Source organism: Sphingomonas sp. GC_Shp_6 (assembly GCF_026540835.1).
GTDB lineage: Bacteria > Pseudomonadota > Alphaproteobacteria > Sphingomonadales > Sphingomonadaceae > Sphingomonas.
The window spans coordinates 1-55,694 of record NZ_JALNUO010000017.1; the positions used below are offsets into that span (position 1 = coordinate 1).

The window sequence follows — 55,694 nt, forward strand, 5'->3', positions numbered from 1 at the left end:
CGTTGGCGGCCTGCTGGCTCACCTGGTTGAGCGAGAGCGTAGCGTCCCATCGCCACCCTGCGACCGCCCCGCGCAACGTGGCACCGGCGGCGACCGTGGTCCTCGCGTTGCGGGAGGCCAGTGGTGCGGCTTCGGTCAGGTAGCGGTTCAGCAGCACCGTCAAGCCGAACGGCGAGAATGGGTTGGACGTGGGCACCGCCAGCGTGGCCGACGCCGGGCCTGCAAGCGCCCGGTCGAGCGTGTGTTCGACCGAGAGGTTCACCGAACCGCTCATAGTCGCACCGACGGGTGCGCCGAACACGGTTTCGGCCCTGACGGTGTCGGTTCCCGGCAGAAGCGTCGCCGTCCGGCCGAGCGCGAAGGGGCGCGGTCGGTTCGCCGCTGTGGCATAGGCGGCGAGAGAATTGCGTGCGGCAGGGTCCATCGGCACCGGGGCGATCGTCACCGGGCTGCCCGCCAGGGTGGAGAGCGTCGGGTCGATTGCCCCGCCGCCAGCGCCGGTTACGTTCCCGATCGAGTCGAACGGAATGGCGGGGTCGGGCACGATGTTCCGTTCCGACCAGAAGAGCGGGTCGGAATGAGTGATGCGGAGATTTGCCGTCAGTCGAGCATCGCCCTTGAGCCGGGTCATGCCGACATGGGCATTCTCGGTCGCCCGTCCCGTCGGCAGCGTTGAGGTAAATGCCGTGCGGACCTCGGCCTGCGCGAAACGGCGTTTGGTGATATAGTTCACCACACGACGGGTGGGCGGGAAACCGTACCGCAGCGCGGCCGGCTCGGGCAGGATTTCAATCTTCTCGATCGCCTCCGGTGGCAATGATTGTATTTCCTGATCGGCGGAAACGCGTTGGCCGTTCAACAGCGTGATGGGATCGGACCCGTCGGCGGAACGTGTCTGGCCCTGTATCGCACGGTTCAGATCAGCCACGCTCTGCGCGCCGATGGCCGCCAGCGCATCGGGTCCGAGTTCCGCGATCGGCGCAACGTCCGTCTTGGCCGAACCTCGGATCGCCGTCACAATGATGTCCGGCCCTGTGTCTTCGACGCCAGGCGTTGCTGTCGACCGCCTTTCCTGAGCAGTGGCGGTCGACGCCTGAGATACGATGATCGCGGCAGTCACGACAAGCTCGGCCCGCCGCACCCGTGCACGCGTCCCGCGACCGCTCAACGACGCTGCCTCTCGACCTCAGGGTCGGCAGCGTGGGTCAAGCGATGAAGGAATGTTTTGTAGAGCCGCCGGCGAAGTGGATAATCGATTGCCTTGTCTAGCCACCACGCGACCGCGCAGAGGCCGGCTGTCATCGCGATCCCGCTCCAGGGCGCGTAGCCGATCAGCACCGAGGTCGGCTGCCACCCCTCAAGCGTCCGGATGGCGATCCAAACCGGCGCGTGGATCATGTACAGGGGGTAGGACAAGGCCCCCAGTGCCACCGAGACTGAAAGCCAGACGCCGATGGGGCGAGACCCGCTGCCCAGCCATACGATCGCCGGCATGTAAAGCGTGAGAACAGCGAGTTCGTAAAGCCACCCGAACGGGGCCGCAGGCTTGAGCATTAACGGTAGGATCAGGAGAACAAATAGCAGGGCAGGATGTAGGTTGATGTTGGTCGGACGCACCCTCCATTGACGGTAGAGTGCCACGCCCGCGAAGAACGAGAACGTGACCCGAGCCAGACCGCCCAGGATTTGCAATCGCTGGGTTCCTTCGTCGAGTGTGCCAGTCGTCATCCCGGTTGCGACCAGACCCAAAAATCCGGCGCAGACGATCACGGTCAACAGCCTGTTGCTGAGCCGAGGTGCTAGAGCCGCATAGGCGAGATTGGCAACTAACTCGACGAACAGCGACCATGCCGGGAAATTTATCGGGAACAGAGGGGTCGTGTTCGCATCCATGGCTACGGGATTCGGCAGCATGAACAGGTTAAGTCCGAGCGTAGCGAAGAACCTTTCCGGGTTGATCGGATGCTCCAGGAACCACACCACGATACTGCCGAGGATGAGGCCTATGAGGTAGAGCGGATAGAGCCTGATGATGCGGGCTATGAAGAACCTGCTCCACAACATTCCGGAGGTCAGCTTCTCCTCGTAAGCGTACGAGATGACGAACCCGCTTAGGACGAAGAAAAAGTCGACGGCTGGTGCCACATTGGCGGAATGTATGACGCCGAAATACGTGGACATGTGCATGTTCACGACGGCTATCGCCGCGATCCCCCGGAGCCCGTTGAGAACGTCAAAAGTGGTTTTCCCGCTAGGACGCTCCGCCATATCTCCTCTCCCAGACCACACCGACTTGCATCGTCAGTTGCGGAACCGATTACAAGGTGAGCAGGTTTACCGGTAAACTCAAGTGTCTATTTCATTCTGAAGCCTGTCGATTTGCGCTCCACGATCGTGTGACCAACGATGATGTCCTGGGGGTTTTGCCGTTCGTCGGGGCGACGCATAGCGCCGACCAGCAGGTCAGTCGCACGGCGAGCCATGTCGCCTATCGGTTGATGGGCGGCTGTCAGCGGCGGGAAGACGCGTTCGGCAAGTGGTGTGTCGTCGAAGCCGACCAGTGCCAAACCGTCCGGCACGGGGATTCCCAAGCGAAGAGCGGTCCAGGCTGTCGCGGCTGCCATCTCATCGTTGGCGGCGAAGATGGCCGATGGCGGATCATCCCGATCGAGCAATGTCACTGCGGCCCTCAGTCCCGACTCGAACGTATAATCGCCTTCGGCGACCAGATCGGCCAATATCGACAGGCCAGCCGCTCGTAACTCCCGTTCATAACCGTCCCGGCGGGGAGCGCTGCCGGAATGTGTCGGCGGCCCCGTTATAAAGCCGATGCGATGATGACCGTGGTCAATCAACAATCGCGTCAGTGCTTGTGCTGCCGCGCGCTCGTCGATCCTAACCGTCAGAATATCAGGCAGGCTGCACCCCGTGCTGATCGTGCCGACCGGCACGCCGAGTTTCGCCAGGAACGGTGTTCCGCTCATAGCTTCTGCAAAGGGAGGCAGCAGTAGCAAGCCACCGGCCCCCTGCTTCACGAGCGAGCGCATCGCCTGCTCGGGACCATGCCGTTCGACGTCATCGCTGCTGTAGGTCAGCAGTTGGACGCCAAGAGCGGACGTTTCTTCCAAAGCACCGACCAAGGCGGCGCTGACGAAAGCACTCCAAGGGCGCTCGTAAACGATCCCAAGCCGCGAGGTTCGGGAATTTGCGAGTCCCCGCGCTGCGGCGTTCGGCTGATAGTCGAGTTGCTTGATTGCCAGTTCCACTCGTCGGCGGGTAGGCTCGCTGACTTTCCCGGTACCGTTGATGACATTGGAAACTGTCATCGCGGACACGTCGGCTTGTGCCGCTACCGTTCGTATCGTTGCGCCTCCGTTGTCTCGACGCTTCCGTTCCTGCATCAGCTATGCCGCTCCTATTCATCACCGTCTTTAATGCTCGCCTAGCGCGCTTACAGTACGAGTTTACCGGTAAACTATAAACTGCGTCGACTCTCGAAAACCATGCTGCACCGGTCGACCCGTGCCGGCGCGCCGAAAGCAAAGCCGCTTCAAACGCGACAGAAGGGCCTTGCGGATGATTACGCACGATGCAGGCGGGATTCCCGAAACAGGGCTTGAGCGAGTTTCGGGAAGCGGTCCCCATTCCCGCTCAACCATCCTTTTGGGAACGCTCGGGGCTTCCCGGCCAGCCCTCTTTTGGGAATGGCGAAAACGCCCAATCGCGGACGTAGAGGCCGGGTTCGCGGGTGCCTGATTGCAGACGTGCGCGTGATCGGCGAGAAGGCGTCATGGGGGCTTTTCGTCATATCTGCATCGGATTAGGTGTCTTAGTTATTTCGTCTCTCGGCGCGTGTTATGCCCGCTCAGGGACCGTCAGTGACATACAGCGCTACACGAGCATCGTATTGTGTCCGAACGCCCGCATCCAAGATCTGACGACGCAGGATGAACGCGACACAACGCCGGGCTTTTCATTCCATGCCAAGCTCAAACTGGATGCCGCCTGCGCTATGTCGTTTGAGCGGCAACTCGCATTGGTCGCTCCCACCGAATGTGTCCGGAAGCGCGTTCACTCGGGGGGCTGCTACGCGCTGGGAAAAGAAACGAAGACCGCGTCGCACACTACGATCATCGCGCGGGCCATCGGCAGCGGGGTCTACGACCTACGCTTCTTCGAATGAGGCCTGTTTCGCCCAATAGCGGACGTCCGACGGAACGAGTAGGATGGTATGATGGACGACGCAGAACCACGCCCTTGGACGCTGGCTCAGCACCTTGCAGGTGGCTCAACCGCGATCTCGAAAATCGAAGCTGATCAACTGCATGGGGGTCCAGAGCCTGTCTGCCACCATTTCGCCGAGGCCGATCCAGTCGATCCGATGGAGGTCAGTGTGGAAGCGACCTACCGCCATCTGGTCCCCCTGTTTGCTTTGGCTGGAGTGAATTTTTTGCCTGATCGCCTTGAAGCATGGGAGACGGTCGACCCTGAACGCGAATGGCTCTTAAAGCGCATTCCCGCTATTGTAGATGCAGCGACGGTAGCAGGCTTTGAATATATAGGTTGGACGTGGGAGCCTCGTGATCGACAGCCAATCGGATCTTCCGATATCCGGGTGATCAACAACCGAACCGTCTGACGTCCCACCTGCTGAACGTCGGCTTCCCACTAGTAGCGGACATCGCAACGTCGCTATACGACAGCGAGATGTCAAACGTTCAGCTTAAAACCATCGGTTTGTTGATCGTGATGATCACGTTGCATGGGTGCAAAGAGCGTCACGAGAAAAACCCTATACCGCACCTTGTACGGGGCGGCGATAGTGCGTGTTTTGCCGATCTCCCGCATCAACTCCCCCCTGTCGAAGCCGCAGCAGCTGCGTATGAGCACGGAGACCGTCGTTTGCTGATCTTCGAAGAGTACGGCGAGGGAAACTACCCGGTCGCGCCTGTCTTGGAGGCTTACAGCGTGAATACGGGACGCCCATGGCAACCGGGTTCGGCGCGGATGGTGTCGATGTCTCGCGACAATTCGAAACCGTTGCAATGCGTTGACTGCGACTCCCCGCCAGACGCTTGTGGGGTCAAAAAGCAGGAATGGCTTCGGCTGTTTAATTCCGAGATATGCCGCCGGGCCTCGGTGCGCGGCCTTCGTCATTGCGGTGTGAAGTACGTCCAGCTTTAGGTCCGGTTTCCAACAAACCCGGACATTCCCGATCACCGATCCGTTGTGAGATCCCGCCCGCAGACGTATCGCATACCGTGGGGAGGTATTCTGCGCCATGACGCTGGACGAGCTGGGCACACGCATCTTCATCATGGGACCGTCGAACAGCGGCAAATCGACGCTCGCGGAGGCAATAGGGCGAGCGCGGAGCTTGGAGGTTGTCCACCTCGATCAGCTACAACATCTCCCGCACACCGACTGGGTGCCACGACCGCCAGATGAGTTTGCGGCGCTTCACGATAAGGCGATTACTGGCGACCGCTGGGTGATCGAAGGCAATTATTCCCGGCTGCTCCCGCAACGGCTGGAACGAGCGACCGGCTTCATTCTTCTCGACGTTCCGACGACAACCAGCCTGTATAGGTACGTTGGACGCTGCTGGTTCGAGCGCGATCGGCGCGGCGCTCTGGAGGGCGGTCGCGATAGCGTGAAATGGGATATGATCCGGCACATCGTCGTCGCCACCAGAGCCAACCGCATCCGCTACCGCGACATGATCGATGGCATCAGCCTGCCCAAGATGCAGATTGCTACGACCGGGGCGCTGGCGGCCTTCTACCGCGCCAACGGCTTGAGACGCTAAGCCGCACATTCTCGTTTCAGCATCCTTTTTGGCAAAGCGGCCATTCCGCTCACCCCCACTTGCAGTCATTATCATGATAGGCGAAGCTTGATGGTATGGCATTGATTGATCCAATCAAGGACCCTCTTGGCGCAATACGCAAGCAGCCGCCGAGCTTTTTTCGCCGCCTTGCGAAGTGGTGGACCGTTATTGGCGCCCTCCTCGTCATATTTTCGATCGTAATGGCCGTCGCACATTACGCCTACGGTATTCCCATGTATGACAAAAACACAGGGGAACTAATCGATCCAGCATTAGCGGCTTTAATTATTATCATGCTTGGTGTTGGCGGCCTCTTCTTCGCTGGCTTGGGTATTCTGGTCCTACGCATAGTTCCCCCGAACAATCCCAATGGCAGCTAACCACCAAGCCCGGCCGTTCGTGACCGGCGCAGATTCCTTCTCATACCCGCTCGGATAACGAGTTTTGGGAAGCCGTTGGCGTTCTCACTGGCCAATCCTTTACGAGAAGGCTCAATCAGGGGAAGAAAGCCGGTCCAACAGTTCCCGAAGCAGCAGGTGCTCTCCCGGGGTCAGCAGCACGATACCGCTGAGCCTAGCCTCGAGAGCGATGGCAAGAGATGGTACGCCGGCATGCTCCTGATCTGCAGGCGCATCTACAAGGACTGCGGCCATGACAGCGTCGCGTGCCGACGCGGCAAGGCGCAAGTCACGTTTGTTCTCGGGAGCGGCGAGGAGGGTAGCGACCGTACCGACACCAACCGCATGGATTAGGTCCACCGCGCGCTCCACGGACACGCCAAGCCGGCCGGCCTGCGCGATGCGGCGCACCCGCGTCCGCAAGACGTCGATCCCGGCAAGCGTCGCCGACGATGCTGGTCCCGGCGCGCCGATCTCGTTCATTATGGCGAACACCGCAGGATTGGCGAGGCCGAACGCGACATAACTGTCCCAAGCAGCGCGCAGGTCGTGCACGGGATCGGGATGCGGCTCCGCCGAAACTTTCTGCGCGACGAAATTGGCCAAGCCGTGTTCCGCCACCGCGTTCAACAGGCCGCGCTTTTCTCCAAACAGACGATAAAGCGTCGGCCCCTGAACCGACGCGGCCGATGCCACGGCCCGCGTGGTCAGCGCCGCAAGGCCACCTTCAGCGATAAGCCTGGAAGCGGCTTCCAGCACGCGGACGCGTGTATCCTGGGCTTCTGTTTCGATCTCCGGTTCCTTGGCCATGGCGCTTGTTATCATTGCATTAGGCAAGTCAGTAGCACTGATTGCAATGTCGCTTTACCGGTGATAACAAGGTAATGTTTACGATGCTACCGGGTGAGATATGATCGTAGTTACCGGCGCCAGCGGCCAACTCGGCCGCGCCATCGTTAAAAATCTGCTCGACCGCGTATCGGCAGGCGGCATCGTCGCCAGCGTCCGTGATCCCAGCACAGTCGCCACGCTTGCTGATAAAGGTATCGAGGTTCGTGCCGGCGACTTTGCCGAACCGGGTAGCCTGATGGCTGCATTCCAAGGCGCGGATCAGGTCCTGATCGTTTCTGCCGACAAGCTGGGTGAAGAGGCGCTGCGGCTTCACCACACTGCGATCGAGGCCGCCCGGCACGCGGGCGCACGCCGCATCCTCTACACCAGCCATATGGGTGCCCGCGCCGGCTCACCCTTCCTCCCCGCCGATCAGCACGCCAGCACCGAGGCAGACCTTGCGGCGAGTGGAATTGCCTTCACCGCGCTACGTCACGGCTTCTACGCCGAAAGCTGCCTCCACATGATCGGGGATGGCCTGCGCAGCGGCGAGCTACGAACGCCCGAGGACGGCCCGATCAGTTGGACGGCAAGGAACGACCTGGCAGCAGCCGATGCGGCGATACTCGCCAGCAACGGCGGTTGGGACGGCATTACACCCCCGCTCACCGCCGCACAGGCACTCACCATGGCGGAGATCGCCGCCATCGCGTCTGAAGTGACCGGACGTGACGTGCGCCACACGACCGTGACTGACGAGGAATGGCGGGACTCCAAGATCGCTGGCGGCATGCCTGCCATCTATGCCGACATGCTCCTGGGAACGTTCCGTGCCGCCCGGCAGGGCGACTTTGCCGCGACCGATCCGGCACTGGGATCGCTGCTCGGACGCTCGCCCATGACCATGCGGGAGGTGCTGTCGACAGCGATGTGACGGCGCGCACAGGATCCGAGCAGTCTGGCACGATCAGTCAGTGCCGAACACTCGGGTCACTTTGGTTGGTGCGTTTGGAGCTTCGGCGTCCCCGCCACCATGCCATTGCAAGCACACCCAGCAGCAGCACATCGGCGTGCGCCTGCGTCACTGTCATTCCGCCTATTTTCGGCAATCGCTCGCCGAACTCCGGATCGACGACCGCCGTACCGGGGAATAGCAGGGACCCTGCCTGCGTCAGCCAGAAGCTGGCGGCGGCAACGGCAGACATATCAACGCGGTTGCGTGCCTCTCCGGACTTTCCCCACGCCAGCGCCAGCGTCAGCCCGCCCAACGCTGTTCCGAGCAGCATAGTCTGCGCCGCATGGAACTTCGCATGCGGCGTCCAGCGCGGGTTGTAGATATGGGTCTCGTTGAAATCGGCGATATACGGCGACACGGCAGTGAGCACCGCAATGCCGGACACCGTCAGTCTGTAGCCAAGCGGCGTGGCGGCACCGTTCACGACCGCGCCGTCCTGAACGCTTGAGCCAAGACGTCGCGGGCCGATGTCCAACTCAGGTCAGGATAACGATCATTCTCGAGCGATGACAGGTGTCCATCGCCGCTAGCCATGTCGCGCAGATACTGCATGCCCTGCCATGCGGGGAAGATCGCGTCCGGCTGCGGTGCGAGTGTCCGGGTTACGCCGATAAGCGCACCGAGCATACCGACGCTCCCGGCGCGCAGCAGCCGATATCGCCTGCCCGTCAACTCGGTCATGATGCCGACCAGATTGCGAGGTGACACGGAGTCTCCCGCGATCCGAAGGATACGAGGCGTGTTCGGGTCAACCGCGACTGCCGCCGTGAACAAAGCAACGTCGTCCTTGGTTGTGAAGTCGTAGTGCTGGTCGGCCTCGCCCCAGTAAAGGATGCGTCGGATACCGTGCAGCACGATCGGCGCCTGCCCGGCGAGCAGATCGGCAAAGGCACCGTTCAGAACCGACGTCGCGGCGATCGGCGCAGCGTCGAGCTTCGCCTTGAAGGCACGCCGCAGGTCGAGGTTGCGATTACGCCCGGGCGCCGTGCGGGTGAAGTCGAGCGAATAGTCGGAGGGAATGAAACGCGGCACCGACGCAGCGATCGCCGCATCGAGCAGCCTTGATTGCAGATCGAGCACAACGTCGCCGAGACCGTTCACCGCCGAGACGATGCACGTCGCATCATCACATGCCGCCCGGAGCCGGTCGTGATCGGCGAAGTCCACCGGCACCACCTCCAGGCCTGTCGGCAGTTGAGCCTGTCTTGTGTTCGTCCGGACCAATGCTCTGGTAGGTACGCCCCGGCTGATGAGCGCACGCGCAATGCGCCCGCCGAGGTCACCCGACGCGCCGGCCATGACGATGAGCGGAAGGTTGGACATCACGCCGGCACCTCGCCCTCACCCCAGTGACGCACGCGATCCCTCCGAAAATGGATTGTCTTGTCAGCCATGGTCGATTCCCTTGTCAGGTGCGCGCGCGAGCGGCCCAGGCGGATAACGTCAGTAGTGTGGGGTGAACCTTTCGGAGTGCCGGGATGTCCGCATCGAAACCTTCACGTGCGATCCATTCGAACATCAGCCTGAAATCGTCGGGCAGTTTTGCTCGCAGGAAGCGCGGGATGGTGAACATCAGGACAGGTCTGTGGCCGCTACGGCGCAGGATCGCCGCCGCCTCGCCCCGTGTCACACTGTCGCCTGCGATCTCGACAGCCGTTCCGATGTAGCGGTCGGGCCGCTCGAACGCTTCGGCAGCAAACCAGCCGACGTCGCGCGCCGATGCGAGTTGCATCCGCTGGTCGTCGGCAAGATGGGTTTTCATCATCGACAACATCGTCGCTCGGAAGGCGAAGACCTCGAAGTTTTCCATGAACGCGGCTGGACGCAGCACCGTTGCCGGCAGTCCAAGCATCGCGACATGCGCCTCGATCGCCCGCTTGCTCTCGAAGTGAGGAACCCCGCTGTCACGCTCTACGCCTGCGGCCGAACATTGCACGAAGTGCTGGACGCCAGCCTCCGCAGCCAGCGTTGCAAGACGCTTGCCTTGCCGCTCCTCGCCTTCCGGGCCCTGACCCATCGGCGTTTGTACCGACAACACACCATGGATTCCGGCAAGCGCCTGTCTCAGCGAGCCCTCTTCATCAAGGTTGCCGACGTGAAGCTCGACACCGCGTGCGGCAAGCGCCTTGGCCTTTGGCGCGTCCGCATCACGGACAAGCGCGCGGATGCGCGTTCGATTTTTGCGGCGAAGCAGTTCCGTGATCGTCGCGCCGCCCTGATTGCCGGTCGCACCGGTGATAAGCACTGTTGAAGCAGACAAAGTCATTCTCCATTCGACCGGGATATGGAGCGTCCCGCATTGCCGGGACAGGGCTCCCCGCGTAGACCGAGCGTTCCAGAAAGCGGAACGCCATCATGGATCTGAACGACGTTCGCATGTTCGTACGCATTGTGGATGCCGGCAGTCTGTCTGCGGCGACCCGAGCCTTGCGAATACCCAAGTCAACTATGAGCCGCTCGCTTGCACGCCTGGAAGATCGACTTCGCACCAAGCTCTTCGAGCGCGGTGCCCGGTCGCTCCGATTGACCGAGGCTGGACGTCTCTTCCTGCCCCATGCGCGTCGTATCCTGGATGACGTTGCCGAGGCCGATGCGGCGCTGGACGGCGTCACCGGTAGCCCGCAGGGCACGCTTCGCATCAATGCCGCCATCACCTTCGCGCTCGGCATTGTGGCGCCGATGATCCCGGCCTTTGTCGCTCGCTACCCAGGCGTGCGAGTCATGCTCGACACCGAGAACCGCGTGGTGGATCTGGCCCGTGAAGAAGTAGACGTCGCGATCCGGGTTGGCAGCCTTCCGAACTCGGATCTGATCGCGCGTAAGCTCGGCAGTGTCGAGCTGTGGCCTTGTGCAAGCGCGGCCTATTTGGCTGCACGGGGCACTCCCCGGACACCCGCTGATCTTGGAAGCCATGTCCTGCTCGGGTGGCTTGATCAGCCGGCGGAATGGCGCTTCACCGACGCGACGGGAGTGCGGCATATCGTGCCCGTGCTGCCTGGGACGCTCGCACCCGAACCCGCTGTGCTTCAAGTCTTGCTGTCGGGCGGGATCGGCATCGGCCGCCTTCCCGACTTTCTTGCGCGCCCGGCCACCGACAAGGGTACACTGTGCCGCATCCTACCGGATTACGCCACAGAGGCCGTGGAAGTTCATGCGGTGTACGCCGCCCGTCGCAGCCTCTCGGCGAAAGTCCGGCTGTTCATCGACGAGCTGGGTCAATCGATGATTTTGCGATGAAGATCGAACGCTGAGCTATCAAGTTTACAGGCGGTTGGACCAAATAATGTGTTTTCCTATAAGAGATCGCATGATCAGCCATCAAGCTGTTCTGCTGACACGTTTCGCCTGCCACCGGGAGATTCTCGTTTCACCATCGTTGTGAGAAGGCCGCCCTGCCAGCGGGGGTGACATTTATCGCTGACAAAACCGTGCCAATTAGCGCTGATATCTACACGCGCTTTTCCTTAGAAGCCGGTGTCGCAAAAGTCGGTTGCACAATGCTAATGTTCTGATACAGTTTTGCGACATGCTGATCGGCTACGCCCGTGTGTCCACCGATGACCAAGACCTCCGGCTGCAACGCGCCGCGTTGAAAGAGGCCGGGTGCAAGCGGACGTTCGAGGAGAAGGTGTCGGGCGCGAAGCGTGACCGGCTCGAGCTGGCCAGGATGATCGAGCAGCTGCGCGATGATGACACGGTGGTGGTGACGCGGCTCGACCGGCTGGCGCGCTCCACCCGGGACCTGCTCGACATTGCCGAGAAGCTGAAGGAGGCGGGTGCCGGCCTGCGCTCGCTGGCCGAGCCTTGGGCGGATACGACCTCGCCTGCGGGCCGCATGGTGCTGACCGTGTTCGCCGGCATCGCCGAGTTCGAGCGCGAGCTGATCCACCAGCGCACCAGCAGCGGGCGAGTGGCGGCAAAGGCGAGGGGGGTCCGCTTTGGCCGCCCGCCCAAACTCACCCCCGATCAGATCGCGGTCGGCGAGCGCCTGGTGGGAGAGGGTACATCCGTCCGCGAAGCCGCCAAGCTGCTCAAATGTCATCACGCCACACTCTATCGGGCGCTTACCGGCACGGACCGATCCCTGCTCGCCGCAGCTTCCAAGGGGGATGCCGGCGATTTCGATTTCGAGCCGCCGAAGCTGGGCACGATCTCACGCCCAGCTGATCTCGACTGATCTACCCGCCTTGTGGGGGCTCAGCTCTCGCCCCAGACGTGCATCACCTTTGCTACGGCGGGTCGCGCCTTCACCCGCTCGAAATGTGCGGCCACGTTCGCCGGCAATTCCACGTCCACCTGCGGTGCCCAACGCTCGACGTAGAACAGCGCCGCATCGGCGACGCCGAACGTGCTGCCGGCTGCCCACTCGCGGCCGCCCAGCTGACTATCGACGATGGCGAAGGCCTCTTCGATCATCTCCTTGCCCTGCTTCTTCACCGAGCCTTGGCCGAGGCCAAGCGTCTGGTGGACCGGGTCCTGCGGCTCGAACTTCTCCGGCTTGAACATGCGCGCGAACGCTTGGCTGTGGATAGTGCCCACCGCGTAATCCATTAGCGACAGGGCGCGTTGCTCCTCATCGGGATCGGTGGGTAGCAGGTTCAGGTGAGGGGCCTGCCGCGCCAACCAGACTGCGATGGCGCCGAACTCGGTGAGGGCGCGGCCGTCATCCAGAACCAGCGTCGGCACCTTGGACTTCGGATTGATCGCCTTGAACCAGGGTTCCTTGGTCGCACCTCCGGCGACATCGATCTTCTCGGCCTCGTAAGGTCGACCGATCTCCTCCAGGAGGACGTGGGTGCCGATCGCGCAGGTGTGCGGTCCCCAGTACAGCTTCATCGGATATGGTCCTCGATCGTGGTCGGCCGCCATTCTGGCTTGCCGCCCAAGAATGATCTCGCCTGAAGAGCGGTCAGCGGGCCTGTCAGTTCCGATCTCTCAGCACGGCGACGACCTGCTGCCGCCTGCATGATGGCGCGTGCGCTAGCGGTACGCGCCTAGAAACAGATCGCCCGAGGCTCGGCGCCGGAAGAGCGTCGCCCACCGCTGCCGGCGATGCTCAGGCCGGTCATGCGCTAGGTGGCAACGCTGGCAGAGCGCGGCGAGATTGCGCTGCTGGTTGTTGCCGGGATCATGGTCGAGGTGCGCGCTGGCGAGCACCACCCACGTGTGCGGTGGCGTCATATCGCCCACAAGCTCCACCATACGCAGCTGTTTGGGAAGACGGTCGGGTGAGGCAAGCCCGCGCAACAGCCGACCGCGATCATCGCGCCAGTACCGGCGCTCCTCATCGTACCAGCGGCCATCGCCTAGATGCCTGACCTTTACGCCATGGGGTCGACCGCAATGCTCACATCGTCCTTTAGCACGCTGAAACCGGACAAGGGCGGACAGCTCGCGCCAGTCGATCGGGTATAGCCAGCGATGCTCCGGGCGGATCGGCATTGGGCGATTCTGATTCAATCAGCCTTGGAACGAAAGAGGAAAGTTGCCCTCTGATTAGAGAGTTGTTGAAAGGGTAAGGATTATTCCTTACATGACGCAGCTCCATGGAGGTTCTGATGACTACCATCGTTCAAGAGCGCAGTAGGATCACGGCCAAGGGGCAGACAACGGTGCCCAAGGCCGTCCGCCAGGCGCTGGGGGTCAGCTATGGCGGTGAGATCGCCTTTGTGGTCGATGAGCACGGCGTCAGCGTCCGGCGTGTCGAGGCCGAGGAAGCCGATCCAGTAATCGGAGCATTTCTGGGCTTCCTGGAACAGGACATGCTGCGCAATCCGCAGAACGTCGTTGCCTTTCCGCCCAGCCTGGCTGACCGCATGGCAGCGCTAGTCGAGCACGTCCCGGTCGATCGCGACGAGGCAATCGACGGACCGGTCGTGCTCTGACCCATGATCGTCGTCAACGGTTGGACCCTCTATGCGCACCCGCTGCTGCTCGATCAGCTTGAGAAGCTGACCACGGCCGTCGAGAAGGCGCAGGCGAAAGACCCGCAGGACTGGACCCGGACCGCGAATGCCAAGGTATTGGCCGCGGTGCGGTCCCTGATGTTTGAGGCGGTTCCCAACGATCCCACCCGACCCGAGTATCGGCAGGGCGGCACGCTCGGCGCCGCCCGGAAGCACTGGTTTCGGGCAAAGTTCGGCAACGGGCGCTTCCGGCTGTTCTTCCGCTATGACAGCCGCTCCAAGGTCATCATCTTCGCCTGGGTGAACGACGACACCACGCTGCGAACCTACGGCTCCAAGACCGACGCTTACGCCGTGTTCAAGGGGATGCTCGACAGGGGCGATCCTCCTGATGATTGGGCAGCGCTGCTCCAAGCTGCATCTGCCGATATGGCTCGCCACGATGCCCTTCAGCAGATGGCGGACCTCGACCAGAAAGCCGGCATCTTCGACGATCACGTCCCCATCGATCGCGCCTGACGCTGGTGTCAGAACCGTCCGGTTGTGACACTATCATTCGTTGCGACGTCGCTGGTGCACGTGATCGGCCGCTCGGTCGTTTTTATGCTTGAACAAAACCAGACCGCTAACCATGTTTCTAACTAATCAAAGTGCCTGCTGGGGGATCGGACAGGCGCAGCAATTGAAGGGGGGACTATGCCAACTATCCGTTTGAATGACGCTGAATGGTCCTATGACGAGGACAAGCCACTAGGTCCTGCTGGTGGCTTCGGCGAGGTGTTCCGAGGGACGGGTGTCAACGGCGCGGTCGCGGTCAAGCGTCTTAAGCTAACTGCAAGCGAAGCCGCGCACCGCGAGATGAACATCGGACAGGCGCTGGCCCGCCGCAATTTAAAGCATGTGGTGCCGGTCTTGGACTATGGGCAGGATGCTAGCTCAGACGGCTATTTCCTCGTCATGCCGATCTGCGAACGCAGCCTTCAGGACGAGATTTCCGCAAAAGGCGCTCTTACCGTCGCGGAGGCTCGCTCTGTCGCCCTGGACGTACTGGCCGGGCTTCGTGAAGTCGGCGACATTGTGCACCGCGACCTCAAGCCTGGAAACGTGCTCTACCTTGACGGAGCTTGGCGTCTGGCTGACTTCGGCATCGCCAAATTCGTAGAAGACAGCACCTCACTGCGCACTCTCCGGGGCAGCCTGACACCGGCCTATGGCGCGCCCGAGCAGTGGCAAGGCGAAGCACCCACCCGAGTGACGGACGTTTATGCGCTCGGCTGCATGCTCCACACGATGCTGACCGGATCGCCACCGTTTGAGGGCTCTCAGGATCAAATACGCGAAGCGCACCTGCACCAACCGCCGCCAGCCTTGGGTGTCGACGCCCGCTTGTCTGCCTTTGTTGGGCAGATGCTCCGCAAAACTCCAGCGTCTCGGCCGAGCATTGAGCGATGCGTTGAAGTGATTAGCACAGTCGAAGCAGCGCGTGCCAAGCCGGTGCATACCGGGTTGTTAGCGGCCGCTGGGCAAGTCTCCCGAGAAACGGCAGCCGCGGAGGCCGCAGCCCAGGCCGCCGCGACAGCCAAGCGCCAACGAGAGGCTCTCGTCCGTGAAGCAAGTGCGGAACTCGACGCGATCCTGAAACGCCTTTGGAGTGAAATCAAGGATGCCTCCGACGAGGCGAAAATTAACAGGCACACAATCGCGCTGGGACGGGGCACGTTGGCAGTGAGCGAGGTAGCCAGCATAAAACTCCAAGCTCAGCAGCCCGACCCTTACGGCCGCTCGTCCGAATGGGATGTTGCCGCTAGCGCAACAATCTCAGTCACGCGTGCCAAGGTGACTCGTTCGCAAATGACTGCACATGACATACCGATTGTTTACGCAGGGCGCATGACGCCTGAGGATCAAGACTATAGTTGGAGCGCGACGCTTTTTTTTGGCAAGTCGCAGCGAGACCCCAACTATCGTTGGCGCGAAACAGCCTTCTGGAGTTTTAGTCGAACTCAGAACGGGAAAGACGAACCTCATGCCTTGCAGCCAGATGATCGCGATTTTGGGATGGCGTTCTCAAACGTCATGGGAGCGACAAGCGCGGCTTATGGGCCTTTTGCAATCGATGGCGAGGACGAGGACACCTTCCAGCATCGTTGGCTGACGCTATTCACCAAAGCCGTAACTGGCGAGCTCAACCGGCCCAATCAAATGCCCATTCCCGATCACTTTTGGCGATAAAACCGTCGCAGTGCCTGCTCTCGGCGTCAAGTTCTTGCTCAGTTTTCTGAAAGCGTCGTTCACGACGATCAACTGGTTATCGCCGAATACGGTGGGGGGACGAGCCTATGGTCGAAGATGCTGATGTAGGTACGCGGCGTGCGATCGGCACCTTCGGGGTACTATCCGCTGGAGCGGGGCTCGGTGTCGTCACGCCCGCCATCAAAGAGGCGATACTCTCTTTCTTAAACAAACGCCTCGGCCTTCAGCTGTTTGACGCGCCACCGTGGATGGGATGGGCGCTGATCGCTCTTGGATTGATATGCCTGCTTTTGGCTTTCTTCGGGCAGGGCCGGATTGATGGCGTGTTTAAGTACCTATTCCACGGCCGCAATTCCACCGTCGGGACATTTTTGGTAGTGAAACACACGGGCTTCGTCCCACCCGTGCGCGACATACAGCAATCCGAACTGCCGAAGGCGTTGAACCGATGCGCTCTGCAGCACCTCTCAATTGAAGTTGGTGGCGATCTAGCGCTGAACCCTCCCGCCTTAGAGGCAGCGTTGGCCAAGCAGTTGCGGATGCCGGATCAAATAACAGCCATCCTCGGCGTAAACCCGGCGGCTGCGCTCGGCTATTCCGGCATCGTGCAGGCGCCGTTTCAGCTGCTCGCCGGTCACCAGCTCGCGAGCTGGACACAGGTACGAACGTTCGAGTGGGATCGCCACCTGAACACGTGGAAGGCACTCGCCGGTGGACAGGGACCCGACCTAGGAGTGGTCACCAGCAACGCTGTGGTTGGGACGGGCCTCGACGTCGGCGTCGCAATCGAGATCAGCTATGCGATAGCCGACGCAGAAATAGTCGCGAGCATTCCTAACATCGGCCGGATCGTCCGGGTCGGCGTCGCGCTTCCGGCGCTGGACGCCGTGACACATGACGGTCAGGTCACGCAGATCGCGCAAGCGTTTCGCGCGGCCCTTGACGGCACCCGCGGAATTGCACCCGGTGCCCGCATCCATGTCTTCTGCTCTGCACCGATGTCGATCGGGTTCGCATTAGGTCGAATGGTGAGCAGGACGCTTCACCCGCCGGTGCGGGTCTATGCCTACAACCTGGCCGCTCCCAAGCCGTACCCGTGGGGAATCGAAATCAATGCCGCGCCCGCTGCTGCAATCGTGAGGACCTGAAATGTACGATTTGTCTTCGGAGATACTCGACTTCCACAATCAGTACGTGAAGCTCGATACGGATTCTGAGAAGCGTCTGGTTGAGGTGCGGGACACGAATCTTACCAGGATCAGGAACGGTCTTAGCGACCTAGGCAAGCCTGTCTTCAAGAACTGGCGCAGCCAGGGTGGCTACGCAATGGGCACCGTGGTCAACGATCCGCTTGGCGAGAGTAACCATGACATCGACATCGCGGTTATCTTCGACAAGGACGATCTTCCCGCGGGGGCCCTGCAGACGAGGCAGCGAGTGCGCGATGCGCTCTGCAAGCACGGCGTGAACTTCCTGAAGGATCCCGAGGCGCGAACGAATGCAGTGACGGTCTGGTATGCAGACGGCTACCATCTCGACTTCGCCATATATCGTCGGTCGACCAACATATTCGGGGTGGAAACCCACGAACACGCGGGTGCGGACTGGGTGGCGCGCGACCCGGCGGAGGTGACGACTTGGTTCATTGACAGGGTTGACGCGCTCTCACCAAACGCGAGCACACACAATCCGGCGCCGTCCGTCCGAGTAAATCAACTACGACGCATCGTGCGCATGGTGAAGTGGTATTGTCGGTCGCGGACATCGTGGAGCCTTCCCGGCGGGATGATCACGAGCACGCTTGTGGCGGAATGCTACTGCCCGGATCCCTATCGTGACGACGTGGCGCTCTACGACACACTGGCCGCACTTAACGTGAGGCTTCAAAACGGATGCCGGGTCTACCATCCAGCGAAAGACGGGCGCGAGCTGACGGGAAAGGCCGAGTACCTCAACCAAGTGAAGGCCCTGCGCGATCGGCTGGCGAAGCATCTCCCAAAACTGGGTGTGCTATTCGAGGAGCAATGCAACCGGCAGAGAGCGCGATCGGCCTGGGATTGGGTCTTCAACCATCAGTTTTGGTCAGGCAAGGAGGTCGTTGAGGAGGCATCCCTCACTAAGACGGATACTCGAACGGGTGGCTACTATGTCACTCTCGGCTGCGACTTGGCCAAGTCCGAACATGGCAAAATCGTCGGACCGTATCGTGGTATTGCTTTGCCTAAGAATATGGGGCTCAGATTCTTTGTCGACGCTACCAACGTTCCAGAGCCTTACGAACTAACGTTCGACGCGAACAACGAAGGTGACGAGGCGAAAGACGCGGGCCAACTCGAATGGTCGGGCCGGACCACCAGCGACGAGCCAGAATGGTGGACGAGCACCGCCTACAAGGGCAAACACCGCATGACGTGTAGCATCCTGAAGAGTGGGCAGGTGGTCGCCAGCTCGTCGATGATCGTCAAGATCGTCCGAAGCCCGCTCCGATTTCGTCGATGAACCCTTCCAAGCTCGGCTCTGGTGTCAGAACCGAGCGGTTGTGACACCTGTCACAGGCTGCGCCGACGAGCTGACTCGCCGGCGCTTGGGCCTCAAAGCTTGTCTTTAAGCCCCTTCGCTGCCGTGAACGACACCTTCTTCGATGCCGCAAAGGTCATCGTCTCCCCCGTTGCTGGATTGCGGCCTTCCCGCTCGGGTCGATCCTTGACGCTGAATTTGCCAAAGCCAGGAATGGCGACGTCGTCGCCCTTTACGGCCGCGCCAGCAATCTGGTCGAACACTGCCGTTATCGCCGCCTTGGCATCAGCGTCGCTCATACCTGTGGCGGTCGCAACGCCCTTCGCAAGTTCACCGATGTTCATATCACTCATCCTCAATCAAAACGGTCAGTTCCCTAGCCGGGCGTAGCGGCATGGCAAAACTCGATTGCAGGCCCCGCCTGTGAATGGGAGATCGGAAGATGAGCTTTTCGCTTCGATGATGCCGGCCATGTGAAAGCTGGTCGCTCCGATGCTGAACGGCTGCTGCCGACCGCATTCAGCCTCGCTGCATACGGCCAGGCGTAGACCTGCGTCATCGGCATTCCCGCCGGTGAGGATCAGGAACATGGCACACAAAACGATCACGATGGCGGCTCTGGCGGCAACGATCGTCACGGCCATGGTGCCAGCAGCCGCGATCGCGCAGGACCGCTACGGTGACCGCTATGCCGGGTATAGCGGCTATGATCAGCGCCAGGGCGACTGGCAGCGCCCCGGCGACGATCGCCGCGATTGGCCCGACAGCCGTCGCTATGACCGCCAGCAGGACGCCTATGCCAATCGGTATTACGAGCCGGCGCCGGTCCGTTACGGGTATCGCGGTGCACCGGGCTATTACGACCAGCGTGGCTATGCGCCTGCCTATCGCGGCCCGGTGAGCTACCGGTATCGGTGCCAGGGTAGCGGGACGAGCGGGACAATCATCGGCGCGCTCGCTGGCGGGCTGCTCGGCGATGGGCTGGCCGGTCGCGGCGACCATACGCTCGGCACGATCCTGGGCGGAGGCGCCGGAGCGCTGGCGGACCGCGCGATCGACCGGTCGAACAGCGGCTGCTGATCCTCCATCATCGGAACCGCGCTCGTGAGGAGCACGGCTCCGTCACTCTCACGGCCTGGAGACGATCAATGCGTATCAACGATCTTGTATCTGCAATGGCCGCTGCTGCTTCGCTGGCGGCCCTGGTCCCTGCGACGGCCTCGGCTCAGGCCTATGGCGACTATGGCGGCGGCTATGGCTATTCCGACCGCGGTTACTACGCTCCTCGCTATGACGATGGCCGGCGCGAAGCCTGGGCGGGGCGCGAGCGCTGGGACCAGCGGCGTGAGTGGCGGGAGCGGCAGCGCTGGGAACGCGAGCAGGCTCGTCGCTACCGGCACCACAACGACCGCGGCAATGGGTACGGCTACGGGTATGACCGCTACTGACCTGATGCGAAAAGCCCGCGGCCAAATGGCTGCGGGCTAAAAACGGACTTAGCTTTCAGCTAATGCCGCCGCTTTCGCCTGGACAGGCGAGCAGGATCAGTGCTTTGCGCTCTGGCCTTGTCGCCCGCCTTCTTGGCCGCGTCTCCAGCCTTCTCGGCTTCCTTATCGGGATCATCATTGATCCTGCTCTCCCGTACCTACCTGGATCGTGCAGCGCACCGCCTTCCTGGCCTTCGCCGCCTGCTTGCGACACGCCTTCAGCGCCTCGCGGTTGGACACCGCTAACCGGTTGTTCGCCAGCACGCCGGCGAACGCCTGCGCATCGCCGGCCTTCATCAGCCGCTGGCCGCCTTGCCACATCGGCATCCGCAAGGAGCGCGCCGCCATCCGCTCCGGCAGCAGCCAGCTCGCCGGCATGGCGCGCGCGATCGGACCGGCGAGGATCGCCCATAGCAACGCACCCATCACCAGCGCGATCAGACCGACATTCTGAGCGACATACCGAAGCCGTCGCCGCTGTTCGTCCGCCATGACATGCGATTCCAGCTGACGGTCAAGCCTGGTCGCGACCTCCTCGATCGTTTGCCGGGCCGCGGCGATGGCGCGGCGATCCTCACTCCGCCCTGCGGTACCGACCTCCAGGATCTGCCGGCCGATCTCATGCGGCGTGAGCGCCAGCGCCGGGCTGTTCACCAGCGCATCGACCCGCTGCGCGGTCGCGGAGAGGTTCTTCGAGATGACCCCCAGCGTCTCGGAATAGTCCGGGCCTTCGGGATGTTCGGTACGCTCGGCCGTGAGCCGCTCGATGGCGCGACGCATCAGCTTCACTTCGGCGCGGAGATCGTCGAACGCCTGTGCCGCCCCATCCTCGCCTTCGCTTTCGCCATCCGCCATGCGCCTTCTCCCTACCGGCTGAGTCCGCGATCCTGTTCCCGGTCGCGCTCACGCTCGCGATCCATCCGCTTCATTTGCTCCAGCACCTGCTCGGGCGATGGCTGCCGGTAAAGCCCCAGCTCAGGCGCGCTACGCTCCAGCTCCATGCGCAACGCCGGATCATGCCGGAGGTCGTCCACCATGATGGCCATGCGCTGCGCGGCGGGACCAACGCGTGCCTCGCCGCGTTCGGTTTCCAGCTCTCGCCAGCGCTCCATAAACCGCCCGGCGCGCAAGTTCGGATCGGCCCGCACGCGGGCTTCCTCGGCCATCCCGCGCATCGCGCCGCGGATGTCGCCGGCCGCGGCGTCCCGCCCAAGTTTCGGATTGCGCTCGATCGCCGAGGCGAGGTCATGCGCGCCCATATACCGGGTCTTGTCGAGCGCCTCGCCGGCGCGCTCCAGCGCGGTTGTCTGGTGCGGCAGCACCGGCAATCCCTTCTCCTGCATACGGGCGATGTCGACCGCTGCGCGCGCATAGCGCTGGATCGCCTTAGGCTGGGGCAAGCTGTTCGTGCTTTCAGGTAGGTAATCACGACGCTCGGCCTCCGCTGCCTTCGGCTTGAAGCCGGCAAACATGCTGCGCGCCTTGGTCTCGACAGCCCGCACGATCTCGCGCACCCGCTCTGGCAGCCTGATCTCGCGCCGATCCGCGAAAGCACGAACCGCCTCGTCCGGCTCGGCCGCATAGTCGCCCGCCATGTCCTTTGCTCGATCACGCGACAGCACGGTTGCCAGCTTAAGATCCGTCGTGAAGTCGTCACGGCCATAATGGAGCTGCACGCCGTCACGGTGCCGCGACAGCGCGACATAAGCTGCGTGCCGGTCCATCCCGGGGGTGGCGAGCACATGGGTAGCGTCTACCGTCACACCCTGCGATTTATGGATGGTGGCGGCATAGCCGTGATCCACATGGGCGTAATCCTTGAGGTCGAACCCGACCTGGCGCCCATCGTCGAGCCGCACGGCCATCCGCTCACGGCTTACCTGCTCGACCGTGCCCAGACTGCCGTTCTTGACGCCGAGCCCGCGCTCGTTGCGCAGGAACATCAGCCGGTCACCAGCCGCAAACTGACGCTCGCCCCGCTCAGCCTTTACGGTCACATCGTCGCCAAGATCGCCGGTGACCCGCAGCCGCTCGCGTGCCTCGCCGTTGAGCGCGCTAACCTCAGCGTTGGTGTGGGTGAGGATGATTCGCGACTTCGCCGGGTCAGTCTGACGCTGCTGGTCCCAGCCCTCCACCAGCCCCGCCCGTGCCTGCTCGCGCGTCTCTGCGGCCACCACCATGCCCCGCTCGCGATAGGCGCTGAGCGCCTGCACTGTTCGCCCGGTGGCGAGTGCACGCGTCGCGTCGCGCTGCCAATCTTCCCGCTGCCGGCGGATCTCGGTGATCTCGGCTGCGCCATGACGCTCGGTCACCGACCGGAACGCCGCCCCCGCCTCGATCGCCTGCAGCTGCTCGGGGTCGCCGACCAGCACAACCTTGGCCCCGGCCTGATCGGCCGCGGACAGCAGCCGCTCCATCTGCCGCGTGCCGATCATCCCCGCCTCGTCGACCACCAGCACGTCACGCGGGCCCAGCTGCTCGCGGTCCCTGCTCCACGCATGTTCGAGGCTGGCAATGGTGCGCGACTGGATACCGGAGCCAGCCTCGAGGTTCTCGGCCGCAATCCCCGACAGCGCCGCGCCCCGCACGGTGTAGCCCTGCCGCTCCCATGCGTCGCGCGCTACGCCCAGCATCGCCGACTTGCCGCTGCCAGCATAGCCGACGACGCTGGCGAGCCCCCGATCGCCGGTGACATGCTCGAACGCGTCGCGCTGCTCGCCAGACAGGGTGAGTCCCCTGCCCTTGCCCGCCTGCAACGCACCGACCTGATGCCAGGTGACAACGCCGAAGCTGCGCGTGTCCGCCAGCGCATTACCCGAGCGCTCAAGCCGGGCCTCGGTCGCGATCATCTCGCGGCTGGTGAAGCGCTCCTGATCACGCCCGTCCTTGCCCAGGGCAACCAGCTCGGGGCTGCTAGGCACCGCCGCCATCACCTGGTCGTACTGGTCCTTGCCGTCCGAATGCCGGAACGCAAACACCGCCAGATCTTGTAAGGTGAACGTCGCCTGCGTGCGCGTGATCGCGTCTAAAGCAACCTTGGGTTCGGCGATGATGCGCTGGCCGTTCTCGCGTGCAATGCGCGCGTGATCCTCGATCCGCTCGGCCTCTAGCCCCTGCCCCGGACGCCTGGCTGCCGCCGGCCCAATCTTGTGCTGCGGCTCCAGCGCGATCCCTTGCTCGGCATAGGAGCGATGATCAATCCGCGCATCAATCCCAAGCTCCGCCAGTCGCTCGTTGACATGAGCGCCCCACGCCTCCCGCCAGTGCTGCAACAGCTCGCCCCTGTTCCAGTCACGCTCCTTCTTACCGAACCCATCCGGTCCCACCTCCCGCATCGACAGCATGACGTGCGCGTGCGGCTTCGGACTGCCGTCTTCCGCCCGGTCCCAATGCACGTTGAGGTCTGCGACCATGCCACGGTCCACGAACTCGCGTTGTACGAATTCGCGAACTAGCCGGACACCATCCTGGCGGTTCATCTCCCGCGGGATCGAGAACTCGATCTCACGGGCGAGCTGCGCGTCCTTGCGCTTCTCCCCTGCCTCCACCTCGTTCCACAGTGTCGTGCGATCATTTAAACGCTCCGACGCACCCTCGGGCAGCAGCACCTCGGAGTGGATCACGTCCGCCTTGTTCGAGAAGTCGTGATGCCGCCCTAGCCGCTCGTCGAACAGCTCGGATGCAGACCGGTAGGCGGCTGACGCAACGGCGCTGGAGCCGTTCGCACGGCTGATGACCTTGGCGGAGAAGTGGTAGATCGCCATCGCCCTTCTGCCATTACCCTTCTGAGCGCACGTCGGCAACGACGTATAAGCGCGCACTCACAACCTCCTTCGTCGCTGGCTCGTGACTCGCTGCGATTTTCTGGCTTGCACTCCGCCTTGGTTGTGGCACCTTGTTGATCTAAAGGATAATGAATACACCACGGGACGGCAGACAATGCGTAAGGTGCGGGACTACGATGCGGAGCTGAAGGCGCTTGGTGACAAAGCCAAGGCGTTGAAGGCGCGCAAGGTTGAACAGCTTGGGGCACTCGTCGCCATGACCGGCGCCGACGCGCTCGACATCGAGACACTCGCCGGTGCCCTGCTAGGTGCCGTCGCCTCCAAGGATACCGACGCGAAGGAGGCGTGGCGGACGAACGGCGCCGCCTTTTTTCAGCGGCGCGGGCGTAAGTCTGGCAAAACTGCTCCGGGCGACATCCTCGATGCAGCGGCGGCAACGGACGGCTCTGCTACGGGCGGAAGCGAGCCGGCGGCGCACGGATAATCGGAGTTGGGTCGTGCAACGCCGTGAACGCACCCGTCACCTGATCGAGCTGGGCGGCCTCGTCCAGAAAGCAGGCCTGGTCGATCTCGCCGACGACGATCGCGCGACGATCTACGGTGCGCTGCTGGAGCTGGTCGGAAGGGCGCGGAGCGATGATGGCAGCGACATGCTGGGACTCTGGAAGCGACGGGGCAAACGGGCCTTCGACGTGGAAGAGGAAACGCAGGAGACGATGCCGTGACCGCAACCGAATGCCGGTCCAGGAGACGGTCATGCTCTACCTCGCGCTGAAGGCTGCGATCTCTGGCGTGCTGATCGCGGTCGCATCGACCCTGGCGAAACGTTATCCGGGTTTTGGGGCGCTCATCGCATCGCTGCCGCTCGTCTCGGTTCTGGGCATGATGTGGCTCTGGAACGAGAAGCCCGACGCCGACAACATGGCCGCACACGCCGCAGCGACGTTCTGGTACGTCATCCCCTCCCTGCCGATGTTCCTGCTCATCCCGGCACTGCTGCGGCATGGCGTTGGTTTCTGGCCTGCGCTCCTTACCGGATGCGCGCTGACGATCATCCTCTACACCGCCATGACCTGGGTGGGACCGCGCTTCGGGTTGCAACTGTGATCGGCTCCCTTCCCTATCCTGAGACGTTGCGATGATGGCTATGGCTGAGGCCCTACCCCGTTCCTGGCAGCTCCTGATGGTCGGCCCGGGAAGCTGCCACATCACGCCTGATCTGCACGACAGGCTGGTGCGCCTGCTCGATCTGCTGCCGCAAACCCGCCTCTTCGAAATCGAAACCGATGCGGGCGTCGTCAGCGTGGCGCGCGACTGGCCCAGCGACCGTGTGGAGGAGGTCTCCGGCATCGAGGCGGACATCGCCGCCCTGCCCGGCATTACGCGCCTGACCCTGTTCCAGGCCGCCTGACGATGGAGTAATTCCGCCAGCTCGGCCGCGCATCACGCAACCTCGCCCGCATTGCCCTCCAGAACCCCGTCTGGGTGGTCCAGGGCCTCGTGCTGGTGCTGACCTGGGGCGCGATCCTGCTCGTGCCGCTGCGCGCGCTCTTCCAGCCCCTGATCCTGCGCTACGGCGGTCCAGGTGCCATCGACACTCACGGGTCGGCCCGCTTCGCCACCGACGCGGAGGCGCGCAACCTCACTGGCGACATGGGCCTGCTGATCGGCCGCGACCGCAAGACGGGCAAGCTGCTGCGCTACCCCGGCCCCGCCCATCTGCTGACGATCGCGCCGACCCGCAGCGGCAAGGGCGTGGGCACCATCATCCCCAACCTCCTCGAATACCCCTTCACCGTCGTCTGCATCGACCCCAAGGGCGAGAACGCCCGCACCGCCGCCCGCCAGCGCGGGAAGTTCGGGCCAGTCCACGTCCTCGACCCGTTCGGCATCACCGGCTTGGCCCCCGCGGCGTTAAACCCGCTTGATCGGATCGACCCCGCCGGGCTCGATGTCGCCGACGATTGCATGACGCTCGCCGACGCGCTGGTCCACGATGCCCACGACCAACAAACCGAAGCGCACTGGGAACGAGGAAGCCAAGGCGCTCATCGCCGCCCTGCTGATGCACGTCGTGGCGAGTGAGCCCGCTGCCACCCGCACCCTCGCCATCTTGCGCGACCACCTGACGCTGGCCCCGGCCGCCTTCGCAGCCCTGCTCGAGCGGATGCAGAGGGCCGGCGGCTTGGTCGCGCGCCGCCAATCGTCAACTCCGATCGCGAAGCCGCCGGCGTGCTGTCGTCCGCGCAGCGCCACACCCACTTCCTCGACAGCCCCCGCATGACTGCGACGCTCGGGGCTTCGGACTTCCGCTTCGCCGATCTCAAGGAGCGCCCTATAAGCATCTTACTGGAGCTGCCGCCTGATCGGCTCAATATCTATGCCCGCTCGTTGCGCCTGATGGTCGCAGAGGCGCTGCCCGCACTCGCACGGGAGCCGGGACGCCCTCCTTGGCCGGTTCTGTTCCTGCTCGATGAGTTCGCGGCTCTGGGCCACCTGGAGCCGGTAGAGCGCGCCATGGGGCTGATGGCGGGCTACGGGATCCAGCTCTGGCCGATCGTGCAGGACATCCACCAGCTGCGTGCCCTCTACGGCCAGCGCGCCGGCACCTTCCTGTCCAACGCGGGCGTATTGCAGGTGTTCGGGGTCAACGACCAGCAGAGCGCCCAGCTCGTCTCCGATCTGCTCGGCCAGGAGACGGTGGTGTTCGAGACGATGAGCGGGGCGTTCGACGCGGAAGCAACGGGAATCACGTTTGGGCAGCAGCATGTCGGCCGCCCGCTGCTTACCCCCGACGAGGTCCGCACACTCAGCCCCGACCGCCAGCTCCTGTTCCTCGCTGGGCAGCGACCGGTGATCGCCGCCAAATTGTGCTACTATGCCGATCGCGAGTTCGCTGGACGGTTCGATCCGGTTTGATCGTACACACTGGACGCGAATGATGACGTTGGCCGCGCGTGTCGGTCTGGATGTCGCGCTGGCGGAATCGTACGAGGCGGTTGTATCTGCGAGGCGAACGACATCGAACACCGGCTCACCAGACCGAACCATCCTTGGACGAACGGCCAGGTCGAGCGGATGAACCGCACCATCAAGGAAGCCACCGTCAAACGTTTTCATTATGACAGCCACGACCAGCTTCGGACGCACCTCGCCGGTTTCATGGCCGCCTATAACTTTGCCCGTCGGCTCAAGACGCTGAGCGGCCTCACGCCCTACCGATACATCGCCAAGATCTGGACGTCAGAGGCAGACCGGTTCATCGTCAACCCGATCGACCAGACGGCGGGAATAAACACCTAGGCACCTTGTCAGACGGCATTCGTGGAAACGCCGTAGATGGTGTTCGGCGAGCGCGTCATCGCGATCCTCACCGTTGCGCCCACGCGAACCGCTCCGCTTTGGATACCCAGGATCAATCTATTAAAACGCCGCTGCTTGCAGCGGAAGGATTCATGATTCTAAGGTTCTAATTCAGCCACGATTTGCCGAGCATTTTCAGTGCGTTGGAGGAAAGTAGCTGACCGCATGGGGGTGGTTGGCTGACCTAACGGGGGCTGAGGGCTGACCTGTTGGGGGGGCTTCCCTGACCCATAGGGGGCATCCTTACCTTTTGGGGGCCTCGCCTGCTCACTACGATTTCGGCGGAATCTGCCGCTTTGTCGAGCTTCTTGAAAGCCCGCGAGATCGAAAACTAGCGTGCGCGCGTCAGTTCAATGCGACTCGCGAAGATTGCTTGTGTTTGGCCCCATACCGCGCCGACTCTATCCTGACCGCGTGGGGTGGGCACAGTCGTATAACCTGACCTGACTTGACGGCCAAGGTCAGGTCAGGCAGCATTAGACCTCCAAGACTCGGTGCCGATCGCAATATGCATGGAACAGGACGGGGGCGAAATCGCTGGATTAACGGTCGATGTGCCCGCTTCGGCTGAGACGGCATCCCCTGGCCGCGCGATGCGTGTGGCTGCGGCCCTGGCGGCGAAAGACGGCGACGAGTTTGCTAAGCCGGGCAGCATCATCGAGGTCAAGTTCGTCAAAGGTGAGTCACTCAGCCTTACCGCGTCCAGGTTGCTCGCGTTGATGATCCTGCGCGCCGGTGGGGACGCCTGGGAAGACCGACCACACAGGATGCGCAAGGCGGATATACGGCGAGGGCATAAAGGGAATGAGCGGATCACCGATATGCTGGAAGAGCTGCACCGCACGCTCTTCGCAATCGATGATCGGTCCTGGCGAGGCAAGAAAGCTACGACCCGCTTTTCGCTGATCTCGCGCTCCAGTGTTGAGACGGAAGAGGAGGGGGGCGAAGCTGGTTGGATCGAGTGGGAGTTTACGCCTGATGCACGCAAGCTGATCCAGGCATCCGAGACGTATGCTGTGCTCAATCGCCAAGCAGTACTCGGCTTTCGATCCAACTACGCCTTGAAGCTGTATGAACTTGGTGCTCTGCGACTTCACCGCCGCCAAGCAACCTGGCGCGGCGACATGGCTGCGCTGCGTGCGGCGCTTGGTATTCCTCCCGAAGTCTATACCGATTTTGCGCAGCTCCGACGCAAGGTGTTGGACAAGGCGAAAGCCGAGATCGATCAGCTTGCTCACTTCCGCGTCGAGTGGCGGGATATCCGGCAGGGGCGCGCCGTGACCGAGGTCGAGTTTCGGTTCGAGGCCAAAGGGCCGCCTGAAGTGCTTGAGACCGTAGAAGAGCTGGATCGTCATTCGGGCGGTCGTCGCCAGCGGCGGGAAGGCACCGTCGAAACTGTCGTGACGGGGCAGGGCGGGATAGCCCTGCCGTCAAAGGCGTTGCCAAAGGCAAAGTCTGAGGAAGTGACCTTTCCTTCCGGCACGATCCGATATGATGCGGAGCTGTTGTCTGTCGCCCGGCAGCATGGCGGAGGTTGGGACGTCGACCTCATCGCGGTCGGCTTCCGCGATACGATGGGCGAGCGTTTGGGCAAGTTGAAAGGGGTCAAACTTATCGCGTCCTGGAAGGGATTTTGCGAGAGTTGGGTGACGCGAAGGGGCAGGGCCTAGAAGGAAATTGCACATGTGCAATTTTGCGAGGAGTAGCCTCTCCCCATCGAGTCAGGATACCGTGATCGCGCTGGATCAGCCCACGAAAACGGCTCTGCGACTTTCGAAATTCACGAAGGATTTGACCAAAAACCGCAATTGGGTATAGCTTCATCTTAATTTCGAAAGATGGACCTGTGTCGAACACGCTTGAGATTGAAGGCTCCGAGAAGCTCGTCTCGGTAGCCACACTTGCACACCGGACTTCATCGGTCCTTGAAAAGCTCCGCGATTCCGCAAGGAGCGCCCGCGCTGGTGATCGGCGCGAGCCAACCTTCACGATCAGCAAGGCGGCCGAGCTGGTCGGAAGAACGGCTGCGGCCATTCGTGACGCCGAAAAGGATGGCAGGCTCCCTGAGCCGATGCGCACGGAGAATAATCGACGTGAACGCTACACGCTTGCCCAGCTTAATGACATGCGCGGAGTGTTCGGCACTCGGCCCTATCGGAGCCCAGAAGATTCGTGTTGCGTGGTTGCCGTCCAGAACTTCAAGGGCGGCGTCGGCAAATCAACGGTCGCAGTGCATTTGGCCCAATATCTGGCGATCCGTGGCTATCGCGTTGCGTTGATCGACTGCGACAGCCAGGCATCGGCGACAACGCTGTTCGGATATGTGCCAGACCTCGATCTGACGGAAGACGACACGCTCTATCCCTTCTTGAGGGAAGGCGAGCGATCTTCTCTCGACTATGCGTTGCGCAAAACCCATTTCGACGGTCTCGAGCTCATCCCGGCGAATCTCCGGCTCTTTCAATCCGAGTACGAGCTTGCAGCGCGAATGGCGCGGGGCAGCGGCGAACTTCTGGATCGTCTCAGGGAGGGGATCAACAGCATTTCCGACCGCTTTGATATCATCGTGATGGACCCGCCGCCAGCGCTGGGCGCCATCTCGCTTTCGGTCCTGCGCGCTGCCAATGCCTTGGTGGTGCCCGTGCCCCCAACGGTGATGGACTTCTCATCTACCGCAGCGTTTCTATCGATGCTCGACGAAACCATCGAGCAGCTCGCCGAGCGGGGCCTTGCACCCGAGCTGCAATTCCTCCGGTTCGTGGCCTCCAAGGTCGACGAGAACAAGTCGATGCAGAAGGAGCTTCTGAATTTGATGCGCACCTTGTTCGGTCATGCGATGATTCGAACGCCGCTCAAGGATTCTGCCGAGATCGACAACGCGACGGCACGTCTGATGACAGTCTACGAACTTGACGGACCCGCCACCAGCTCGTCCGTCCGTAGCCGCTGCCTGGCCTATCTTGACGGAGTTAACGCGGAAATCGAGGTTGATGTAAGATCCATGTGGCCCAGCCACCAGAAGCGCCTGCGCAATGAGGCACTGGTTTAAAGAACGAAAAATTGCACATGTGCAATTCTAGCGGACGGAGTGGCTATGAGCCGGAAAAATAACGGGTTTGCTGCCGATTTGACGGCAGGAATCGACCTTTCGGAGGAAACCGCGCCGCGCCGTCCGAGCATCGCCGGCAACGTGCTCACAGGGCGCGCGAACCGCATCGCCGAGTTGGCGTCGGGCGCCGTCGTCAGCCGCACGCACGAGCTGGTCGATCCCGCTCGCTGTCGGATGTGGGCTGGCCACAATCGCGACTATGCGCTGTTGAACGAGGAGCGTTGCTCCGATCTGATCGAGAGCATCAAGGCGCAAGGCCGACAGGAAATGCCGGCGATCGTTCGGCGTGTCTCCGGTGAGGTCGACTATGATTTCGAGGTCATCTGCGGCGCTCGGCGCCATTGGACGATCTCGTGGTTGCGCTCGCACAACTACCCGGACTTCAAGTTTCTAGTCGACGCCCGCGAAATCGGCGATGAAGAGGCGTTCCGGCTTGCCGACATCGAGAACCGAGCCCGCGACGATCTCACGGATTATGAGAGGGCGAAGGACTATGTGCGGGCGCTCGAAACCTATTACGAAGGCCGCCAGCGTACGATGGCTGAACGGATGAAGGTGACGGAAAGCTGGCTATCGCGTTATCTCGATCTGGCGCGCCTACCCGAGGAAATCATGATCGCGTTCAGCGCGCCGCAGGACTTGAGTATCCGCAGCGGGATCGCGCTCAAAGGCCTCCTCAAGCCGGACGATCGGAAAGCGCGAGCGTTCGCGGAGGGCAAGCGGCTCGCCGCTGTCCAGAAGGAAAGCGGAGAGTCGATACCCCTCAACGATATTATCAAGGCCCTGGCGCTCGCGACCGACCCCCCCAAGCGGTCAGGTTCCCTCAAGAAGTCAGAAATGGAGACGATCACGAATGAAGGCGGCAAACCCATTCTGCGCGTCGAAGGCGCCGACAAGAAGGGCGTTCGCCTGACCCTGTTGAGCAAAGGTGGAGCGTCGCGAGCTGAAGCCGAAAAGGCGATCAGGGATGTGCTCGACCAACATTGGACCTGAGCGCGGAACTGCTCTCGGCGAGAAGCTTGCGGGCGCCTTGAGTGGTCACATTCAATAGCCGGGCGACGGCTTTCGGGCTGAGTCCGGGGTATGCGAGCTTGAAGCGGGCGAGCAGGGGAGCTTTGCTCCGTTTCGTCGCCAGCCCGTCGGCAATTGTCCGGGCTTGCCGATCGATCCGATCATCAAGCCGAAAGGCAGGCGTAGAAGAGCGCGCCTTGCGCGACTGGGTGACCCATCATCATGCCCCTGCTCCCCCGCTGGCTATGCAGCAGTGAATCACCTCATCAACGCTGCCGCAAGCACGAGTTTTTCAACAGTCTCGAGGGGTTGTGACACCGGCACGGTAGAGCTGCGTGAGTGGCAAACGCTCTATGAGAACCGGCGCTCAATCGCTATGGCGCGGCGCCGTGCAGCGCTGACATCCACACTATGAGCTTGGCAGGATCCATCGGGCGGGCGAATAGGAAGCCTTGTGCTTCTTCGCAGCCCGTCTGAGCGAGCATTGCTGCGGCTTCAGCCGTTTCTACACCTTCGGCCACTACGCGGTAGCCAAGTTTGTGTGCAAGCCCGATCATCGTTTCTACCAGTACGAAGTCGGAGCCTTCGGCTTTGGTCAGGTTGCGCACAAACGCCTGGTCGATCTTGACGACGTGTGCGGGGAGACGCTGGAGATAGGCAAGGCTACTATGGCCAGTGCCGAAATCATCGATGGCCAGCCTCACACCGGCTGCCGCTAGCTCGGTCAGCATCGCCACGGCTTGGTCGGGATGCTCCATGATCGCACTTTCAGTTAGCTCAATCTCGATCTTCTCCGGACGCAGGTTGCGTTTGCGCAGCCCGATTTGAATGCGATGGATCAGATCAGTCTCGGTCAGATTGGCGGCCGAGATGTTGATGGACAGGGCAAGCGCCACTCCGGCGTCCTGCCATGCCCCGAGCTGGTCAAACGCTGCGTTCAGCACCCAATGCGTCGTCGGCTTGGCAAGCGATGTCTGCTCGATGAGCGGGATAAACTCGGCGGGCGAAATGTCGCCGAGCGTCGGATGGCGCCAGCGCAGCAACGTCTCTGCACCAACGCAGCGACGCGTCGCAAGATCGAGCCGGGGCTGGTAGACGAGCCGGAGTTGATCGCCCGCCTCTAGCGCTTCGCCGAAGTCGCGTAGCAGGTTGTACTGCCGTTGGTGTGCGGTGTCATTCTCGGCTGAGTAGAGGGCAATCGAGCCATCGGCTCGCCTAGCATCCTGAGCAGCGCTGCCAGCACCTCGCAGAACGTCGTCCGCCGCAGCCTGACCCAGTCGGAATGGCCGGACGCCGATGGCGACGCTGGTGACGAAGCGGACGGAAGACGACGACCGGACGACTTCGAACGTGGATTGTAGGAGCTCCATGTACGTAGCTTCTTCCATCCCGGGGGGCGACAGGAAGGCGAACTGCGCTGTCCCGACGTGGTAGGCGGTCCGCGTGTCTCCCAACGCCATACGAAGCGCTTGCGCCGCTTCACGAACAAGCTCATCGATGCGCATGCTTCCTAACGCTCGCGCAATCTTGCTGAGCTGATCGTCGCGAGCTATATCAATGACAACGGCGAAGCGTTTCTGGCCGGGATGATCCTTTGCGAGGTCGAGGAGATCCTCGCGGAACTGATTTCTGGTAGGCAAGCCACTGATCGGATCGATGCGACCAAAGGCGTGCTGGAGTTCAATCTGTGCCATGACCATCGCAGCCAGATCAGCAAGAGCTGCAAGCTCAAGCGGTGCCGCCGTGCGAGGCTCGGTGCCGAGAACGCAAAGGGAGCCGATCCCGTAGCCATCGTTCGTGATCAGCGGCGTGCCTGCATAAAAGCGGGTACCTGCCTGGCCCAAGGCGCTGTCTGCGTAAAAGGGATCAGTTAAAAAGTCTTCGATGACGAGCGGCTTGCTCGTTTCCGCCACTTGGGCACATGGGGCTTTATCGCGAGGAAGGCTCCAGTGATCAATTCCCACCCGTGACTTGAACCACTGGCGGTCACGATCGGTAAGCGAAATGGCTGCTATAGGCAGCCCGAAGATCTGGCTCGCCATCCTCGTGATCCGGTCGAAGCTCTCGCTTGGCGGAGTGTCCAAAAGCTTGAGCTGATGCAAGGCATCGAGCCGGGCTTCTTCCTGGTAGTTACGCACGGTTCTGTACCCCCTTTGAGATCGCATAACCGCGACGTATTAATGGGGTACTATCTCTAGCCATGCAGTTACCGCCTCGGCATACTCACGGCGTTGTGTTGCGAGTCAAAGACAGAGCCCTGCGCGAATGTTGCGGCGTCAGACGCTAGATGACGCCCCGCGTCCGCATGACGATCCGATTGCGACCCTGCCGTTTTGCCTCGTAGAGCATCCGATCAGCAGCTTCTATCGCGTCGTCGCGTTTGATGCCAGCGAGTGACGCTGCGCCTATGGAAATCGTGATGGTACCCAGCGTCTCATCGCTGTTGCGTATTTTGAACGATTTCGCTTCCAGGTCCTTACGAGTACGCTCGAGTATCCCTGCGGCATCCTCAAGACGGAGGCCATCAAAAATGATCAGGAATTCCTCACCGCCCCACCTGGCGACTGTGTGAGCACCGACACTGTCCGAAAGCGACCCAGCGACAGCCTTGAGCACGCGGTCGCCGACGCTGTGGCCGAATTGATCATTCACCGACTTGAAGTGATCGATGTCACACAAAGCGACTACGCCGGGATCCGCCTTACGCCGGGCGGTGAGCTCCTGGGTGGCACCACGACGGTTGAGGAGCCCGGTGAGCGCGTCACGTTGAGCGTCATCGCGCGTCACTTCGACTTGCTGTCGCAGATCCTCGATTTCCCGCGAGGCGGCGTTCAGCTGCGCTTCGACGCCACGTGTCCGCTGAACCATGGCCTTGACGATTTGTTCGACGGATCCCGCACCACCTGAAAGATGAAATAGGTCGGCCGATAGATCACGCCCGAACTCGGACGATTGCGTCGCTGCGCCTGCTGCCAGGTCGGCAAGGCGCAAGGTTTGATGACGCAGTGCATCCTGACGCGGGTCCGCTTCTTCGTCACCCTTGCCGCGTCGCGCCTCGGCGATCATGATCCGATCGACATCAGACTGTGTGAGCGGACGACCTTCCATAAGGATCGCGTCAACCGCCATCGCGGTCATACCGCGCCGATCCGTTTTTAGATGCCAAGCCAAAGCAAAATTGGCAGGGGTATGTTCCAGCCTTTGCTGGGTGAGGAACTGCAGCGCCTCATAGCCCGCGCCCGTCGCGGCCTCAACGAGTGATGTTTCCACCGCCGCTGCCGTTTTTCTTCGTGCAAACATATTATGAGCTCACCCCCACCCAGAGCTCCATGTACGCCGCAAGGGTAAACCAAATGCGTCCAAGGTTGACGAAAGCGGCAGCGACACGTCACTAATAGGTTCAACGCCGCGCCCTCAAGCGCCGATTCCTCTACGCCCCCTAAACAAACCACAATGATTTCAGTTCTTTAAGTTAAAGCCGTGTTGGCATTGTCCATATCCATCTTAGTTGTAGTTTAGAACACCTAATGGCCCGGTAGATATGGAGCCACGTATGAGGATGCTATCAAACTGCGAAAGTCGCGAAAAGGCGATTTGCGACCTTATGATAATGGACACACCAGCCGAGCCGATGTTTGACGACATCGTCGAACGGGTTGCGGAGTTCACGTGTAGCCCAATATGTCTAATTACCCTTGTTGACCGCCATCGGCAGTGGTTCAAGGCCAAGAAGGGCTTAGACATAACCCAAACGCCGATTGCCGCATCATTTTGTGCGCATACGATTAAGAGTAATCGGGCATTTGAGGTGCGCAATGCGCTGCTCGACCGGCGCTTTGCTGAAAATCCCTTTGTCCTTGGGTCGGCGCACATCCGCTACTATGCTGGATTGCCCCTAAGAACACCGTCCGGCGATCGCATTGGAGCGCTTTGCGTGCTCGACCACAGGCCCCGATCGCCACTCAGCCAGAATCATGTCCGTTTCATGAGGAACATGTCTCGAATGATCGTAAAAGCGTTCGAGCAGCGCCGTGACACAGCTGTCAAGCAGCAAGCCGCCGCATAGAGGGTAGCGTGGTCGCGTCCCTATGTTGGCAATCTACATCAACCATCTTGCCCTTAGCGTCTGCGAGAGACAGGTTGGTATACAATCGTAAACTTTATGACCGTTATAGTAGCTGATGGAACGGTCCCTGCAGTCGACTGGAGACTCGCCAGCTATTGGTACGATCGCACGCCTGTAAGGATGACGAGGATTGGATGCGTAGGAATATCCGGCCCGATCAGGTCGAACTCGGCATGTACGTCGATGCCTTCGATGGCAGCTGGCTGGCCCATCCGTTTTGGAAAGCAGGCTTTCTCGTGCGGTCCGACGCTGAGCGTACAAAGCTTCGCGGCGCCGGCGTGGGTGTCATCATCGACACCGCGAAGGGGATAAATGTAGAAGACGATCAGGGGTCTGAGCCTCAACCCCGCTTGGCAGCGGCATTGCCACGCGCATTGCACGCCGCCCCGGCACGTCGACCCGTGCATCAGTGGGCACCAGCGGCTCCTTCACGCATCGGTGCCGTAGCGCGCCCAGCTTTTGGGCGGGCTGACAAGGTCCGAGCGATCGCTTTGGCTGAGCGCTCGACTAAGGTGGTCAAGGCGCTGTTCGAAGACCACCGACTGGGCCGTGAAGTACCTGCCTCCATCATCCTGCCAGTGGTCGACGAGATCGTAGAAACACTCGAGGAAAATATATCAGCCTTCATCAGCGTAACGCGTCTCAAGGACAAGGATGATGAGACGTATACGCATTCCGTAGCAGTATGCGCCCTTATGATCAGTCTTGCGCGCGCAGCAGGAGCGTCGACGCCTGAAATCCAGGCGTTGGGATTGGCAGGGCTGTTGCACGACATCGGCAAAGTTATGATCGACGACGCCATCCTAACCAAGAAGGGCGAGCTTACCGACGATGAGATCCGCGAAATTCGTCGTCACCCGGAACTCGGTCATGCGCTTCTATCAACCGACGATCTTCCACCGGTAGCATTGGACGTCTGCCTTCATCACCATGAGCGCATCGACGGATCGGGTTACCCCTTTGGCCTGACTGGCGATGCCGTCAGCCAAGCTGCGCGAATGGCAGCAATCTGCGACGTTTACGATGCGATGACGTCCGACCGCGCTTACCGTAAGGGCATGGCTCCAAACGTAGCTCTTGCCCACATGGACACGACTGCGAGCGAATTCGATGCAGTCGTCCTATTCCAGTTCATGCAAGGCATTGGCGTATTTCCGCCCGCAAAGCTGGTGCGTCTTCGCTCCAACCGGCTGGCTCTTATCCTACCTACGAAGAAGGAAAACCGGTTACCTATTGCGCGGGCTTTCTACTCGACGATCGACACAGCCTTTGTCAGCTACGAGGATGTCGTGCTCAGTGATTCGTTTGCGGATGATCAAGCCGTCAGCGCCGAAGACCCGGCTAACTGGTTTGTAGTTGATTGGGCCGTGATGTCGCAGCAGATCGTGAATGGTAAGCCGATTTCGATCGCTTAGATCGCGAGATGGTGAATCTGAGCCACCTGCAATCAGTTACCTTTTAGGTACTGTTTTTGGCTTTTCAGTAACGCGTTTTGACAGGTCAGGATTGGGCCATTTTGCTCCAGAGTGCGGCATTGGCCGTATTGCCCGGCAGCCTTACTGCACAACTGGGAGCTTGCGCGAACCACCAGAGAGTGTCTTTGCATCAATCATTTCATTTGCCGAGGCGAGCCGGCGTGATCACTAGTGAGACGCAACGCAGGAGGCTGGCGCACTACGGCGTTGATCATTGTCCATAATTAACACTTAATACTGAACTAGAATGAATGATTAACGCGGATGCAGTAGCGAGCAATATGACTAGGCATATCTCTACTCCGTTCTCGTCCATCAGTGAGATCCAGGTCCTGCGGATGGACGCTGAAGCCATACTCAGTAGTATATTGCGCATAATTCGACGAGCACGTGCGCTAGTCGTGCGCGATAGGGCAACCGCGGTGGAGCTGCTTACCGCCCGGCGCGAGGAGCTTAGCAAGCTGCTCTTGCAATACCAGCGGCTGAAGCACCGCCGAGTTTTTCATCCATTCATTGAGCGCGGCTCAGCAGATTTACAAGATGCAGCTCGAGCCATGAAGCTCCGATGCATCCGGATGGGAGAAACCTTTGGTGGTGCTCACATTCGCTGGGCAGCGCTGCACGAGGACGACTGGCCGATCTACCGTCGCGATATGCTGCATACCTCAGAGCTGCTCATCATGCACCTTGAGCGAGAACATATCGCAATCGAGTTGCTGCTCGGATTGCCCGACTGCCTTGCTGCCCAAACCGCGCGATGTGCGCCGATCGCAACTTAATTGCAAAAACGAAGGAGGCGGTGCATCGCCTTACGAGGGTTGAGGCGGGTCGTCGACGCTAGGTCGGGATTGCCGGGATGTTAAGGCGTCTTCGCATAACCTTCCGGCAATCCTTGCCTGCTCTTCACTGAGAAGAGAGTGTATTGTGCAATTTAGCCACCAGCACCGCTGTTGTAATGGCAGCGATGTGAGCTTGTTCCTGCTTCTGGACGGACATGGAGTTGGTGGTTCAATTCGTCGCAACCAGTCGCAAACGACGCTTTTAGTGTTGGTGGTTTATGGATCGCCTGCTTTTTGACGTTGGCCGACGCGCGTCTAGCAGCCTGCGTTCACAGTACACCGTTAACTCGCTCCAAGACGGTGCAGCGCGACAATGATGAGACGAGGAAACGTGTTGTTGCCCCCCAAAGGCCTGACAGGGCCTCGTGGTTTTGCGCGATGAACTCGCGGGGTGATCGATAGCGCAAAGCGCGGTGCGGATGCACCTCGTTATAATGGGCGAACCAGTCGGGCAGCTGGTCGATGACACTCTGTGCATCGGGCCTGGGGTTCACGCGGACATACTCGCGCTTGAGGGTGCGAACGAACGCCTCAGCCATGCCGTTCGGTTGAGGACTGCTGACCGGGGTCGTGCGCGGGATCAGCCCGATGCCCCGGGCGAAAGCGCGAGTGTTGCGGGCTGTGTAGCAGCTGCCGTTATCGGTGAGCCATTCGATTGGCTCGAGCAGGCGATTCACCTGTCCGTAGCGATGCTCGACGGTGGCGACCATCAAGTCCTGGACGTCCTCGGCGGTGATGCCGCCCGTCGTTGCGACGTGCCCCATAGCCTCACGGTCGCAGCAGTCGAGCGCGAATGCGACACGCACCTTCTCACTATTATCGCAGGTGATCTCCAACCCGTCGGAGCACCAGCGGGTATTGCGCAGATCGACGGCGACCCGACCGCCGTGACGGCGTTCTTCGCGGCGTTCGCCGTCACGCTGTAGCAGCAGCCTGTGCAATTTCATGACGCGGTAGACGCGTTTCGGATTGGGCGCTGCGCGCCCGACCTTCTCGGCCTGACGACGCAGCTGGGCATGGCCGCGGCGATAGCCGTAGGTCGGCAGATCGGCGACGAGCAGACGGATGTCGGCGACCAGTTCGGCATCCGGCAACGGCGGTCGCCCTCGCGGTCTTGGCGGTTGTCGGTTGCGCATTTTGGAAAGATGCGGTCGAGCGATGCCGACCGCCTCTGCCACCGCGCTCACCGTCCATCCCGCGGCAAGGAGGTCGAGCGCAACAGCTGTTTTTTTGGGCCTGCGGCCCGGGACACCGCCTCGCGGAGCAGCTCGTTCTCCATAGCTTTCTTGCCAAGCAGTCGGTGTAGTTCGCGCACCTGCGCCTCGAGCGCACGGTATTCAGATGCCGGCACCACTTGCTCGCCGGCTGCCGCGGCGGTCAACGCACCCTGTGCCATCAACCGCCGCCAGGTGAAGATCTGATTGCCACCGATGCCGTGCCGGCGAGCGACACGCTCATGCCCGGCAACTATGTTTCCTCGACGATCCGGACCTTTTCCTCCGGTGTCCATCGCCTCCGGCGCTGGACACCGGAAAGGACCTCGCCCTCATTGTAACGCCTGGTCTTACCGTCAATCATATGCCTCACCCTTACCCAAGAGCGGGGCCCTGTCAGGTCAATTAGGGGGCCACCTCAAAACGAGCATCCAGGGTGGCTCGCGAAGGGTATCTTTGCTCACATTTTGCTGATGGCGATCGCGGTAGCCTTGTTTGGAATCAGGGGCATTCTGAAAGAGCCCTAAGGTAGTCAAACCCATCCGGCGCAAGCCGCCCAAACGCAGAACAGACGTCTCATGGGCAGCCTATACGCTGATCGCCAGCCCTTGATCAGAGCGTAAGCTGTCGTTCGCCGTTCGGGTCGCTACCAGGCAAGTTTTTACACGGCCGCTTAATAAGACGCTGGAAATAGACGTTTCATCAAACCCCTCTCAGCAGGCGTCCATCTGGGACTAACCCGGCCTTTATAGCTGTCCATACCAACAGAGGACTTCACCATGTGGGATCAATCAGCTAAGATCGTCTTCAAGTCGGCCGAGCATCGCCTCGAGCCTGATAGCATGCGACACACCAGTACACGACTGGCGGCTATTCAGAACATGAGCTACCTCACCGATAATCTGTGCAAGGTAGTCAAAACGCTGAAGCGCTACGTTATGGTGTTTAAATACAACAGGGTCTGAGCAGAGTTCGACTGCGAGGTCCTCGATTGCTAACTTCGCGGCATGCAGTTCTCGAGCGAGTCGCGCATCAATATCGAACATGTTTACCTCACCCACGACACATGTCCAAGACCAAGCTCGATATCTCGCTGGCCTTGATCGGCTGGACTGCCATGCCGCGCCCTAACTCGAGCTGACCCGAACCATCTTCTGAAGGAGCGATTGCATAGCCGCGAGCTGACCGCAGGGCTGCGACCCCTTGTCCGCCATCCTCGCCTCCGGCGAGTAAGATCCCGATGGTTTGCTCGGCTGCGCTCTTGGCAAGTGTCGCCATCATCAAAGAAACGGATGGGCGCTGCCCAGCGAAAGGGGGCTTGTCGAGCAGGCGAATCGTACCCCCGGGCCACTGGTCAACATAGACATGGTGGGCGCCGGGCCGTGAAAAGACGATCATGCCGGGCTTGAGCTTCAGTCCCTCGCTGGCCTCAACGACATGGGGCGCGACTGTCTGCGACAGCTTTGCGATCATGCCGTCTGCAAATTCTGGACGCATGTGCTGGATTACGACGACAGGCGGCCCATCCATCGGCCAGCTTTCGAGCAGATCAAAGAGCGGTTTGGTGCTGCCGGCATCAGCGCCAACTACGACGACCTTGCCATTCCAGGGGAAAGGGATACCCGATGTCACCTTTGTGGTTTTCCCAGACTTGCCATCGTTCAACGCAGCAAACCGCTTGGGCGCATCCTTGACGGTTTTGGCAAGTTTGCCCATCGCTGCTTGCATCTCGTCGGGCGTCGCGCGCGTCGGCTTAGGATAGCAGTCGAGCGCACCCAAGCGCAGAGCCTCGATCGAGCTGTCGGCTCCCTTAGCTGTGAGCGTGGAAAACATGATGACCGGCATCGGTGCGGTCTCCATGATCTGCGCCAGGTAATCTATGCCGTTCATGCCAGGCATTTCGATGTCGAGCGTCATTACTGTGGGCTTTAATTCGGCCACCATTCGGCGCGCCTCTTCAGCACCATCAGCAAGGCCTACGACCTCGATGTCTTTATCCTTTTCCAGCATGCCTGCCACCAATGCGCGCATGGTGAGCGAGTCGTCAACCACAAGTACCTTGGCTTTCGCCATAACAGACGTTCCTTACAGCGCGAAAATACTACGCAGCTTCGGCCAAAGACGGCGGCGCGAGCCGATTAAGATCCAGGACAAGGATCATGCGATTATCTACGGTGGCAAGACCCTCGAGCAGCGCCGCAGCTTGACCGGATCCCACGTCTGGTAGCGGCTGCATATCTTCGAGCTTGATCGTAACGATGTCGTTGACCGCATCGACGATAACGCCCTGCAATTGTGCGCCGATCTGCACGACGATGATGACGTGGCGCGTCGTGGGATGGGTAGATCCCCAACCAAGCCGCATGCGCAGGTCGAGCACCGGCAGCACGACGCCACGCAGGTTGACGACTCCTCGAATATGCGCGGGCACGTTGGGCAGCGGTGTGGCGGCCGACCATGCGCGGATTTCACGAATGGCCATGATGTCGATGCCCAGCGACTGGTCGCCGAGTTCGAAGGTGATGAGCTGGCGAGTCATAGGCTATCCTTCTCTGGGATTACAGCAGCACGCGGCGCACGGCAGCAGCTAGCTTGGGCGGATCGAACGGCTTGACGATCCAGCCAGTGGCGCCTGCCGAACGGGCGCGCTGCTTCTTCTCGTCTGAGAATTCGGTTGAAAGGACCAGGATGGGTACGTGGCGCCAACGTTCGGTTTTGCGCACTGCGGCGATGAGGCCGAAACCGTCCATCCGCGGCATGTTGATGTCCGTGATGACGAGATCAGGGGCGGCTTCGTCGATCCGCTCGAGTGCATCCACCCCGTCCTCAGCAGGGTTCACCGTATAGCCTTCACCTGTCAGGGCATGGTGCAGCAGGGCTCGCATACTCGGAGAATCGTCGACGGTAAGAATGGTTCTGGGCATGGAGCCTTCCTTCAGAAAAGATCGAGTTCGCCGCTGTTGGTTACGGCAGGCGTGGAAACATAACGGGGTGGAACGGCAACAGCAGCGTCGCGGACGACCTTGACCCGCGAACGTCCCTGGGCGGCCAGGAACTCAACCCGCCGTGCGGAACGGCCACCTAGATCCTGCACGAGCAACGGAATACCGTCCTGCTGGAGGAAGCGCACCGCGAACGCGGCATTGTCGGTCCCGATCGCGCGCATGCCGGCGTTGAGGTTGGCACCGCCGTAAAGATGCGCGCGCAGCCGGCTACGTCTGGCACCATGACGGAGCATGTCGTTGATGAGCAACTCCATCGCATGGACACCGTAACGATGCTGTGCGGCAGCATCGATGATCTGCCCTGGTTGAGGTTCGCCAAGGAGAAAGTGGTTGATTCCTCCCACCTTGGCTTCTGGATCGAACAGACAGGCGGCGATGCAGCTGCCTAAAACGGTGCTGAAGAGGACCTGCGGATCCGCCGACACGCCGCGTTCACCTTGAATAATACTAGTGCGACAAAATCCGTCGGCTCGAACGATGGGTGTACATCGTGGCGGCGTGGCAATGCGGGATCCGAACGCGTTCATGCTGCGACTTCCATCGCCGCAGCGGCAATTCGCTGAAGTGGCAACTGGCGTCCAACCGCACCGATCACGAACGCACTCTGCGGCATGCCGTAAACGACACTCGTTGCCTGATCCTGACCGATCGTGCGCGCGCCACTCTGCCGCATCGCCAGCAGGCCAGCCGCCCCATCGGCTCCCATTCCGGTCAAGAGGATCCCGACCGAGGTGAGCCCGAGCTTGGCGACCGAGCGGAACAGCACGTCCACCGAAGGACGGTGGCCGCTGACCTTGTCGCCCTCGAAGAGGCGGATGCGGGGAGCGTTAGCTCCCAGAATTTCCATGTGGTGGGTGCCACCAGGTGCCAGGTAGACATGGCCCCTTTTTAAAAGCGTGCCGCTGCGCGCTTCTGCTACGTTTGGTGGACAGGTTCGGTTCAGCCGCTCAGCAAAGCTGGGGGTGAACGTTGCCGGCATATGCTGAACGATAACGGTCGGCGGGCAGTCGGCTGCAAAGCCCCCTATTACCTCGAGCAGCGCTTCTACGCCTCCGGTCGAAGCGCCGACTGCAATCAGGTCGATGCCTTGACCGTTCAGGCCGGCTGAGGCTGCAGTGTGTGACACGCTATTCCGCGCTATGCGTCGGGGAGAACCGGCCGCGGCGTGAATGAGCCGCGCGAGCGAATCGTCGTCGCGGATCGCCGCGATTGATGTTGGTTTGGCGAAACAATCAAATGCGCCCGCTTCAAGCGCGCGGACCGTGGCGGCCGCGCCCCGAACCGTGAGTGACGACACGATCACGACCGGCATAGGCCGTAGCCTCATGATCTTCTCTAGGAACTCCAGCCCGTTCATCCCTGGCATTTCAATATCGAGAGTGACGACGTCGGGATTTAACTCTTTGATGAGCCGTCGCGCATGGACCGCGTCGATGGCTTCGCCGACGATCTCGATAGCGGGGTCGCGACCCAGCATTGCGCGCAGCATGCCTCGCATCGTCGCTGAATCGTCAACGACCAGTACTCGCACCGGCATCATGCGCGCTTCCGATAGATCGTCTGGCCAACGGGCTCAAAGGCGTCGACTGCCGGACCAGTCACGCGCTCGGAATGGCCGATATAGAGATGACCGCCAGGTCCGAGCAGTTCGGCAAAGCGTGCGATCAGCCGCTCTTTAGTAGGCTCGTCAAAATAGATCATGACGTTGCGGCAGAAAATCGCGTCGAACGTGCCCTGCATCGGCCACGGACCAAGCAGATTAAGCGGCCGGTAGCTGACGACACGTTTCAGCTCCGACGCCATCACCATTTCGTCGCCCTCAGTGCGCGTCCATGCGCGGCGGAAGCGTTCTGGCACGTCCTTAGCCATTTCAGCCGGATATCGCCCGGCTGCCGCGGTCGCGAGGACGTGTGGGGCAAGGTCGGTAGCGAGCATAGCCACGTCGCGCTGGATCAGCCGGGTTGCTGCGGCACGATTATCGCCGAGCAGCGTCATTGCCAACGAATAAGGCTCTTCCCCGCTTGAACTCGCCGACGACCAAAGTCGGACCGGCCGGCCTCTTTCGGCCTGCGCAAGCAGCGTGGGTCGAACGACGCGGTCGAAGTGATTAAAATGGTGATCCTCGCGGAAGAACTTGGTATGATTGGTAGTCAGCGCAAAGATCGCCTCGCGACGCGCTTTGGCATCGTTCTTCAACAACTCGACATAAGCGTCGAAGCCGGCCAGGCCCCGTCGCCGTACCAGTTTGGCAAGGCGCGAATAAACGAGCTGACGCTTGCCGTCGTTCAGCACGATGCCCGCGTGCGCGTGCGTCATCCGCGCGATGAATTCGAACTCGGCGTTGCCAAGCGCGAACTCGCTGACGTGTGCGGGCACGGCGCTCATGCCGCAAGTGCCCGGTTCGTTTCGCCGCGATGTCGCTGAACGAGCGTCTCGACATCGAGGATCAGCGCGACGCGGCCGTCGCCAAGGATTGTGGCGCCTGCCAATCCCGCGACCGGCGCATAATTCGCCTCAAGGCTTTTTACGACTACCTGACGCTGGTCTTGGATGCCGTCGACCATCAGGATCGCCTGACCGGCGTCGGTTTCGACGACTACCAACACCGCCTTGGTCGGCTCGGTGCCCGCCTCGGGCACATTCAGTAGTTGGCCTACCGGAAGGATTGGCAGGTATGCGCCGCGGACATCGAGAACTCCAGCGTCGGGGCCAAAGCCGCGGACGTCGCCATGCTGCGGCCGCAAGCTTTCGACTACATGGGTAAGGGGGATCACGTAGGTTTGCTCGCCCACGCTGACGACCATACCATCAAGGATGGCAAGCGTCAGCGGTAGCGTTAGCGTGAAGGTCGATCCCTTGCCAAACTTCGATGTGATGCCAATGCGCCCCCCCAAAGACTGCACGTTGCGGCGCACGACATCCATGCCCACGCCGCGTCCAGAAATGTTAGATACGCTCGCCGCAGTCGAGAACCCGGGTGCGAAAATCAGGTTTTCGATGTCCTCGTCGGACAAGCTGGCGTCTGCGGCGATGATCCCGCGTTCTATGGCCTTCGTGCGTACGCGGGGAAGATCAATGCCGCGACCGTCATCCGAAACCGAGATGACAATCCTGCCTGATCGGTGCTCGGCCGCTAAGCGCACCACGCCCTCCGCCGGCTTACCCGCAGCGACACGCTCATCGGGCATCTCCAGTCCATGATCGACCGCGTTTCGGATCATGTGGGTCAGCGGCTCGCCGATGCGCTCGACTACGGTCTTGTCGACTTCGGTCATCTCGCCTTCGACTTCCAACCTGACGCGTTTGCCGGTGCCAGCCTCCAGTTCGCGAATTATGCGCGGCACGCGGCTGAAGACGGATTTGACTGGTTGCGCTCGGATCGACATCGCGCTTTCCTGCAGCTCACGCGTCAAGTGATCGAGATCTGAGAGCTCGTCGATAGCGCCGATTCCGCGCACTGAAAGCTGCTGAGCCAACATCGCCTGGGTAATAACGAGCTCGCCGACCAAATTAACGAGCCGGTCGAGCTTCTCGAGTTCGACGCGTATTGTCACGGAATTCACCGGAGCTTTGCCGACGTCGTCAGCAGGCAATGGTGTAGGCGACAGCTCGGATGGTGGTCCAGGCGTGGCTGGTGCTAGTGCAGGCGCCGCCAATGTCGACTCGGCGGACGGTACGGAATCTGGCTCAGGCCCCAGCACTGAAGGGGGTTCGTGCGAGAGCGTAACTCGGTAGCTGTCCGCCACGAAGTCGAATACGGCTTCGATATCGTCGCGGGACACTGAACCCGGCACCTGCATCGTCCAGCCGATCCAGCATTCGTCGACCACTAGCGTCTCTAGTGACGGCAGAGCGCTAGTATCTAGCGAGACGACCGAGCCACCTAGCGTTTCGATCTCGCGAAGCAGCGGCAGCGGATCGGCACCATTGTGGAACGCGCCGCGGCCGGGGCAGATTTGGACCCACCAGGCCGCTTGTGTCGCAACAGGCGCCTCGATCGATGCGAGCAGCGAGTCGAGATCGAGATCCATCATCTCGCTGACATCGATCCTGGTGGAGTCGTCGGTAACCGGTACCGGCTCGGGTTCGTCGACTGCCGACCCGCCCGAGGCCATGGCCGCAGCCGCCTCCAACTGCGCGAGCACCGCCGCGTCGTTGGGCGCACCGCTCCCCGCTTGTGCGCTCGCGACATGGTCGCTCAGCACGTCGAACGCCGCGAACAGCAGAACGGTGAGATCAGGCGTCGACGTTAGCTCGCCGGTGCGCAGCAGGTCGAGCACGGTTTCCAGGTGATGCGCAAAGCCTTGGAGTGTCTCTAACCCGAACGCGCCAGCACCCCCCTTAATCGAATGAACCGCGCGAAAGATGGTGTTAATTGTCTCGGCTTCAGGTGCAGCATCGCGGATCTCGGCCAAATTGATTTCGATAGCGGCTAGCCCTTCCTCGCATTCTTGGAAGAAGATCGCTTGAATCTCATCAAATTGCATCGCAGGAACCGATGCCAATAATCTCATTTGCACCCGCGGTGTTGGCCGCAGTAATCAATGCGTTACTTGGATGCCTGATTTCGAACATCTTTCCGCCGGCCTGCGCGGTCGCTTGCGCGCTTAAAAGAAGCTGAAGACCAGGGATACCAATCCGCTCGACGGCCGCACCGTCAAGAACGACGGGCCCACTAGTCGAGCGCAACTTACCCGCCAATTGGATTACAGCAGGAAGATCGAACGTGCCAGGTAGAGGCAGCCGCGTCATGGCATTTCCTTTCTAGGCCCTGACCAGCAGGAAAATGGCTGGCCGATGAGCGCAGCCGTCCGCTCAGAACTTGGACCAATCGTCTTCATCCGGCTCGATCGCTAGCGCTAGTGCGCCACGCGTCTGAGGCCGTTTGGCTACAAGCTTCACCGCCGCTGCGCGGCGAGGAGCCTGGTCTACCTGCTCGCGATGCCCACTACCGTGAGCGCTATCAGAAAGACGAAAACCAGCGACGTGACGGGCCAATTCGTCGGCCTCGCCTGCCAGACTACGCGCAGCAGCGGTCGATTGCTCGACCATGGCCGCGTTCTGCTGGGTGACATTGTCCATCTCGCCGACTGCGATATTGACCTGCTGGAGACCCGATGCCTGTTGTTCGGCTGATGCGGCAATGGTGGAGACAAGTGCGCTTATCTCATTGATCCGAGTAACAATGCGCTCAAGCGATTTGCCCGTCTCGCCGACAAGCTCGACGCCATTTTCAACCTGCTGGGAACTTGCCAGGATCTTGGTTTTCACGTCCTTGGCTGCGTCCGCTGACCGCTGGGCGAGCGCGCGCACCTCGGAGGCGACCACCGCAAATCCTCGTCCCGCATCGCCAGCGCGCGCTGCTTCGACACCAGCGTTCAGCGCGAGCAGGTTAGTTTGAAAGGCAATTCCGTCGATAACGCTGATGATCTCCGAAATTTCCTGGCTCGACTTCTCGATCCCGCCCATAGCGGTAACCGCCTCGCGAACGACCCTGCCGCTGGTCTCGGCGTCGTTCTTGGCCTCGCCCACTACCGCGTTCACACGCGCTGCACCCTGGGCTGTTTCGCGCACGGTCGATGTGATCTCGTCCATCGACGCCGCGGTCTCCTCAAGACTCGCCGCTTGCTGCTCGGTGCGGTGCGATAGATCGTCGGATGCCGCGCTAATTTCCGATGAGGCGGTCCGGATACTGGACGTGGAGCGGTTCACCGCGCCCAAAGCATCGGAAAGCGCATCGACCGCGGCATTGTAATCGCGGCGCAACTGGTCGTATTCCGGTGGGAATACCTCGCTGATGTGACTGCCAAGATCGCCTTTTGCAAGCCGACTGAGCCCGCCTCCCAATGCCGATACGATGATTGTCTGAGCAGCGCGTGCGTCTGCGATATGCTGTGCGTTATCGCGGAAGGTCCCCATGGCTACTGTCAGCCTGCCTACGCAATCGCGATGGTCAGTGTGTTCAATGGGGCTGATCAGATCGCCGGCAGCCAGTCCTTCCATCCGAACGACTGTCGTCACATACGGGTCGCTGATGGCCTGCGCGCTCCACAACGTCGTCGCAATGGTAAGCAACACCATGACGACGCCGATGATTGTGTAGCGACCGGCTTGCTCGGGCGGGGTGATCGCCGCAAGATAGGTCGTAGCCATACCGCTGAGAGCGATGGTGGTGTAGATGCAGAGCAACACCTTAAACTTCGTTCGGATTGGCGCCGTTTTTGAGAACCAGCTGAACATCGACGAATCCCTTTTCGTAAGATCAGTGCCAGCGTGTTCCGTCGCTGGCCTTTGAGCGTGGGTATCGTCGAAATCACTAAAAAAACTGATAATGCTGCGTCAGAAATGGGGCAGAATGTCTTACTAATAGGAGTTAGCTAGCGTAGTAACCCATGTTTCTGGACGGCGTTGGCGCCTACTACGGTGGCTTTCTAGTTCGATGGTCAAACCGTATTGACTTATTAGTAAGTTGATTACCATCGACGACTTAGGCTTTCTCCAGCCTACCGATTAGCAGAGTGTAAATCATGCGCCACTCGATTTGTTATGAGCAGGAAAGGGTAAGTTACGTTCGAGGGCTTCGTCTCTCAAACGATGAACGAGATGCCGATCTAGATAGAGTCGTACACGATCTATCTCAGATGACCGACTGTCCTATCGCGATGGTGTCTTTGGTGGAGGGTAATCGCGTTTGGTTTAAAGCTGCCGTAGGCCTTAATGTCCAACAGGTTCGACGTTCAATTGCGTTCTGCTCGGACACAATTATGTCACCATGCGGGATAGAGGTTTTGGACGCTTCGTGTCACCGCCGGTATCGGAACAACCCTCTTGTCACAGGTGTGGCATCTCTACGCTTTTATAGCGGACTTCCGATTACCCCGCGCAATGGCTATCCCATTGGGGCTTTGTGCGTGCTCGATACAAAGCCACGGGGCCCGCTAAGTTCACGGCAAAGAATTCACATGCAGTCTCTTTGCAGGAACGTTGCCGCATTGATTGCTCACAAAACCGCAATCTGATCTCGACCGCCACTATAGGTGAGATGCGCCGGAAGGTTTTACTCTTCCGGCGCAAGTCTCGTCACTCGGCAGTTTCGGGCGTCTTGGGCTTGCGTGGCGGCTTTGCAGGCGCTGCATCCGGTGCATCGGCCTTGGGCTTGCGTCCCAGACCGATCTTCTTGGCCATCTGTCGGCGTGCTTCGCCATACGTAGGTGCAACCATGGGGTAATCGGCCTTGAGGCCGTACCGCTCACGGTACTCGGCAGGCGTCAGGCCGTTGGTGGAGAGGTGACGCTTGAGCGTCTTGTAGCTCTTGCCATCGATCATCGAGATGATGTGGTCAGGCGAGGCGAGTGACTTCCGCACCGAGACCGCGGCCGTGTATTCCTGAGGCGCGGGTTCGTCGGCAACAGGTTGATTCTGCCCGGAAAGCTGCTGCACGGTGGCGTGCATTTTGGCGAGAAAGGCCGGCACGTCATCGGCGTTGACCCGGTTATTTGCGTTTGAGAGCCATGCCGAGGTGAGATCGGCTGCCAGCATCACCATGTCGGCTTTGTTATCGTTTTCAGGCAATTGTCTTTTCCTTAAATCGCACCAGAGGCGATCGCTAATCTACATTGGGTTCATTTTGCTATCAATCTATAATTCATCGCTGCGCCGCTGTGAGCGCGCGATCTTCGCCAAAAGCGTGCGGCTGCATCCCGTTGCATCCATGACCTCGCGCCAGGTCCGCCCACCCTGCAACATCGTGGCGATCACGGCATTGCGCGCCTTGTTCTCCGGCCGACCTTTATAGAGCCCCGCTGCCTTGGCCTTTGCGGTGCCCTCTGCCTGCCGGCGACGTCGATCCTCGTAATCCTTGCGGGCAACGGCTGCGAGGACATCGAGCATCATACTGTTGATGGCTGCAAACATGCGGCCGGTAAAATCATCAGCGGGGGCAGCAAGGCTCCACGAGGTAGGAAGATCGAGTGCCACGATCCGCACCTGCTTGGCATCGATCACACTGCGAAGCCTCGTCCAGTCCGGCGATGTCAGACGCGACAGGCGATCGACCTGCTCGACCAGGAGCATGTCCCCAGGCTCGCAGTCCGCCAGCAGGCGGAACAGCTCAGGGCGCTCGAGTTTGGCGCCGCTTTCATTCTCGAGATAGCGGGCCGCGATCCGCAAGCCTTGCTCGGCAGCAAATGCATCCAGGACGCCGCGGGCACGGCCGGCGTCCTGTTCGGATGTGGAAGCACGAAGATAGGCGCGAACGAACATGATTGGTCTTCTTGACGTGGTACTTCCCGCGTTGGTCCTTTTTACGCCATCAATCCAGCGATAACGGACCGAGTTTTCCCCGGTCCGTTAAAGGCATACCTAAGAAGTACCGAGCGGCGAGCGCAGTGGCTGGCCTGCAATTCACTCAGGCGCAGGTAGTAGTTAAGATAGTTCGTCACAATGCAGCATAATCTACACCTACCAAGGTAGTGAGGAAATTGCGTGCCAGTCCCGCGTCGCCGAGTGGCATTGATCGGACGATAATGCGGATCTGATTAAGCCGGACCTGCTGCAACAAACTCACGGTAAGCACCTTCCGCAAGGTAGCCACGCATCTGAAAACGGTCTACCTTGAAGTTGGCAGTTGAGCACTTGGTCATTGCTCCTGTTAGAGGCCGGAAGGCCTCGATCTCAGCTCGCGTTTCGACCGATGTGCCCAGGATGGCTTTCACGCCCATCGAATTTTCGTGAGCAACGCACTGTCCGAAAAGCACAAGAGCGATAGCGGCCTGCTGCCCACCAGGCGCTCGGGACAAAATATCTTCCGCTGGTACATCGAAGGTGTACTTTTCTTCAGGTCGACGAAGCGCCTTTCGATCCGCTTTCAAGATAAACTCAGCTATCGTACCTCGCATGAGGTTCGCCCTGAATTTTAGCATACCGCTGGCCAGACAGCTGGACGTTGCGATGCGATTTGCCTGCCTATGTTCTTCATCACTTTCGGGAAGTGTAGCCAAAAGCCGGATCGCTTCTGATCGCTGTTTTCCGACGCACCGGCTAAAGCCGTCCAAAGTCTTGATTGCCTCGGTGCTACGGCGAGGCAGTGTCGCCTGAGCACCTGGTTCCATCGAGCAGATGATAAGAACGGGAATGAGACTTCGCATTGATGCTCCTAGAGGTGCTTTGTTGCTAGATGTAGCAGAGTCTGCTCATCCTTGCTCCTCCATTCCAGACGGTACTGCGCATCGGCATAAACCAACTACGGCAAATGAGTTTGTGTCGCACCCTTGAGATGGTTGGTAAATACGAGATGCCCTAACACGTTACCCATAATCGGTGCCGTGGAAGGCAAAGGTTGCAAGAGTACCTAGCGCGGACATGCTCGTAGTTAGTCAAGTCCTAGCTTGTAAACGCGCACGGTATGTCGCGGCATTCTGATTGCGCTATTTGTCGTCAGCCGGCGCGGCCTTCCCGCCTTACGGAAAATGGGATCGATACTAAGCCTTCGTATCGGCTTCAGACTGCACTGTCTCCGTCGTGGCGGCCAGATGCGTCTCCGTGCTGTCGCGACCGGCCTGCAGCGTCTCATGTGCCACCTGCCGGATGTCCTTCGCCAACGCACCGCTCTTCACGTCGGCGAAGAGTTCGCCGACTGGCTTGGCCCCGCTCAGCCCATGTGCGTCCGCACTGCCCTTCGCCGCGGCAAACGTTTCTCCCACGACTTGCCCTCCGTGATCGATCACGTCCTGCGCCAAGTCGCGGCCAGCGACGCGCAGTTTGGTGGCAACGGAGCCCAGCGCCTCTTCTTCCTTGCGCAACGTCGGGATCAGCGCACCAGCGATGATCCCGACCAACGCCGCCGCAGCGCCAAGCGCGAACGGATTGCTTGTGACGGACGAGATCGTGCTGCGGTTCGAACGGGTCATGAAGCGACTTCCTGTGCTGGGAGAGATGGCCGGTTCGTCGAACGAGTTGTTCGCCTCCGGCTGAACGTCGAGGCGCTGGTACGGGTGTGCCGGCTTTGCGATGCAACTTCCGTTTTGCCGGCCATCAACCATGCAATAGCGAGCCCCGCGATCCCGGCGGGGACCGGATTGGCTTTGACCCGCCCGATCACGTCGTCGGTGAAGTCGCCGCCCTGACCGCCTCGGAAGCGGACAAAAGCGTCGTCGACCATCTGTCGTGGCGTGAGATGGTGCCGAAGCTCGTTCAGACGGATGCGTATCCGCTCGCGTGTGCGCGCCAAATCGGCTTCGATCCGGTCGATCTCCGACGTGTCCATCAGCCTCGGTCCTTGATCATGTGGACGTCACGCTGAACGTTGGCGATCATCCGCTCGGGCTTGATCGCCTTGAGCGACAGCTTGGACACGCCAATCCAGCTGACGGTTCCGCCGACGGCGACGATAACGATGCCGACGATCAGCAACGATGCCCAGGCTGGTAGCCAATAGGCGAGGACCGCAGCACCGCCTTCCAACAGGACGACCAGACCTGCGAACGCCACCAGCGCACCGCCGACGATCAGGACGGCGGCGATGACGAGACCGCGCAGCTTCTGGTCGACCTCGGCGCGGGCAAGCGCGATTTCACCCTTCACCAGATGCTTAACGTCCCCGGCAAAGGCGCCTAGGATGTCGCTCAACGGGTGGCGCATGGCTTGATCAGTTGCCATGCCCTACCTCCGGGAGCGACGGCAGATCCCCTCGCGACAGATCGGCCGCAACAAGCTTGCCGATCCGTGCCAAAGCGAGCCCGCCAGCGAGGCAGATGCCCGCGAACAACGCCGGCCTCCGTTGCGCGAGCGATCCGACTTGACGGGAGAGCGATCCGAGATCGTTGTCGCGCAACGACGCGGCGAGCGACTGCAACTCGCTTGCCCCGCGTTCGATCGCGTCCGCGATCCACTCCTGCTGCCCAGCGAAAGGCTCGCCGGCCTTGTGAACCGACTGCGCCAATTCGTCGATGCGATCCGCGACGCCGTCCTTCTGGGTCGAGGCGACGGTGATGACCTTGTCCTTGACCTGATCGAGCAACGACGATGCCCGCTGCTTCGCCTGTCCAGCCGTCGCAATGGGATCTTGTTTCACGTCCATCGCTGCGGCCTTATACCGCGCTGCCAGTTCGCGCTCGGGCAAGTCGTTCTCGTGTGTGGTCGGTTCAGCCATCATACTCTCCTGTGATTGGGTCGGCGCGCAGCGAAGCGGCGATCAGTTCGATCACTTTCGTGCCATGCTGCTGAATGGTGCGGTCCGAGGCGCCATCGACGATACTCTCATATAGGCGGTCAATCTCGTAGCGGACGAAGTGACGGTGTGATCGGGCAAACAGCGTAGGATCGGTGTCAGCATCGGCACAGCACTTAACCGCATAGGCAGCGGCCGGCGCGCCATACGTCCAGAATCCAAGCAGATCGTGCGCGGGATCGCCCAGCGCGACGTCGCTGAAATCAATGATGCCGGCCAGCCGATCCGTCGTCTCGTCAATCAGCAAATGATCGCAGACGAGATCGCCATGGAGCACGATGTCGCGCGGCGCCCGGTCGATGCGGTAGCGATCGAGGAACGCGGCGATCGGCATGGCCAACACGGGCAGCCGATTTGCGAGCAACAGCAGTCGTTCGTTAGCGATCCGATCGGCGAATTGGCCGGAGGACCACATCCGAGGCCATCGGTCGATCGGCATGACGAGGTGCGGTTCGAGCGCGTGAAGCAGCTTCAGCATCACCAGCGTATCGGCCAGAACCGTCCGTCCAGCATCGATCGACAGCGCCGAGAAGCGTGCGGGGGTCAGCTGAACCCCCGGGATCAATGGATAGCCTGCGAACCCGCCGTCGGGGTCCACCAGGTCATAGGCGGGAATGGCGACCCGCGCCTGTCCCCGCAGGCACTCCAGCACGCTAATCTCGAGCCCAAGCCCATGCTTGCCGGGCCGCGGAAATCGAAAGGCTCGGTTCTCGTCAACGATAAGCAGCAGGTGATCGCCACCGCTTTGTTCAAGCCGGAGAGTCGAACACGTCTGCGATGGAAACGCAGCACGGACGCGGTTCCACAGGTTTTGCTCAAGGCCGAATCGGCGCTCACGCATGGTCACGTCGATTGTAGTCCGGGTGCCAGAGGAAGCAGGATCAAGATACAACGTCTGCTCCTTCCTCGACTAAGTCGCTTGCTCGAGTGGGTGGCGACAAGGTCGTGCGGGCAAAACGCCCGCACGACTCCACGTCTTCGCTCAGCGCTTGTAGGTCGGATCGACCGAAGTGCCCTTGTCCTCGTCGATCTCGACGTCGGTGCGACGCACCGTGTCGTTGATCTCCTCGACGTGCTCGCCAGCAGTCTTGGAAATCACGACCTCCTCGACGACGCGCGCGGTCTTGCCGACCACCGCTTCCTCGCCGGTCGCGGTCATGTCGATCGTCCGCTCGCGGAATGCATCGTCGGCGTCCGTCATCGGCCGATCAACCGCGCGGCGCTGCACGTTGATCTTCTCGTCGCGCAGACGGACCTGCTCGTGGACCGCCGTTTCAGTGACGTAGGAGCGAACGCGGGCACCGCCGCGATCAACCTCGCGCTTACCGACGACTAGCTGCTCCTCGATGATCGGTACGACCTCCTCGCCGGCCGCATTAGTCTCCGTCTTCATGGGTGCCGCCGTGGTGCCATAAGCAGCGGCACCGACTGTCGGAGCGGCACCAGGAGCATAGTCCCAACCCGACTGGCGCCACTGATTGGAGCGCTCGTCGATGTCGACCGTGTCGGCCTCCTCCAGCACCTTCACCGCGTCGTCGATATGCTCCTCGCCGACGTCGGCGGTCAGCAGGAAGCCGCCGCGACGGACACCCTCCTCGTAGGTGTGGCGATCCTCATCGGGAAGAAGCGCGTTCTTGACCGATGCCCACATGCCCATGTCGGTGTGGGTCGAGTGCTTGTCGGCGCTGTAGCCCTGCGTCGACTGGTCATGGATGCAGATGTGGCCGGCATCAACGTTGGAGGCCTTCAGACGGGCTTCGGCAGCCTCGGCATCAGCACGTTTATCGAACAACGCGGTGATCGTACGGGTCATGGGTATTCTCCTGGGGGTAGAAGGGGGAAACTACTTGGCGGTGACCACCAGCTCGGTGCGGCGGTTCTGAGCCTGCCCGTTCGCGGTCTGGTTGCTCGCGACCGGGTTGCTGTTGCCGCCGCTGGCAGTGGTGATCCGGCTGGCGGCGATGCCGCCATCGGTCAGCGCCTTACCAACCAATGCTGCGCGGTCGGCGCCGAGCTTAATGTTCGCAGCATCAGTGCCGCGGGCATCAGCGTATCCGACCAGGCGAACAGTCGACTTCGGATAGGCAGCGAGGATCTGGGTCAGAGCAGCCAATGTCGGCTGGTCGTCGGCCCTGATCTGCGTAGAGGCAGTGTCAAAGTTCAGCTTGTCGAACGTGAAGGTCCGCGGCGCAGGTGCATTACTCGCGAGGAAGCGTTGCAGGTCGTAGTTCAGCGTCTGCGGCTGAAGATCGACCGTCTTGCCGCCTGGCAGCGCCATATGCTTGATACCGACCGGAGGCGTT

At 61.1% G+C, this 55,694-nt stretch carries 58 protein-coding genes and 4 pseudogenes (1 of these 62 running past the window's edge); 27 read left to right on the forward strand and 35 right to left on the reverse strand.

The features are described from left to right. The 3 genes and pseudogenes from OXQ95_RS15520 to OXQ95_RS15530 all read right to left on the reverse strand — a co-directional run. A pseudogene (locus OXQ95_RS15520) lies at positions 1-1,120 on the reverse strand (hypothetical protein); the annotation flags it as partial. Positions 1,121-1,164: 44 nt separating this feature from the next. Further along, positions 1,165-2,268, reverse strand: a complete 1,104-nt coding sequence (locus OXQ95_RS15525; RefSeq protein WP_267382391.1) for an acyltransferase — start codon at positions 2,266-2,268, stop codon at positions 1,165-1,167. An 86-nt stretch (positions 2,269-2,354) separates the two neighbouring features. Next, the gene (locus OXQ95_RS15530) at positions 2,355-3,401 is read right to left on the reverse strand and encodes a LacI family DNA-binding transcriptional regulator (RefSeq protein WP_267382392.1); all 1,047 of its coding nucleotides are present in this window, start codon (positions 3,399-3,401) and stop codon (positions 2,355-2,357) included. A 389-nt stretch (positions 3,402-3,790) separates the two neighbouring features. Here OXQ95_RS15530 and OXQ95_RS15535 point away from each other — a divergent pair, with 389 nt between their 5' ends. From OXQ95_RS15535 to OXQ95_RS15550, 4 genes are all read left to right on the forward strand, one after another. Continuing rightward, on the forward strand, positions 3,791-4,183 hold the full coding sequence (locus tag OXQ95_RS15535) for a hypothetical protein (protein ID WP_267382393.1): 393 nt from the start codon (positions 3,791-3,793) through the stop codon (positions 4,181-4,183). Between the two features lie 51 nt (positions 4,184-4,234). Next, positions 4,235-4,639: a hypothetical protein gene (locus OXQ95_RS15540; protein WP_267382394.1), complete on the forward strand. Its 405-nt coding sequence runs from the start codon at positions 4,235-4,237 to the stop codon at positions 4,637-4,639. Between the two features lie 642 nt (positions 4,640-5,281). Next, on the forward strand, positions 5,282-5,809 hold the full coding sequence (locus OXQ95_RS15545; RefSeq protein ID WP_267382395.1) for an AAA family ATPase: 528 nt from the start codon (positions 5,282-5,284) through the stop codon (positions 5,807-5,809). A gap of 95 nt (positions 5,810-5,904) precedes the next feature. Continuing rightward, the gene (locus tag OXQ95_RS15550) at positions 5,905-6,210 is read left to right on the forward strand and encodes a hypothetical protein (protein WP_267382396.1); all 306 of its coding nucleotides are present in this window, start codon (positions 5,905-5,907) and stop codon (positions 6,208-6,210) included. Between the two features lie 111 nt (positions 6,211-6,321). Here the strand turns inward: OXQ95_RS15550 and OXQ95_RS15555 are convergent, their stop codons facing one another. Beyond that, positions 6,322-7,038 carry a TetR/AcrR family transcriptional regulator gene (locus tag OXQ95_RS15555; RefSeq protein WP_267382398.1) on the reverse strand — a complete coding sequence of 239 codons (717 nt, stop codon included), beginning with the start codon at positions 7,036-7,038 and terminating at the stop codon, positions 6,322-6,324. Between the two features lie 100 nt (positions 7,039-7,138). Between OXQ95_RS15555 and OXQ95_RS15560 the strand changes: the two genes are divergently transcribed. Continuing rightward, positions 7,139-7,993, forward strand: coding sequence for an NmrA family NAD(P)-binding protein (locus tag OXQ95_RS15560; protein ID WP_267382399.1), 855 nt, complete (start codon positions 7,139-7,141; stop codon positions 7,991-7,993). Positions 7,994-8,030: 37 nt separating this feature from the next. On the opposite strand, the gene OXQ95_RS15565 is transcribed toward OXQ95_RS15560, so the two are convergent. From OXQ95_RS15565 to OXQ95_RS15575, 3 genes are all read right to left on the reverse strand, one after another. Next, positions 8,031-8,498 (reverse strand): DUF6640 family protein, encoded by a 468-nt coding sequence (locus tag OXQ95_RS15565; RefSeq protein ID WP_267382401.1) that lies wholly within the window; start codon positions 8,496-8,498, stop codon positions 8,031-8,033. Next, positions 8,495-9,397 carry an NmrA family NAD(P)-binding protein gene (locus OXQ95_RS15570; protein WP_267382402.1) on the reverse strand — a complete coding sequence of 301 codons (903 nt, stop codon included), beginning with the start codon at positions 9,395-9,397 and terminating at the stop codon, positions 8,495-8,497. Before OXQ95_RS15570 ends, OXQ95_RS15565 begins: the two co-directional genes overlap by 4 nt. Before the next feature lie 85 nt (positions 9,398-9,482). After that, positions 9,483-10,340, reverse strand: a complete 858-nt coding sequence (locus tag OXQ95_RS15575; protein WP_267382403.1) for an NmrA/HSCARG family protein — start codon at positions 10,338-10,340, stop codon at positions 9,483-9,485. Positions 10,341-10,429: 89 nt separating this feature from the next. Here OXQ95_RS15575 and OXQ95_RS15580 point away from each other — a divergent pair, with 89 nt between their 5' ends. After that, complete coding sequence (locus OXQ95_RS15580) at positions 10,430-11,311, forward strand: LysR family transcriptional regulator (RefSeq protein ID WP_267382404.1); 882 nt, start codon at positions 10,430-10,432, stop codon at positions 11,309-11,311. Between the two features lie 289 nt (positions 11,312-11,600). Beyond that, positions 11,601-12,251: a recombinase family protein gene (locus tag OXQ95_RS15585; protein WP_267382405.1), complete on the forward strand. Its 651-nt coding sequence runs from the start codon at positions 11,601-11,603 to the stop codon at positions 12,249-12,251. 20 nt (positions 12,252-12,271) lie between these two features. On the opposite strand, the gene OXQ95_RS15590 is transcribed toward OXQ95_RS15585, so the two are convergent. After that, entirely contained in the window at positions 12,272-12,910 is a 639-nt protein-coding gene (locus OXQ95_RS15590) for a glutathione S-transferase family protein (RefSeq protein ID WP_267382406.1), read from the reverse strand. A 144-nt stretch (positions 12,911-13,054) separates the two neighbouring features. Next, positions 13,055-13,516, reverse strand: a complete 462-nt coding sequence (locus OXQ95_RS15595; protein ID WP_267382407.1) for a hypothetical protein — start codon at positions 13,514-13,516, stop codon at positions 13,055-13,057. 116 nt (positions 13,517-13,632) lie between these two features. On the opposite strand from OXQ95_RS15595, the gene OXQ95_RS15600 reads away from it, so the two are divergent. The 5 genes and pseudogenes from OXQ95_RS15600 to OXQ95_RS15620 all read left to right on the forward strand — a co-directional run bounded on the left by OXQ95_RS15600 (position 13,633) and on the right by OXQ95_RS15620 (position 18,732). Continuing rightward, positions 13,633-13,959, forward strand: coding sequence for a type II toxin-antitoxin system PrlF family antitoxin (locus OXQ95_RS15600; protein WP_267382408.1), 327 nt, complete (start codon positions 13,633-13,635; stop codon positions 13,957-13,959). A 6-nt stretch (positions 13,960-13,965) separates the two neighbouring features. Further along, positions 13,966-14,424, forward strand: a pseudogene (locus OXQ95_RS15605) (type II toxin-antitoxin system YhaV family toxin); the annotation flags it as partial. A 252-nt stretch (positions 14,425-14,676) separates the two neighbouring features. Further along, positions 14,677-16,212 carry a serine/threonine-protein kinase gene (locus OXQ95_RS15610; RefSeq protein ID WP_267382410.1) on the forward strand — a complete coding sequence of 512 codons (1,536 nt, stop codon included), beginning with the start codon at positions 14,677-14,679 and terminating at the stop codon, positions 16,210-16,212. Between the two features lie 107 nt (positions 16,213-16,319). Next, complete coding sequence (locus tag OXQ95_RS15615) at positions 16,320-17,381, forward strand: SAVED domain-containing protein (RefSeq protein ID WP_267382411.1); 1,062 nt, start codon at positions 16,320-16,322, stop codon at positions 17,379-17,381. A 1-nt stretch (position 17,382) separates the two neighbouring features. Next, the gene (locus OXQ95_RS15620; RefSeq protein WP_267382412.1) at positions 17,383-18,732 is read left to right on the forward strand and encodes a cyclic GMP-AMP synthase DncV-like nucleotidyltransferase; all 1,350 of its coding nucleotides are present in this window, start codon (positions 17,383-17,385) and stop codon (positions 18,730-18,732) included. A 92-nt stretch (positions 18,733-18,824) separates the two neighbouring features. Here OXQ95_RS15620 and OXQ95_RS15625 read toward each other — a convergent pair whose 3' ends face one another. Beyond that, entirely contained in the window at positions 18,825-19,094 is a 270-nt protein-coding gene (locus OXQ95_RS15625; protein WP_267382413.1) for an HU family DNA-binding protein, read from the reverse strand. A gap of 244 nt (positions 19,095-19,338) precedes the next feature. Between OXQ95_RS15625 and OXQ95_RS15630 the strand changes: the two genes are divergently transcribed. Together OXQ95_RS15630 and OXQ95_RS15635 are read left to right on the forward strand one after the other, a co-directional pair. Next, complete coding sequence (locus OXQ95_RS15630; protein WP_267382414.1) at positions 19,339-19,830, forward strand: glycine zipper 2TM domain-containing protein; 492 nt, start codon at positions 19,339-19,341, stop codon at positions 19,828-19,830. 68 nt (positions 19,831-19,898) lie between these two features. Continuing rightward, entirely contained in the window at positions 19,899-20,198 is a 300-nt protein-coding gene (locus tag OXQ95_RS15635; protein ID WP_267382415.1) for a hypothetical protein, read from the forward strand. Positions 20,199-20,372: 174 nt separating this feature from the next. On the opposite strand, the gene OXQ95_RS15640 is transcribed toward OXQ95_RS15635, so the two are convergent. Together OXQ95_RS15640 and traA are read right to left on the reverse strand one after the other, a co-directional pair. Beyond that, entirely contained in the window at positions 20,373-21,092 is a 720-nt protein-coding gene (locus tag OXQ95_RS15640; RefSeq protein ID WP_267382416.1) for a DUF6118 family protein, read from the reverse strand. A gap of 11 nt (positions 21,093-21,103) precedes the next feature. Further along, complete coding sequence (traA, locus tag OXQ95_RS15645; RefSeq protein ID WP_267382417.1) at positions 21,104-24,001, reverse strand: Ti-type conjugative transfer relaxase TraA; 2,898 nt, start codon at positions 23,999-24,001, stop codon at positions 21,104-21,106. Between the two features lie 175 nt (positions 24,002-24,176). On the opposite strand from traA, the gene OXQ95_RS15650 reads away from it, so the two are divergent. The 10 genes and pseudogenes from OXQ95_RS15650 (at position 24,177) to OXQ95_RS15695 (ending at position 31,487) form a co-directional block, all read left to right on the forward strand. After that, positions 24,177-24,506 carry a conjugal transfer protein TraD gene (locus OXQ95_RS15650; protein WP_267382418.1) on the forward strand — a complete coding sequence of 110 codons (330 nt, stop codon included), beginning with the start codon at positions 24,177-24,179 and terminating at the stop codon, positions 24,504-24,506. A 13-nt stretch (positions 24,507-24,519) separates the two neighbouring features. Further along, entirely contained in the window at positions 24,520-24,747 is a 228-nt protein-coding gene (locus OXQ95_RS15655; protein ID WP_267382419.1) for a conjugal transfer protein TraD, read from the forward strand. Positions 24,748-24,778: 31 nt separating this feature from the next. Further along, on the forward strand, positions 24,779-25,129 hold the full coding sequence (locus tag OXQ95_RS15660; protein ID WP_267382420.1) for a DUF3147 family protein: 351 nt from the start codon (positions 24,779-24,781) through the stop codon (positions 25,127-25,129). A 40-nt stretch (positions 25,130-25,169) separates the two neighbouring features. Next, positions 25,170-25,433, forward strand: a complete 264-nt coding sequence (locus OXQ95_RS15665) for a hypothetical protein (protein WP_267382421.1) — start codon at positions 25,170-25,172, stop codon at positions 25,431-25,433. Positions 25,434-25,522: 89 nt separating this feature from the next. Next, complete coding sequence (locus tag OXQ95_RS15670; protein ID WP_267382422.1) at positions 25,523-26,107, forward strand: type IV secretory system conjugative DNA transfer family protein; 585 nt, start codon at positions 25,523-25,525, stop codon at positions 26,105-26,107. Positions 26,108-26,224: 117 nt separating this feature from the next. After that, on the forward strand, positions 26,225-26,941 hold the full coding sequence (locus OXQ95_RS15675) for a type IV secretory system conjugative DNA transfer family protein (RefSeq protein WP_267382459.1): 717 nt from the start codon (positions 26,225-26,227) through the stop codon (positions 26,939-26,941). Positions 26,942-27,037: 96 nt separating this feature from the next. After that, positions 27,038-27,325 (forward strand): annotated as a pseudogene (locus OXQ95_RS15680) (integrase core domain-containing protein); the annotation flags it as partial. Positions 27,326-27,978: 653 nt separating this feature from the next. Next, positions 27,979-29,055 carry a replication initiation protein gene (locus tag OXQ95_RS15685; protein WP_267382460.1) on the forward strand — a complete coding sequence of 359 codons (1,077 nt, stop codon included), beginning with the start codon at positions 27,979-27,981 and terminating at the stop codon, positions 29,053-29,055. Between the two features lie 176 nt (positions 29,056-29,231). Next, entirely contained in the window at positions 29,232-30,434 is a 1,203-nt protein-coding gene (locus OXQ95_RS15690; protein ID WP_267382423.1) for an AAA family ATPase, read from the forward strand. A 45-nt stretch (positions 30,435-30,479) separates the two neighbouring features. After that, complete coding sequence (locus tag OXQ95_RS15695; protein ID WP_267382424.1) at positions 30,480-31,487, forward strand: ParB/RepB/Spo0J family partition protein; 1,008 nt, start codon at positions 30,480-30,482, stop codon at positions 31,485-31,487. Between the two features lie 392 nt (positions 31,488-31,879). On the opposite strand, the gene OXQ95_RS15700 is transcribed toward OXQ95_RS15695, so the two are convergent. After that, a complete protein-coding gene (locus OXQ95_RS15700; RefSeq protein WP_267382425.1) occupies positions 31,880-33,643 on the reverse strand; it encodes a GGDEF and EAL domain-containing protein in 1,764 nt (587 codons plus the stop codon). A 145-nt stretch (positions 33,644-33,788) separates the two neighbouring features. Then, positions 33,789-34,775, reverse strand: coding sequence for a GGDEF domain-containing protein (locus OXQ95_RS18845; protein WP_267382426.1), 987 nt, complete (start codon positions 34,773-34,775; stop codon positions 33,789-33,791). A gap of 361 nt (positions 34,776-35,136) precedes the next feature. Between OXQ95_RS18845 and OXQ95_RS15710 the strand changes: the two genes are divergently transcribed. The 3 genes from OXQ95_RS15710 to OXQ95_RS15720 all read left to right on the forward strand — a co-directional run bounded on the left by OXQ95_RS15710 (position 35,137) and on the right by OXQ95_RS15720 (position 37,885). Next, the gene (locus OXQ95_RS15710; RefSeq protein WP_267382427.1) at positions 35,137-35,571 is read left to right on the forward strand and encodes a GAF domain-containing protein; all 435 of its coding nucleotides are present in this window, start codon (positions 35,137-35,139) and stop codon (positions 35,569-35,571) included. 194 nt (positions 35,572-35,765) lie between these two features. Beyond that, positions 35,766-37,046: an HD-GYP domain-containing protein gene (locus OXQ95_RS15715; protein ID WP_267382428.1), complete on the forward strand. Its 1,281-nt coding sequence runs from the start codon at positions 35,766-35,768 to the stop codon at positions 37,044-37,046. A gap of 482 nt (positions 37,047-37,528) precedes the next feature. Then, a complete protein-coding gene (locus OXQ95_RS15720; RefSeq protein WP_267382429.1) occupies positions 37,529-37,885 on the forward strand; it encodes a hypothetical protein in 357 nt (118 codons plus the stop codon). A 329-nt stretch (positions 37,886-38,214) separates the two neighbouring features. Here the strand turns inward: OXQ95_RS15720 and OXQ95_RS15725 are convergent. The 21 genes and pseudogenes from OXQ95_RS15725 to OXQ95_RS15825 form a co-directional block, all read right to left on the reverse strand. Continuing rightward, a pseudogene (locus OXQ95_RS15725) lies at positions 38,215-39,523 on the reverse strand (IS3 family transposase). A gap of 427 nt (positions 39,524-39,950) precedes the next feature. After that, the gene (locus tag OXQ95_RS15730) at positions 39,951-40,205 is read right to left on the reverse strand and encodes a hypothetical protein (protein WP_267382430.1); all 255 of its coding nucleotides are present in this window, start codon (positions 40,203-40,205) and stop codon (positions 39,951-39,953) included. 7 nt (positions 40,206-40,212) lie between these two features. Beyond that, positions 40,213-41,232 carry a chemotaxis protein CheB gene (locus OXQ95_RS15735; RefSeq protein ID WP_267382431.1) on the reverse strand — a complete coding sequence of 340 codons (1,020 nt, stop codon included), beginning with the start codon at positions 41,230-41,232 and terminating at the stop codon, positions 40,213-40,215. Between the two features lie 28 nt (positions 41,233-41,260). Beyond that, positions 41,261-41,698 carry a chemotaxis protein CheW gene (locus OXQ95_RS15740; RefSeq protein WP_267382432.1) on the reverse strand — a complete coding sequence of 146 codons (438 nt, stop codon included), beginning with the start codon at positions 41,696-41,698 and terminating at the stop codon, positions 41,261-41,263. Between the two features lie 19 nt (positions 41,699-41,717). Next, complete coding sequence (locus OXQ95_RS15745; RefSeq protein ID WP_267382433.1) at positions 41,718-42,083, reverse strand: response regulator; 366 nt, start codon at positions 42,081-42,083, stop codon at positions 41,718-41,720. Between the two features lie 11 nt (positions 42,084-42,094). Next, on the reverse strand, positions 42,095-42,691 hold the full coding sequence (locus tag OXQ95_RS15750; RefSeq protein WP_267382434.1) for a chemotaxis protein CheD: 597 nt from the start codon (positions 42,689-42,691) through the stop codon (positions 42,095-42,097). After that, positions 42,688-43,701 (reverse strand): chemotaxis response regulator protein-glutamate methylesterase, encoded by a 1,014-nt coding sequence (locus OXQ95_RS15755; protein WP_267382461.1) that lies wholly within the window; start codon positions 43,699-43,701, stop codon positions 42,688-42,690. The genes OXQ95_RS15750 and OXQ95_RS15755 overlap by 4 nt, the downstream gene beginning before the upstream one ends. After that, entirely contained in the window at positions 43,701-44,549 is an 849-nt protein-coding gene (locus OXQ95_RS15760) for a protein-glutamate O-methyltransferase CheR (protein ID WP_267382435.1), read from the reverse strand. Before OXQ95_RS15760 ends, OXQ95_RS15755 begins: the two co-directional genes overlap by 1 nt. Then, positions 44,546-46,651, reverse strand: a complete 2,106-nt coding sequence (locus OXQ95_RS15765; RefSeq protein ID WP_267382436.1) for a chemotaxis protein CheA — start codon at positions 46,649-46,651, stop codon at positions 44,546-44,548. Before OXQ95_RS15765 ends, OXQ95_RS15760 begins: the two co-directional genes overlap by 4 nt. Further along, a complete protein-coding gene (locus tag OXQ95_RS15770; RefSeq protein ID WP_267382438.1) occupies positions 46,641-46,916 on the reverse strand; it encodes an STAS domain-containing protein in 276 nt (91 codons plus the stop codon). The genes OXQ95_RS15765 and OXQ95_RS15770 overlap by 11 nt, the downstream gene beginning before the upstream one ends. A gap of 63 nt (positions 46,917-46,979) precedes the next feature. Further along, positions 46,980-48,404 carry a methyl-accepting chemotaxis protein gene (locus tag OXQ95_RS15775; protein ID WP_267382439.1) on the reverse strand — a complete coding sequence of 475 codons (1,425 nt, stop codon included), beginning with the start codon at positions 48,402-48,404 and terminating at the stop codon, positions 46,980-46,982. A gap of 840 nt (positions 48,405-49,244) precedes the next feature. Continuing rightward, positions 49,245-49,709: a MucR family transcriptional regulator gene (locus OXQ95_RS15780; protein ID WP_267382462.1), complete on the reverse strand. Its 465-nt coding sequence runs from the start codon at positions 49,707-49,709 to the stop codon at positions 49,245-49,247. A 93-nt stretch (positions 49,710-49,802) separates the two neighbouring features. After that, a complete protein-coding gene (locus OXQ95_RS15785; protein WP_267382440.1) occupies positions 49,803-50,426 on the reverse strand; it encodes a recombinase family protein in 624 nt (207 codons plus the stop codon). Between the two features lie 275 nt (positions 50,427-50,701). After that, complete coding sequence (locus OXQ95_RS15790; protein ID WP_267382441.1) at positions 50,702-51,310, reverse strand: hypothetical protein; 609 nt, start codon at positions 51,308-51,310, stop codon at positions 50,702-50,704. A gap of 333 nt (positions 51,311-51,643) precedes the next feature. After that, positions 51,644-52,072: a hypothetical protein gene (locus tag OXQ95_RS15795; RefSeq protein WP_267382442.1), complete on the reverse strand. Its 429-nt coding sequence runs from the start codon at positions 52,070-52,072 to the stop codon at positions 51,644-51,646. Then, positions 52,069-52,428, reverse strand: coding sequence for a DUF3618 domain-containing protein (locus OXQ95_RS15800; protein WP_267382443.1), 360 nt, complete (start codon positions 52,426-52,428; stop codon positions 52,069-52,071). Before OXQ95_RS15800 ends, OXQ95_RS15795 begins: the two co-directional genes overlap by 4 nt. Next, positions 52,428-52,820, reverse strand: a complete 393-nt coding sequence (locus OXQ95_RS15805) for a phage holin family protein (protein ID WP_267382445.1) — start codon at positions 52,818-52,820, stop codon at positions 52,428-52,430. The genes OXQ95_RS15800 and OXQ95_RS15805 overlap by 1 nt, the downstream gene beginning before the upstream one ends. Beyond that, a complete protein-coding gene (locus OXQ95_RS15810; RefSeq protein WP_267382446.1) occupies positions 52,810-53,313 on the reverse strand; it encodes a hypothetical protein in 504 nt (167 codons plus the stop codon). The genes OXQ95_RS15805 and OXQ95_RS15810 overlap by 11 nt, the downstream gene beginning before the upstream one ends. Beyond that, the gene (locus OXQ95_RS15815; RefSeq protein WP_267382447.1) at positions 53,306-54,283 is read right to left on the reverse strand and encodes an aminoglycoside phosphotransferase family protein; all 978 of its coding nucleotides are present in this window, start codon (positions 54,281-54,283) and stop codon (positions 53,306-53,308) included. The genes OXQ95_RS15810 and OXQ95_RS15815 overlap by 8 nt, the downstream gene beginning before the upstream one ends. Before the next feature lie 90 nt (positions 54,284-54,373). Further along, the gene (locus OXQ95_RS15820; protein WP_267382448.1) at positions 54,374-55,204 is read right to left on the reverse strand and encodes a YsnF/AvaK domain-containing protein; all 831 of its coding nucleotides are present in this window, start codon (positions 55,202-55,204) and stop codon (positions 54,374-54,376) included. Positions 55,205-55,234: 30 nt separating this feature from the next. Further along, a protein-coding gene (locus tag OXQ95_RS15825) for an OmpA family protein (protein ID WP_267382449.1) crosses the window boundary here: on the reverse strand, positions 55,235-55,694 show its 3' portion. It continues 191 nt past the right edge of the window; only the last 460 of its 651 coding nucleotides appear in the window; its start codon lies off the right edge, out of view; it ends in the stop codon at positions 55,235-55,237.

Coding starts and splice junctions, on each gene's coding strand:
- OXQ95_RS15525 (WP_267382391.1), bottom strand. CDS start 2,268: ATGGCGGAGCGTCCTAGCGGGAAAACCACTTTTGACGTTCTCAACGGG.
- OXQ95_RS15530 (WP_267382392.1), bottom strand. CDS start 3,401: ATGCAGGAACGGAAGCGTCGAGACAACGGAGGCGCAACGATACGAACG.
- OXQ95_RS15535 (WP_267382393.1), top strand. CDS start 3,791: ATGGGGGCTTTTCGTCATATCTGCATCGGATTAGGTGTCTTAGTTATT.
- OXQ95_RS15540 (WP_267382394.1), top strand. CDS start 4,235: ATGGACGACGCAGAACCACGCCCTTGGACGCTGGCTCAGCACCTTGCA.
- OXQ95_RS15545 (WP_267382395.1), top strand. CDS start 5,282: ATGACGCTGGACGAGCTGGGCACACGCATCTTCATCATGGGACCGTCG.
- OXQ95_RS15550 (WP_267382396.1), top strand. CDS start 5,905: ATGGCATTGATTGATCCAATCAAGGACCCTCTTGGCGCAATACGCAAG.
- OXQ95_RS15555 (WP_267382398.1), bottom strand. CDS start 7,038: ATGGCCAAGGAACCGGAGATCGAAACAGAAGCCCAGGATACACGCGTC.
- OXQ95_RS15560 (WP_267382399.1), top strand. CDS start 7,139: ATGATCGTAGTTACCGGCGCCAGCGGCCAACTCGGCCGCGCCATCGTT.
- OXQ95_RS15570 (WP_267382402.1), bottom strand. CDS start 9,397: ATGTCCAACCTTCCGCTCATCGTCATGGCCGGCGCGTCGGGTGACCTC.
- OXQ95_RS15575 (WP_267382403.1), bottom strand. CDS start 10,340: ATGACTTTGTCTGCTTCAACAGTGCTTATCACCGGTGCGACCGGCAAT.
- OXQ95_RS15580 (WP_267382404.1), top strand. CDS start 10,430: ATGGATCTGAACGACGTTCGCATGTTCGTACGCATTGTGGATGCCGGC.
- OXQ95_RS15585 (WP_267382405.1), top strand. CDS start 11,601: ATGCTGATCGGCTACGCCCGTGTGTCCACCGATGACCAAGACCTCCGG.
- OXQ95_RS15590 (WP_267382406.1), bottom strand. CDS start 12,910: ATGAAGCTGTACTGGGGACCGCACACCTGCGCGATCGGCACCCACGTC.
- OXQ95_RS15595 (WP_267382407.1), bottom strand. CDS start 13,516: ATGCCGATCCGCCCGGAGCATCGCTGGCTATACCCGATCGACTGGCGC.
- OXQ95_RS15600 (WP_267382408.1), top strand. CDS start 13,633: ATGACTACCATCGTTCAAGAGCGCAGTAGGATCACGGCCAAGGGGCAG.
- OXQ95_RS15610 (WP_267382410.1), top strand. CDS start 14,677: ATGCCAACTATCCGTTTGAATGACGCTGAATGGTCCTATGACGAGGAC.
- OXQ95_RS15615 (WP_267382411.1), top strand. CDS start 16,320: ATGGTCGAAGATGCTGATGTAGGTACGCGGCGTGCGATCGGCACCTTC.
- OXQ95_RS15620 (WP_267382412.1), top strand. CDS start 17,383: ATGTACGATTTGTCTTCGGAGATACTCGACTTCCACAATCAGTACGTG.
- OXQ95_RS15625 (WP_267382413.1), bottom strand. CDS start 19,094: ATGAACATCGGTGAACTTGCGAAGGGCGTTGCGACCGCCACAGGTATG.
- OXQ95_RS15630 (WP_267382414.1), top strand. CDS start 19,339: ATGGCACACAAAACGATCACGATGGCGGCTCTGGCGGCAACGATCGTC.
- OXQ95_RS15635 (WP_267382415.1), top strand. CDS start 19,899: ATGCGTATCAACGATCTTGTATCTGCAATGGCCGCTGCTGCTTCGCTG.
- OXQ95_RS15640 (WP_267382416.1), bottom strand. CDS start 21,092: ATGGCGGATGGCGAAAGCGAAGGCGAGGATGGGGCGGCACAGGCGTTC.
- traA (WP_267382417.1), bottom strand. CDS start 24,001: ATGGCGATCTACCACTTCTCCGCCAAGGTCATCAGCCGTGCGAACGGC.
- OXQ95_RS15650 (WP_267382418.1), top strand. CDS start 24,177: ATGCGTAAGGTGCGGGACTACGATGCGGAGCTGAAGGCGCTTGGTGAC.
- OXQ95_RS15660 (WP_267382420.1), top strand. CDS start 24,779: ATGCTCTACCTCGCGCTGAAGGCTGCGATCTCTGGCGTGCTGATCGCG.
- OXQ95_RS15665 (WP_267382421.1), top strand. CDS start 25,170: ATGGCTGAGGCCCTACCCCGTTCCTGGCAGCTCCTGATGGTCGGCCCG.
- OXQ95_RS15685 (WP_267382460.1), top strand. CDS start 27,979: ATGCGTGTGGCTGCGGCCCTGGCGGCGAAAGACGGCGACGAGTTTGCT.
- OXQ95_RS15695 (WP_267382424.1), top strand. CDS start 30,480: ATGAGCCGGAAAAATAACGGGTTTGCTGCCGATTTGACGGCAGGAATC.
- OXQ95_RS15710 (WP_267382427.1), top strand. CDS start 35,137: ATGTTTGACGACATCGTCGAACGGGTTGCGGAGTTCACGTGTAGCCCA.
- OXQ95_RS15715 (WP_267382428.1), top strand. CDS start 35,766: ATGCGTAGGAATATCCGGCCCGATCAGGTCGAACTCGGCATGTACGTC.
- OXQ95_RS15730 (WP_267382430.1), bottom strand. CDS start 40,205: ATGTTCGATATTGATGCGCGACTCGCTCGAGAACTGCATGCCGCGAAG.
- OXQ95_RS15735 (WP_267382431.1), bottom strand. CDS start 41,232: ATGGCGAAAGCCAAGGTACTTGTGGTTGACGACTCGCTCACCATGCGC.
- OXQ95_RS15740 (WP_267382432.1), bottom strand. CDS start 41,698: ATGACTCGCCAGCTCATCACCTTCGAACTCGGCGACCAGTCGCTGGGC.
- OXQ95_RS15745 (WP_267382433.1), bottom strand. CDS start 42,083: ATGCCCAGAACCATTCTTACCGTCGACGATTCTCCGAGTATGCGAGCC.
- OXQ95_RS15750 (WP_267382434.1), bottom strand. CDS start 42,691: ATGAACGCGTTCGGATCCCGCATTGCCACGCCGCCACGATGTACACCC.
- OXQ95_RS15755 (WP_267382461.1), bottom strand. CDS start 43,701: ATGCCGGTGCGAGTACTGGTCGTTGACGATTCAGCGACGATGCGAGGC.
- OXQ95_RS15760 (WP_267382435.1), bottom strand. CDS start 44,549: ATGAGCGCCGTGCCCGCACACGTCAGCGAGTTCGCGCTTGGCAACGCC.
- OXQ95_RS15765 (WP_267382436.1), bottom strand. CDS start 46,651: ATGCAATTTGATGAGATTCAAGCGATCTTCTTCCAAGAATGCGAGGAA.
- OXQ95_RS15770 (WP_267382438.1), bottom strand. CDS start 46,916: ATGACGCGGCTGCCTCTACCTGGCACGTTCGATCTTCCTGCTGTAATC.
- OXQ95_RS15775 (WP_267382439.1), bottom strand. CDS start 48,404: ATGTTCAGCTGGTTCTCAAAAACGGCGCCAATCCGAACGAAGTTTAAG.
- OXQ95_RS15780 (WP_267382462.1), bottom strand. CDS start 49,709: ATGGTGATGCTGGCAGCCGATCTCACCTCGGCATGGCTCTCAAACGCA.
- OXQ95_RS15785 (WP_267382440.1), bottom strand. CDS start 50,426: ATGTTCGTTCGCGCCTATCTTCGTGCTTCCACATCCGAACAGGACGCC.
- OXQ95_RS15790 (WP_267382441.1), bottom strand. CDS start 51,310: ATGCGAAGTCTCATTCCCGTTCTTATCATCTGCTCGATGGAACCAGGT.
- OXQ95_RS15795 (WP_267382442.1), bottom strand. CDS start 52,072: ATGACCCGTTCGAACCGCAGCACGATCTCGTCCGTCACAAGCAATCCG.
- OXQ95_RS15800 (WP_267382443.1), bottom strand. CDS start 52,428: ATGGACACGTCGGAGATCGACCGGATCGAAGCCGATTTGGCGCGCACA.
- OXQ95_RS15805 (WP_267382445.1), bottom strand. CDS start 52,820: ATGGCAACTGATCAAGCCATGCGCCACCCGTTGAGCGACATCCTAGGC.
- OXQ95_RS15810 (WP_267382446.1), bottom strand. CDS start 53,313: ATGGCTGAACCGACCACACACGAGAACGACTTGCCCGAGCGCGAACTG.
- OXQ95_RS15820 (WP_267382448.1), bottom strand. CDS start 55,204: ATGACCCGTACGATCACCGCGTTGTTCGATAAACGTGCTGATGCCGAG.